General features: G+C 37.7%; 64 protein-coding genes (2 of these 64 running past the window's edge). 54 read left to right on the top strand and 10 right to left on the bottom strand.

Translation table 11 applies throughout. The features are described 5' to 3' along the window. The 6 genes from EPR_RS08270 to EPR_RS08245 form a co-directional block, all read left to right on the top strand. A protein-coding gene (locus EPR_RS08270; protein ID WP_200762752.1) for a cytochrome b crosses the window boundary here: on the top strand, positions 1–21 show its 3' end. 1,236 nt of this gene lie to the left of the window's left edge; 21 of the gene's 1,257 nt are visible here — the last part of the coding sequence; the start codon falls outside the window, past its left edge; it ends in the stop codon at positions 19–21. Further along, positions 18–944: a c-type cytochrome gene (locus EPR_RS08265; RefSeq protein ID WP_200762751.1), complete on the top strand. Its 927-nt coding sequence runs from the start codon at positions 18–20 to the stop codon at positions 942–944. Before EPR_RS08270 ends, EPR_RS08265 begins: the two co-directional genes overlap by 4 nt. A gap of 164 nt (positions 945–1,108) precedes the next feature. Continuing rightward, positions 1,109–2,074, top strand: a complete 966-nt coding sequence (gene moaA, locus EPR_RS08260; protein WP_200762750.1) for a GTP 3',8-cyclase MoaA — start codon at positions 1,109–1,111, stop codon at positions 2,072–2,074. 99 nt (positions 2,075–2,173) lie between these two features. Next, complete coding sequence (locus EPR_RS08255; RefSeq protein WP_200762749.1) at positions 2,174–2,932, top strand: 7-carboxy-7-deazaguanine synthase QueE; 759 nt, start codon at positions 2,174–2,176, stop codon at positions 2,930–2,932. Positions 2,933–2,935: 3 nt separating this feature from the next. Continuing rightward, on the top strand, positions 2,936–3,517 hold the full coding sequence (locus EPR_RS08250) for a 6-pyruvoyl trahydropterin synthase family protein (protein WP_200762748.1): 582 nt from the start codon (positions 2,936–2,938) through the stop codon (positions 3,515–3,517). Between the two features lie 11 nt (positions 3,518–3,528). Further along, positions 3,529–4,032 carry a c-type cytochrome gene (locus tag EPR_RS08245; RefSeq protein ID WP_234697125.1) on the top strand — a complete coding sequence of 168 codons (504 nt, stop codon included), beginning with the start codon at positions 3,529–3,531 and terminating at the stop codon, positions 4,030–4,032. Between the two features lie 94 nt (positions 4,033–4,126). On the opposite strand, the gene EPR_RS08240 is transcribed toward EPR_RS08245, so the two are convergent. Continuing rightward, positions 4,127–5,344 (bottom strand): molybdopterin molybdotransferase MoeA, encoded by a 1,218-nt coding sequence (locus EPR_RS08240; RefSeq protein WP_200762747.1) that lies wholly within the window; start codon positions 5,342–5,344, stop codon positions 4,127–4,129. A 92-nt stretch (positions 5,345–5,436) separates the two neighbouring features. On the opposite strand from EPR_RS08240, the gene EPR_RS08235 reads away from it, so the two are divergent. From EPR_RS08235 to mnmL, 26 genes are all read left to right on the top strand, one after another. Beyond that, positions 5,437–5,838, top strand: coding sequence for a hypothetical protein (locus EPR_RS08235; RefSeq protein ID WP_200762746.1), 402 nt, complete (start codon positions 5,437–5,439; stop codon positions 5,836–5,838). Positions 5,839–5,847: 9 nt separating this feature from the next. Continuing rightward, positions 5,848–6,513 (top strand): 16S rRNA (uracil(1498)-N(3))-methyltransferase, encoded by a 666-nt coding sequence (locus EPR_RS08230; protein ID WP_200762745.1) that lies wholly within the window; start codon positions 5,848–5,850, stop codon positions 6,511–6,513. Between the two features lie 83 nt (positions 6,514–6,596). Further along, positions 6,597–7,979 carry a type IV pilus biogenesis protein PilM gene (locus tag EPR_RS08225; RefSeq protein WP_200762744.1) on the top strand — a complete coding sequence of 461 codons (1,383 nt, stop codon included), beginning with the start codon at positions 6,597–6,599 and terminating at the stop codon, positions 7,977–7,979. Then, entirely contained in the window at positions 7,976–8,461 is a 486-nt protein-coding gene (locus EPR_RS08220; RefSeq protein WP_200762743.1) for a hypothetical protein, read from the top strand. The genes EPR_RS08225 and EPR_RS08220 overlap by 4 nt, the downstream gene beginning before the upstream one ends. Next, positions 8,462–8,944, top strand: a complete 483-nt coding sequence (locus tag EPR_RS08215; RefSeq protein WP_200762742.1) for a hypothetical protein — start codon at positions 8,462–8,464, stop codon at positions 8,942–8,944. Beyond that, the gene (locus EPR_RS08210) at positions 8,923–10,476 is read left to right on the top strand and encodes a secretin and TonB N-terminal domain-containing protein (protein WP_200762741.1); all 1,554 of its coding nucleotides are present in this window, start codon (positions 8,923–8,925) and stop codon (positions 10,474–10,476) included. The genes EPR_RS08215 and EPR_RS08210 overlap by 22 nt, the downstream gene beginning before the upstream one ends. After that, a complete protein-coding gene (locus EPR_RS08205; protein ID WP_200762740.1) occupies positions 10,469–11,518 on the top strand; it encodes a tetratricopeptide repeat protein in 1,050 nt (349 codons plus the stop codon). Before EPR_RS08210 ends, EPR_RS08205 begins: the two co-directional genes overlap by 8 nt. Further along, positions 11,505–12,071 carry a prepilin-type N-terminal cleavage/methylation domain-containing protein gene (locus EPR_RS08200; RefSeq protein WP_200762739.1) on the top strand — a complete coding sequence of 189 codons (567 nt, stop codon included), beginning with the start codon at positions 11,505–11,507 and terminating at the stop codon, positions 12,069–12,071. The genes EPR_RS08205 and EPR_RS08200 overlap by 14 nt, the downstream gene beginning before the upstream one ends. A gap of 57 nt (positions 12,072–12,128) precedes the next feature. After that, positions 12,129–13,793: a GspE/PulE family protein gene (locus tag EPR_RS08195; RefSeq protein WP_200762738.1), complete on the top strand. Its 1,665-nt coding sequence runs from the start codon at positions 12,129–12,131 to the stop codon at positions 13,791–13,793. After that, complete coding sequence (locus tag EPR_RS08190) at positions 13,793–15,013, top strand: type II secretion system F family protein (protein WP_200762737.1); 1,221 nt, start codon at positions 13,793–13,795, stop codon at positions 15,011–15,013. The genes EPR_RS08195 and EPR_RS08190 overlap by 1 nt, the downstream gene beginning before the upstream one ends. A 109-nt stretch (positions 15,014–15,122) precedes the next feature. Beyond that, positions 15,123–15,323 (top strand): 50S ribosomal protein L31, encoded by a 201-nt coding sequence (gene rpmE, locus EPR_RS08185; RefSeq protein ID WP_200762736.1) that lies wholly within the window; start codon positions 15,123–15,125, stop codon positions 15,321–15,323. A 1-nt stretch (position 15,324) separates the two neighbouring features. Next, a complete protein-coding gene (gene rsmI, locus EPR_RS08180; RefSeq protein ID WP_200762735.1) occupies positions 15,325–16,146 on the top strand; it encodes a 16S rRNA (cytidine(1402)-2'-O)-methyltransferase in 822 nt (273 codons plus the stop codon). A 62-nt stretch (positions 16,147–16,208) separates the two neighbouring features. Next, a complete protein-coding gene (locus EPR_RS08175) occupies positions 16,209–17,645 on the top strand; it encodes a type II secretion system protein (RefSeq protein WP_200762734.1) in 1,437 nt (478 codons plus the stop codon). 29 nt (positions 17,646–17,674) lie between these two features. Then, complete coding sequence (gene rlmB / locus EPR_RS08170) at positions 17,675–18,358, top strand: 23S rRNA (guanosine(2251)-2'-O)-methyltransferase RlmB (RefSeq protein WP_200762733.1); 684 nt, start codon at positions 17,675–17,677, stop codon at positions 18,356–18,358. Further along, the gene (locus EPR_RS08165) at positions 18,351–19,232 is read left to right on the top strand and encodes a hypothetical protein (protein ID WP_200762732.1); all 882 of its coding nucleotides are present in this window, start codon (positions 18,351–18,353) and stop codon (positions 19,230–19,232) included. Before rlmB ends, EPR_RS08165 begins: the two co-directional genes overlap by 8 nt. Then, on the top strand, positions 19,226–20,038 hold the full coding sequence (locus EPR_RS08160; RefSeq protein ID WP_200762731.1) for a hypothetical protein: 813 nt from the start codon (positions 19,226–19,228) through the stop codon (positions 20,036–20,038). Before EPR_RS08165 ends, EPR_RS08160 begins: the two co-directional genes overlap by 7 nt. 17 nt (positions 20,039–20,055) lie before the next feature. Next, positions 20,056–21,267, top strand: a complete 1,212-nt coding sequence (locus tag EPR_RS08155) for an LL-diaminopimelate aminotransferase (protein WP_200762730.1) — start codon at positions 20,056–20,058, stop codon at positions 21,265–21,267. Positions 21,268–21,279: 12 nt separating this feature from the next. Then, positions 21,280–22,548, top strand: coding sequence for a homoserine dehydrogenase (locus EPR_RS08150; protein ID WP_200762729.1), 1,269 nt, complete (start codon positions 21,280–21,282; stop codon positions 22,546–22,548). Next, positions 22,545–23,312: an SDR family NAD(P)-dependent oxidoreductase gene (locus tag EPR_RS08145; RefSeq protein WP_200764215.1), complete on the top strand. Its 768-nt coding sequence runs from the start codon at positions 22,545–22,547 to the stop codon at positions 23,310–23,312. Before EPR_RS08150 ends, EPR_RS08145 begins: the two co-directional genes overlap by 4 nt. Continuing rightward, positions 23,309–25,372, top strand: coding sequence for a molybdopterin oxidoreductase family protein (locus tag EPR_RS08140; RefSeq protein ID WP_200762728.1), 2,064 nt, complete (start codon positions 23,309–23,311; stop codon positions 25,370–25,372). The genes EPR_RS08145 and EPR_RS08140 overlap by 4 nt, the downstream gene beginning before the upstream one ends. Beyond that, positions 25,365–25,694, top strand: coding sequence for a YraN family protein (locus EPR_RS08135; RefSeq protein ID WP_200762727.1), 330 nt, complete (start codon positions 25,365–25,367; stop codon positions 25,692–25,694). Before EPR_RS08140 ends, EPR_RS08135 begins: the two co-directional genes overlap by 8 nt. Before the next feature lie 95 nt (positions 25,695–25,789). Beyond that, a complete protein-coding gene (trxA, locus tag EPR_RS08130) occupies positions 25,790–26,110 on the top strand; it encodes a thioredoxin (RefSeq protein ID WP_200762726.1) in 321 nt (106 codons plus the stop codon). A gap of 218 nt (positions 26,111–26,328) precedes the next feature. Then, positions 26,329–27,267, top strand: a complete 939-nt coding sequence (gene trxB / locus EPR_RS08125) for a thioredoxin-disulfide reductase (protein WP_200762725.1) — start codon at positions 26,329–26,331, stop codon at positions 27,265–27,267. A gap of 8 nt (positions 27,268–27,275) precedes the next feature. Then, on the top strand, positions 27,276–28,040 hold the full coding sequence (gene dapB / locus EPR_RS08120) for a 4-hydroxy-tetrahydrodipicolinate reductase (RefSeq protein ID WP_200762724.1): 765 nt from the start codon (positions 27,276–27,278) through the stop codon (positions 28,038–28,040). Between the two features lie 46 nt (positions 28,041–28,086). Beyond that, positions 28,087–29,448, top strand: coding sequence for an amidophosphoribosyltransferase (gene purF, locus EPR_RS08115; RefSeq protein ID WP_200762723.1), 1,362 nt, complete (start codon positions 28,087–28,089; stop codon positions 29,446–29,448). Between the two features lie 77 nt (positions 29,449–29,525). Then, positions 29,526–30,479 carry a tRNA modification radical SAM protein MnmL/YtqA gene (mnmL, locus tag EPR_RS08110; protein ID WP_200762722.1) on the top strand — a complete coding sequence of 318 codons (954 nt, stop codon included), beginning with the start codon at positions 29,526–29,528 and terminating at the stop codon, positions 30,477–30,479. A 77-nt stretch (positions 30,480–30,556) separates the two neighbouring features. Here the strand turns inward: mnmL and hisIE are convergent, their stop codons facing one another. From hisIE to EPR_RS08095, 3 genes are all read right to left on the bottom strand, one after another. Next, positions 30,557–31,237 (bottom strand): bifunctional phosphoribosyl-AMP cyclohydrolase/phosphoribosyl-ATP diphosphatase HisIE, encoded by a 681-nt coding sequence (hisIE, locus tag EPR_RS08105; RefSeq protein ID WP_200762721.1) that lies wholly within the window; start codon positions 31,235–31,237, stop codon positions 30,557–30,559. A gap of 46 nt (positions 31,238–31,283) precedes the next feature. Next, positions 31,284–32,345, bottom strand: a complete 1,062-nt coding sequence (locus EPR_RS08100; protein WP_200762720.1) for a prohibitin family protein — start codon at positions 32,343–32,345, stop codon at positions 31,284–31,286. A 124-nt stretch (positions 32,346–32,469) separates the two neighbouring features. Then, on the bottom strand, positions 32,470–33,384 hold the full coding sequence (locus EPR_RS08095) for a branched-chain amino acid transaminase (RefSeq protein ID WP_200762719.1): 915 nt from the start codon (positions 33,382–33,384) through the stop codon (positions 32,470–32,472). Positions 33,385–33,500: 116 nt separating this feature from the next. Between EPR_RS08095 and EPR_RS08090 the strand changes: the two genes are divergently transcribed. The 6 genes from EPR_RS08090 (at position 33,501) to EPR_RS08065 (ending at position 38,452) form a co-directional block, all read left to right on the top strand. Continuing rightward, positions 33,501–34,916, top strand: coding sequence for an aldehyde dehydrogenase family protein (locus EPR_RS08090; RefSeq protein ID WP_200762718.1), 1,416 nt, complete (start codon positions 33,501–33,503; stop codon positions 34,914–34,916). Between the two features lie 10 nt (positions 34,917–34,926). After that, the gene (locus EPR_RS08085; RefSeq protein ID WP_200762717.1) at positions 34,927–35,388 is read left to right on the top strand and encodes a 2-thiouracil desulfurase family protein; all 462 of its coding nucleotides are present in this window, start codon (positions 34,927–34,929) and stop codon (positions 35,386–35,388) included. A gap of 45 nt (positions 35,389–35,433) precedes the next feature. Next, on the top strand, positions 35,434–35,910 hold the full coding sequence (gene bcp / locus EPR_RS08080) for a thioredoxin-dependent thiol peroxidase (RefSeq protein WP_200762716.1): 477 nt from the start codon (positions 35,434–35,436) through the stop codon (positions 35,908–35,910). Positions 35,911–36,046: 136 nt separating this feature from the next. Beyond that, positions 36,047–36,844, top strand: coding sequence for a 30S ribosomal protein S2 (gene rpsB, locus EPR_RS08075; RefSeq protein ID WP_200762715.1), 798 nt, complete (start codon positions 36,047–36,049; stop codon positions 36,842–36,844). Continuing rightward, complete coding sequence (gene tsf / locus EPR_RS08070; protein ID WP_234697124.1) at positions 36,844–37,764, top strand: translation elongation factor Ts; 921 nt, start codon at positions 36,844–36,846, stop codon at positions 37,762–37,764. Before rpsB ends, tsf begins: the two co-directional genes overlap by 1 nt. Position 37,765: 1 nt before the next feature. Continuing rightward, positions 37,766–38,452 carry an ABC transporter ATP-binding protein gene (locus EPR_RS08065; protein ID WP_200762714.1) on the top strand — a complete coding sequence of 229 codons (687 nt, stop codon included), beginning with the start codon at positions 37,766–37,768 and terminating at the stop codon, positions 38,450–38,452. Between the two features lie 3 nt (positions 38,453–38,455). Here EPR_RS08065 and EPR_RS08060 read toward each other — a convergent pair whose 3' ends face one another. Then, the gene (locus EPR_RS08060; RefSeq protein WP_200762713.1) at positions 38,456–38,992 is read right to left on the bottom strand and encodes a phospholipase D-like domain-containing protein; all 537 of its coding nucleotides are present in this window, start codon (positions 38,990–38,992) and stop codon (positions 38,456–38,458) included. Positions 38,993–39,119: 127 nt separating this feature from the next. Here EPR_RS08060 and EPR_RS08055 point away from each other — a divergent pair, with 127 nt between their 5' ends. The 5 genes from EPR_RS08055 to rsfS all read left to right on the top strand — a co-directional run bounded on the left by EPR_RS08055 (position 39,120) and on the right by rsfS (position 42,931). Beyond that, positions 39,120–39,992, top strand: coding sequence for a response regulator transcription factor (locus tag EPR_RS08055; protein WP_200762712.1), 873 nt, complete (start codon positions 39,120–39,122; stop codon positions 39,990–39,992). Next, positions 39,989–40,603, top strand: coding sequence for a guanylate kinase (gmk, locus tag EPR_RS08050; protein WP_200762711.1), 615 nt, complete (start codon positions 39,989–39,991; stop codon positions 40,601–40,603). The genes EPR_RS08055 and gmk overlap by 4 nt, the downstream gene beginning before the upstream one ends. A 66-nt stretch (positions 40,604–40,669) precedes the next feature. After that, on the top strand, positions 40,670–40,906 hold the full coding sequence (locus EPR_RS08045; RefSeq protein ID WP_200762710.1) for a Sec-independent protein translocase subunit TatA/TatB: 237 nt from the start codon (positions 40,670–40,672) through the stop codon (positions 40,904–40,906). Between the two features lie 99 nt (positions 40,907–41,005). After that, entirely contained in the window at positions 41,006–42,595 is a 1,590-nt protein-coding gene (gene argS, locus EPR_RS08040) for an arginine--tRNA ligase (protein ID WP_200762709.1), read from the top strand. Further along, positions 42,596–42,931 (top strand): ribosome silencing factor, encoded by a 336-nt coding sequence (rsfS, locus tag EPR_RS08035; RefSeq protein WP_200762708.1) that lies wholly within the window; start codon positions 42,596–42,598, stop codon positions 42,929–42,931. It begins immediately after the preceding gene. A gap of 7 nt (positions 42,932–42,938) precedes the next feature. Here rsfS and nadD read toward each other — a convergent pair whose 3' ends face one another. Beyond that, the gene (gene nadD, locus EPR_RS08030) at positions 42,939–43,505 is read right to left on the bottom strand and encodes a nicotinate (nicotinamide) nucleotide adenylyltransferase (protein ID WP_200762707.1); all 567 of its coding nucleotides are present in this window, start codon (positions 43,503–43,505) and stop codon (positions 42,939–42,941) included. A 116-nt stretch (positions 43,506–43,621) separates the two neighbouring features. Between nadD and gap the strand changes: the two genes are divergently transcribed. From gap to EPR_RS08000, 6 genes are all read left to right on the top strand, one after another. Then, entirely contained in the window at positions 43,622–44,623 is a 1,002-nt protein-coding gene (gene gap, locus EPR_RS08025) for a type I glyceraldehyde-3-phosphate dehydrogenase (RefSeq protein WP_200762706.1), read from the top strand. A gap of 66 nt (positions 44,624–44,689) precedes the next feature. Continuing rightward, positions 44,690–45,895 carry a phosphoglycerate kinase gene (locus EPR_RS08020; protein WP_200762705.1) on the top strand — a complete coding sequence of 402 codons (1,206 nt, stop codon included), beginning with the start codon at positions 44,690–44,692 and terminating at the stop codon, positions 45,893–45,895. Next, positions 45,892–46,602 carry a triose-phosphate isomerase gene (locus EPR_RS08015; RefSeq protein ID WP_200762704.1) on the top strand — a complete coding sequence of 237 codons (711 nt, stop codon included), beginning with the start codon at positions 45,892–45,894 and terminating at the stop codon, positions 46,600–46,602. The genes EPR_RS08020 and EPR_RS08015 overlap by 4 nt, the downstream gene beginning before the upstream one ends. 27 nt (positions 46,603–46,629) lie before the next feature. Continuing rightward, positions 46,630–47,451 (top strand): enoyl-ACP reductase FabI, encoded by an 822-nt coding sequence (fabI, locus tag EPR_RS08010; RefSeq protein ID WP_200762703.1) that lies wholly within the window; start codon positions 46,630–46,632, stop codon positions 47,449–47,451. Positions 47,452–47,601: 150 nt separating this feature from the next. Then, the gene (locus tag EPR_RS08005) at positions 47,602–48,864 is read left to right on the top strand and encodes a hypothetical protein (protein WP_200762702.1); all 1,263 of its coding nucleotides are present in this window, start codon (positions 47,602–47,604) and stop codon (positions 48,862–48,864) included. A 186-nt stretch (positions 48,865–49,050) separates the two neighbouring features. Further along, positions 49,051–49,605 (top strand): DUF3157 family protein, encoded by a 555-nt coding sequence (locus EPR_RS08000; protein ID WP_200762701.1) that lies wholly within the window; start codon positions 49,051–49,053, stop codon positions 49,603–49,605. 12 nt (positions 49,606–49,617) lie between these two features. On the opposite strand, the gene EPR_RS07995 is transcribed toward EPR_RS08000, so the two are convergent. Together EPR_RS07995 and nusA are read right to left on the bottom strand one after the other, a co-directional pair. Further along, the gene (locus tag EPR_RS07995; RefSeq protein ID WP_200762700.1) at positions 49,618–50,577 is read right to left on the bottom strand and encodes an ABC transporter permease; all 960 of its coding nucleotides are present in this window, start codon (positions 50,575–50,577) and stop codon (positions 49,618–49,620) included. A gap of 61 nt (positions 50,578–50,638) precedes the next feature. Continuing rightward, a complete protein-coding gene (gene nusA / locus EPR_RS07990) occupies positions 50,639–51,754 on the bottom strand; it encodes a transcription termination factor NusA (protein ID WP_200762699.1) in 1,116 nt (371 codons plus the stop codon). A gap of 220 nt (positions 51,755–51,974) precedes the next feature. Here nusA and EPR_RS07985 point away from each other — a divergent pair, with 220 nt between their 5' ends. Genes EPR_RS07985 through EPR_RS07965 form a run of 5 tightly spaced genes read left to right on the top strand, consistent with a single transcriptional unit; the run spans position 51,975 to position 55,922 of the window. Then, a complete protein-coding gene (locus EPR_RS07985) occupies positions 51,975–52,220 on the top strand; it encodes an HP0268 family nuclease (RefSeq protein ID WP_200762698.1) in 246 nt (81 codons plus the stop codon). A gap of 22 nt (positions 52,221–52,242) precedes the next feature. Next, positions 52,243–53,544, top strand: a complete 1,302-nt coding sequence (gene miaB / locus EPR_RS07980; RefSeq protein ID WP_200762697.1) for a tRNA (N6-isopentenyl adenosine(37)-C2)-methylthiotransferase MiaB — start codon at positions 52,243–52,245, stop codon at positions 53,542–53,544. Continuing rightward, positions 53,537–54,157, top strand: a complete 621-nt coding sequence (locus EPR_RS07975; protein ID WP_200762696.1) for a lysophospholipid acyltransferase family protein — start codon at positions 53,537–53,539, stop codon at positions 54,155–54,157. Before miaB ends, EPR_RS07975 begins: the two co-directional genes overlap by 8 nt. Positions 54,158–54,194: 37 nt before the next feature. Further along, positions 54,195–55,403 (top strand): hypothetical protein, encoded by a 1,209-nt coding sequence (locus EPR_RS07970; RefSeq protein WP_200762695.1) that lies wholly within the window; start codon positions 54,195–54,197, stop codon positions 55,401–55,403. 3 nt (positions 55,404–55,406) lie between these two features. Then, entirely contained in the window at positions 55,407–55,922 is a 516-nt protein-coding gene (locus EPR_RS07965; protein ID WP_200762694.1) for a hypothetical protein, read from the top strand. On the opposite strand, the gene tilS is transcribed toward EPR_RS07965, so the two are convergent. Together tilS and rimO are read right to left on the bottom strand one after the other, a co-directional pair. Continuing rightward, positions 55,891–56,883: a tRNA lysidine(34) synthetase TilS gene (gene tilS, locus EPR_RS07960; protein WP_200762693.1), complete on the bottom strand. Its 993-nt coding sequence runs from the start codon at positions 56,881–56,883 to the stop codon at positions 55,891–55,893. The genes EPR_RS07965 and tilS overlap by 32 nt on opposite strands. Next, on the bottom strand, positions 56,870–57,671 hold the 3' portion of the coding sequence (rimO, locus tag EPR_RS07955; protein WP_200762692.1) for a 30S ribosomal protein S12 methylthiotransferase RimO. Its footprint extends 515 nt past the window's final position; only the last 802 of its 1,317 coding nucleotides appear in the window; its start codon lies off the right edge, out of view; its stop codon occupies positions 56,870–56,872. Before rimO ends, tilS begins: the two co-directional genes overlap by 14 nt.

The raw sequence follows: 57,671 nt of genomic DNA, 5'->3' as shown, positions 1-57,671 counted from the left end.
AGAGCAGGAGGTGCTGCATGAGAGAATTGAAAATATTGGCAGTTGTAATATTTTTCACTTTGCTTACATATTGGGGAGTTGAACCGTTTGCACATTCTCAAATGCATGCTCATGTAGAGCCGGTCGACTATACATATAGCGATCTTTCCGGTCTTCCTAAAAAAGGAGATGCCAAAAAAGGTGCTGAGACAATTCAGATGGCAGGTTGTACAGGCTGCCACTCTATAGAGTCGCAAGGTATGCCGGCTCCTATGGATGCTGTCAGTGCAAGTGGAAGTTACGGTGTAAATCCGCCTGATTTAAGCAGTGCAGGTGCACTTTATGATGAGAAGTTTTTGGCGAACCTGATAAAAAATCCTGCACACGCATTGAAGGTAGATCACAAATTCAATGAGTCAAAGCCTTTCCCGATGCCGGCATTCTACGGTGCAGGCGGAGATCTTGATCAGGAAGTTGCAGATATAGTTGCTTATTTGAAGTCTATCGCACCAAAAGAGATGGAACCAAAAGCCGTATTTGAAGATGCATGCGGAAGATGCCACAATATGAAATATGATAACTGGACAGTACTTGGTGAGAAGCCTAAGTTTGATGATGCTGTTCAGGAAGCGGAATTCAATGTAAAACTTGCACAATATGAAGCAAATCTTAAAAAATATCTGGGAACTACGCCTCCTGATCTTTCTATGATGATCAGAAGTAAAGGTGAAGAGTATCTGATGAATTTCATAGGTGATCCTCAACTGCTTCTTCACGGAACAGCAATGCCAAGAGTCGGTCTTACAAAAGAGAAGGCTGAAGAGGTTGTAACATATATGGAAAAAGTGGGTGATAGGAAAAAAGATGAAAGAAATTTCCTTGGACCTTTGATTCTTCTATATTTCATACTATTCTCTGTAGTTGCATATCTGTGGAAAAAGCAGATCTGGAGAGAAGTACATTAATAAAATTCAAGAGGCTTTTATGCCTCTTGAAATCTAACTTTTCTTAAAAAAAATTTCTTCTGCTTCTTTTATGATACTATTCATTTTTAGATAGTATAATTTAACCTTCTGTTCATGGTTTGATATCACTATTACCGTAGATTAATAAAATATTTGGAGATATTATGCTTATAGACGGCTATGGAAGAAAAATTGACTACTTAAGGGTTTCCGTAACCGAAAGATGTAATTTCAGATGCCAGTATTGCATGCCTGAAAAGCCTTTTTCTTGGGTTCCCAGAGAAAACCTTTTATCTTTTGAAGATCTTTTCAAATTTATAAAAGTTGCTATTGATGAAGGTATAAAAAAGATACGAATTACCGGAGGAGAGCCGACTTTACGGCATGACCTGGACAAATTTATAAAAATGATTTATGACTATAAAAGTGATATAGATTTAGCACTTACCACAAATGGATATCTGCTGGCGGAGAGTGCGCAAAAGCTGGCAGATGCAGGACTGAAAAGAATCAACATATCACTGGATAGCTTAAAGCCGGAAGTTGCGGAAAAGATAGCCCAAAAAGATGTTTTGTCAAATGTTTTAGAAGGAATAGAAAATTCACTGAAAGCCGGTTTGAAAGTAAAAATAAATATGGTTCCTCTCAAAGGCATTAATGACAATGAAATAGTTGATATTCTTGATTTTTGTAAAGAGAGAGGAATACAGGTAAGATTTATTGAATATATGGAAAACAGTTATGCAAGCAACGATATCAAAGGATTGAACGGTAAAGAGATACTCGAAAAAATAAAAGAGAAATATGTTATAAAGAAAATCGGAAGAGAGGGTAGCAGCCCGGCTTTTCATTATAAACTTGAAGATGGATATATATTTGGACTTATTGATCCGCATAAACACGATTTTTGTGAAAACTGTAACCGAATAAGATTAACTGCTGAAGGATACCTGATCCCTTGTCTCTATTTTGATGAAGCTATGAGTATAAAAGAGGCTATAGAAGCAGGAGATATACAAAAAGCAACACAAATTATGAAAGAGGTTATAAGAAACAAGCCTGAAAAAAACAGATGGAGTGAAGAAGAGGCACAGACTTCAAACAGGGCTTTTTATGAAACAGGTGGCTGATTTGAGTTTAAAATAGGGCGGTACTATTTTACAGATTTGGTTTTAATATATATCTAAACTTCCTTTGGCTGCAAACTACATACTCTCAAAAGGAAACAGATGGTCTATTTGGTGGAACATTTTTATAGTATTCAGGGTGAGGGCAAATTTGTAGGCACTCCTTCTGTTTTTTTCAGATTTGGAGGATGTAACCTTAAATGCCCATCCTTTGGAGAATACTTTGTAAAGGGAAAAATAGTTTACGGATGCGATACGGTAAGGGCAGTGAGTCGTGAGCTTTATCAAAAAGAGTGGAAAGAGATAAAAAATGCCGGCATATTGATTGATATTTTAAATGAATATCTAGAAAACATAGATTTCAAACCCCATGTTGTTTTAACAGGGGGCGAGCCGATGATATATGCTGCTGAGAAATCTTTTTACGAATTTGTTGAATATCTTATAAATGAGGGGTTTATTGTAACTGTTGAGACAAACTCCACAATAAAAATAGATTTTCAAAAATTTCCCGCATATAGAGATGTTATTTTTGCATTAGCAGTAAAACTTAGTAACTGCGGTGAGCCGTATGAAAGAAGAGTAAACAAAGAAGCTATAAAATCTTATATAGAAAATACAGGCTTTAGTTTCTTTAAATTTACACTTGATAGAGGTATAATAGAACATAGAGCTTTAGAAGAGATAGTGGATATTATAGAAGATTATCCTGAGGTTGAGGTTTTTTGTATGCCTTTGGGTGATAAAATCGATATTTTAAAAAAACATGACAAAGCTGTTGCTGAGTTTTGTCTGATTTACGGATTTATATATAGTGACAGGCTTCATGTAAGGCTTTGGAACAGAGAGAAAAAAAGGTAGCTGATGGTTATCAGAAAATTGTTTAAGTTTGAAAATGCACATATTGTCAGGAACTGTAGCTCAAGAAGATGTAGTAGAAGTATTCACGGTCACTCATATAGAGTTGAAATTTTTTTTGAGTCCGATTTTCTTGATAGAGGGCAGATGGTATATGATTTTGGATTGACAAAACTCTATATAAAAGATGTTATCGACTCTTTTGACCATGCTATAACGCTTTGGAGTCAGGATGACCCGGAGTATTTGAAAGATATGAAAAAGTGGAGTGAAAGATGGGTTGAACTTCCCGTTAGTCCTTCTGCAGAGCAGTACAGCAGAGTAATATTTCTGATGGTGGACAAAGTGTTAAAGAACACCGTTATGAAAAACAGGGAAAAAAATGTTACATTAAAAAGTGTGATTGTTCATGAAACTGATACAGGATATGCACACTGTTCTTTAGAGGATGTACACAATAAAAATATGGGGGAGATAAGACTAGAAGAGATAATATTTTCAAATGCGGTCAAAAATGAGTGGAATGATCCTTTAATGTGGGAAAAACTTATACGGGGAGAAAAACTGGAAAATCCCGAATTCGTATAAAAGGAGATATCGTGAGAAAGATTCTGTTTATTTTGACGGCTGCAGCTATGCTGTTGATTTCGGGTTGTGGAGAGAAAAAAGAGGAGAAAACAAAAGAAGCGGATAGAGTCGAAACAAAATCTGTTCAGACACTCAAACCGGAAACTGTAAAATCTGAAACTGCTGAAAATGAGCCTGTGGCAGAGGAGACAGAAAAAAAGGTAGAAGTCAATGCACAAACAGAACAGGTCTTAGAAAAAATAGAAGAGAAAGCTAAGGAGACCGAAAGTGCAATAGACGGTGCAAAGCTGTTTGTAAAATGTGCGGGATGTCACGGAGTTCACGGTGAGAAAAAAGCTTTGGGGAAATCTCAGGTTATAAAAGGGTGGCCGAAAGACAAAACAGTCGAGGCTTTGAAAGGTTATAAAAAAGGTACATACGGCGGTTCAATGAAAAGTTTGATGAAAGGGCAGGTCGTTATGCTGAGTGATGAAGAGATAGAGGCATTGGCTGACTATATATCGAAATTGAAATAGTCGTATAAAAAGTGCGAAAAACCTACGGTGTCTGTTGGGTTTGAACGCACTTTTTCATACTCATGCGGAAAAAAAGACAATATAAATTATCTGCTCACTTTGTATAGATATCTTTAAAATTTTTACTTAAAAATTCAAAATTTACCGGTATAAACTTCACGTTGTTTCCCGTTTCCAAAAATTCCGTGTTTCTATCCAGGATAATAAACCCGTTTGAATTGGATAGAGGACTTACCATTCCCGGCCCTCTTTTTTTGGATGGTGTAAATTGCCGGCCATCATAAAAACCTGGTATGACTACTTCTCTGCCGGGTCTGTTTTTTAAATCTTCCGATATTTTGCATTCAATATAGTTTTGATATATATCTTCTCTTCCTGATAGTATATTTATAATAAATTTTCCGAATATCTCAAAATTTAGCGCTGCAGCCAGAGGGTTGCCCGGCAGATTTAGAATAATCGTATTATTGATCTTTCCAAGAGTAGTAGGTTTACCCGGTTTGATTTCTACTTTATCGAAAAAGAGTTCCATTCCGATCTCTTTAAATGCATCTTTTGTAAAGTCCGCTTCTCCTACGCTTACGCCGCCGGATGTGATAATCATGTCAGCATCGAGCATATTTTTTATAAAATTTTTGATTGACTCTATATCGTCCTGGGCTGCACCGGCGAAATATACATCACAGCCGAGTTCATAAGACCTGGTAAGCATGGTAGGAGTGTTTGAGTTATATATCTGATGGGACAAAATTTTCTCATAATGCATTTTAAGCTCTTTACCTGTTGCGAAGACTGCAACAGTAGGTCGTCTGTAAACTTTTACATATGAGACGCCCTGGCTGGAGAGAACTGATATCTTGTAAGGAGTTATTTTTTCACCTTTTCTCAGTATTGTTTCCCCTGCTGCGACATCTTCACCTTTTGGTCTTATATTGGCATTCTCTTTTATGTTTTCTGGAAGCTTGACACTCTCTCCTAAATCCAACGTATCTTCGATAGGAACGACTGCTTCACATCCATCAGGTATTCTGGCACCGGTCATGATTTTTACAGCGATGCCTTTTTCGACTCTCAAATTACTCTCTTCTCCAGCCAGGATTCTTCCTATAACTTTTACCTCTTTTGCGCTATCGCTTATCTTTACGGCAAATCCGTCCATGGCGGAGTTGTCAAATCTGGGCAGATCAAATTGTGCTTCAATATCCTCAGCACCGATTCTGCCCACACTTTCTTCTATAGGAAGAATCTGTGTTCCCTTTTTTTTGCATATTTTTTCGATGATTTCCAAAGCTTCGTATATCGTAACTGCCACAATTTCTCCTTCTATTTTAAAAACTGCCCTTTGTATAAAGAGGCTTTTGATATAATCTTCTTTCAATAATCAGATTGCGAAAAGGGGAAAAATTGGTTGAAACCGCTATATCTATACATATAACAGTACTTGCTGCCCTGATACTTTTTCAGGTCTCTTTCTTTTTTGTCAGAAATATCTCAAATTTTATCACATTTTCGAGAAAATTCAGGCTTCTGCTTCTGATTCAAAACGTAATTTTGGGGATGACCGCTTTTACAGGTCTCGTTGTTATGGCAGTAAACCAGTTTGAAAATATAGGTTTTAAAGAGATATTGATGATACTTCTGTTGCTTGTTATAGTTTTTTTTCAGATAAAAATGTACAAAAAAATTAGGACTATTACATCAAAGGATCATGAACAGCAAAAAAGATTTAAAAGTTATGCAGGCAAAGTCTATATTGCAGAGATAATTGCCATAATCGTGGTTACGATACTATCTTTTTTATTTTAAGGATAAAAATTGGTCTTTATTTACCATGAAGAGGCAGGAAATAAAGAGCTGAAAATAGAGGGTGATACATATAGATACCTTTTCAGGGCACGAAGGCACAAAGTTGATGATGTGATCTGTTTTAGAAACCTTGAAAATTCACTTCTTTATCACTATAAAGTGATTCAAATCGGGAAAAAAAACGCTTTTTTAGAACTAGAGACATATGAGAATAAACCTGTAGAGCCGAAAAGATATTTTCATCTGGGATGGTGTGTTGTAGATCCCAAAATAGTAGAAAAAACACTTCCTATGTTAAATGAAATAGGTGTTTCAAAAATAAGTTTTATCTATTGTAACAGAAGTCAGAAAAACTTCAAAATCAACAAAGAGAGACTAAAAAAAATACTAATATCTTCATGTCAGCAGTGTGGAAGAAGCTCTTTAATGGAGATAGAAACGATTGAAAGCCTTAAAAAATTCAGCGAAACTTATCCTGAGTTCATTCTTATAAATTTTTCAAAGAAGACTCTTTATACAGATAAAATTCCTTTAACGGCGGTAATAGGCTGTGAAGGAGGATTTACCGATGATGAGCTTGCATTGGCAGGCGAAAGGATAGCTGGATTTGATACAGAAATGGTTTTGAAGAGTGAAACCGCTGCGGTTGTTATAAGTTCGAAAATGGTTATATAGCAGAACTTATCGATTAAAATAGTGTTAATCTTATTTAAGTAGAATAGATAAAACCGATATTGCATTTTATTATCAGGCTGTTCATGAAAAAACATCTGCTTAGAATAGAAAAGAGTTTTGTCGATATCGTCGAAGTTCATACAAAAAAAGATGTTATAGAATTAAAAAATGATTCATATTTTGAGAATTTCGATGAATTTGCAAAATATATAAAAAACAAAAAACCGCTTTATATCACTTTTTTGCCTGAAGAGGTGTATATTAAAGAGATAGAAATAAACAAATATGTGAAAAAAGCGAGTGCAATAGAGACGCTTATAGCGTATCAGCTTAAAAAAGAGTTTCAGCGAGAGTTTATATTCACCTATACACTTCTAACGGAAATTCCTGCAGAAGAGAAAAAAAAATATAGAGTTTTTGCTCTATTGAAAGATGAGGTCGAAGATTGTATTTCGAGAGTGGAACATAAAGAAAATATTGAGATTGTTACCACTGACTACCACTCTTTGAGTGCGATTGGATCCCATATATTCGGTGAAAAACCTGCAGTTGCCGTTTTTGTGCAAAATGGGCAGATAATATATACAGCTTTTAAAAACGGAACGATTCTTTTTACACGTTCAAGCAATATATTTGCTGAGAACAGTGCTCAAAAAAAAGATGCAGTTGCAAACGATATTGCAAGAACTCTTTTTTTTATTTTTCAGCAGCATAGAGATATCGATTTTGACAATTTACTTTATATCGGTGAGTTTTGCGATGATGAATATGTAGCCGAGTCCATTTTCGAACAGACCGGCAAACGTTTAAGTGTTCCTGTTTCATCTCTTCTTTGTAAAAGGTCGAAAGATCCCGAGTTTCAAAAACACCTCCTCTCTTTAGGGATACTTTTCATAGATAAAAAAAACAGTTTCGAGTCTGAAAAAGTAAAAGCTACAAAACAGTTTAAAAAAGTTTATAATCTTGCTGCGATACTTCTGTTTTTACCGATACTCTATTTTGGATTTTCTTCTATTTTCTCCTATATGGAACTGACGGAGAAACAAGATATTTTGAAACAGAAAGTAGAGAGATTGAGACATCTTGAAAAATCGATAGATATTTTGCCCCAGTATAAACTCGATTATCTGAAAAACTATTTTAGACTCGAAAACATTGTTTTAAGGAGTCAAACGGTAAATACTCTTTACAGTATGAAAAGTTTTTTCGATATTGTAAAACCTAAGAAAATAGATTTAAAAAACAGTCTCGATAAAACTTTGATAACGGTAACTTTTTCCAAGGATTTTTCTTCTTTGAGCGCTCTTGTAAATACAAAAAATCTTTTTGAAAAAGCTGCTCGGGATATGAAAGAGAAAAAGGATATAAAACTCGTTTTAAACAGCCGAATCGATTATAAAAGCCTTCGTTTTTTCGCAAATTTGACCCTTGTATTACAATACGACACTAAAAAGAGGGCAAAATGACGACTAAACTTTTTACTCTTTTACTATTGGCCTCTCTTGGATCTTTGACATATCTTGCGGATGTTTTTTTTAAGGAAAAGGTTTTAAAGTTTGAACGTACTATAAGAGAGTACGATATGCTTATACGAAAAACGGAAAGAATTAAAAAAATAGATAAGGATATCAAAGAGTCTTTTGACTTTGAAAACATTGTTGACTCTAAAAACAGAGCTACAAGAAATGTGATATCTGTTTTTGATAGATATAAAAGAGACTACGCTCTTTCGGTTACTTCTTTAACTCCTAAAAATGACAGTGTTAGGGCAAAGACGGTTATGCAAAGAGACTCTTTAGAGTATTACGACGTAAAAAAATGTATCGACTGGCTTAGTTTGAATAAAGAAGGCTCTGTTTTCTTTTTCACAGAAGAGTTTCATTTTGACAGGCCGCGTATGAGTATCGGTGTGAAAAAAGAGCTTATTGCACCATATGTGGAGAGATAGATGAGAGTATATATAAAATCGGTACATTTTATAATGCTTTTATCCCCGCTGCTTGTCTGGGGGTTTATATATTTTTATCAGGAACTTTTTATCACTTCATTAAATGAGAGTTTTTTTGTAATAAAAAAAGAGAAAAGTATTAGGATCAGTAAAAAAATTGCCAGAAGTTATCAGGAGATAGAGACACTGGTGAAAAGAAACAGTGCTCTTTTAGAGAGTGTAAAGGGGCTGGAGCAAAAAAAGAGATATTTGATAGAAATTTTAAAAGAAAACAGAAAATCCGTTAAAAAAACGCCGATAATACGTCAGGGCGAATGGAAGGTAACTTTTATAATAAGCGGAGAGAAAAAAAGAGCTATTATAAACGGAAAAGTTGTTAGTGAGGGTGATAATATAAATGGGGCCAGAGTTCTAAAGATAGAGAAAAACAGAGTATTGATAAAAACATATGAAGGTGTAAAATGGCTGAGATTATTCGATTGATTTTCATGGGTGCAATTTTGATATTTTTTGCAGGGTGCAGTGTAAAAAAAGATGTTCAAGTCTTAAAAAACGAGAAACCGGAGTTTAAAGCTTATGAGAAAACAGCAAAACTTCCGCCGGTGCCTCCTGTTGTAATGCCGGAAATTTATAAAAAACCTTCCCCTTTTGACAACAGATATTTTACTTTTTCATCTTCCGATGCATCTTTATCGAAAGTTTTATATGCTATTGCTGGCAGTGCTGATCTCAATCTGGTGATAGATAAAGATGTGCCGGCATCGCAGAAGATTACGCTCAATCTTGAAAATGCTCCTCTGAAAAATGCACTCGATACGGTTATGGAAATCACTGGTTGCTATTATGAGATAAACGGAAATATTCTTCATATAAAAAGAACAATGACAAAAGTATTCAAAGTTCCGTATATTCATACAAACTCATCATATACCTCAAATCTTGGAGGAGATGTTTTGGGAGCCGCCAGTAGCTCAGGTTCAACTTCGGGGACAGGTACATCTACGTCGACAGCAGGTGTTATTGGTACATCTGGAAGTGTTACTACCGGTGGAGGTTCACGAAGACTTAGCGGAGATTTTTCATTGAAATATGAAAACCCTGCGGAAGCCAATGACTTTTATATGCAGCTTGAGATGAATATTAAAGAACTTCTCTCAAAAAACGGCACCTATACGCTCAACAGTTTTACCGGTACACTGATAGTCAGTGATACAAAAGAGAATATAAAAAGAGTCGAATCACTGATAGAGTCGATACTTCATCAGTCAAACAAGGGAGTTTTGATAGAAGCAAAAATATTTGAAGTAAGCCTAAACAAAGATCATCAGTTGGGAATTGACTGGGATTATATATTTAACAACTTTGCAAAAAGCGGAACTTTGAGGGTAACTCAGACTTTAGGTCTTACCGGTGCGGTCTCAGGCGCTTTGGAATTCAGCGGCAAAAATCTGAACCTACTTGTACAGGCTCTTCAGAGTTCCGGAACGGTTGAGACTCTTTCAAATCCGAGGATCAGGGTCTTAAGCGGACAGAGTGCGCTGATTTTGACAGGAGGGATAATACCTTTCTGGGAGAAAAAGATAGACTATACTACTGTAACCAGCGGAACGGCTACAACCCTCATCCCACAGGTAACATATAGCAGAAGAGACGTCTTGGAGGGAATTTCGATGGGAGTGACTCCTATTGTGAGAGACGACGGGACAATTTTGCTCAATATTGTGCCGGTTTCGACAACAATAGAAGATATTGTCACATATGAAGACGGAGGACAGGTAGTCGCAAGCGCTCCCAAGCTCAATATCAAAGAAGCGGGAACCGTCATAAAGGCAAAAGACGGGGATATGATAGTTATCGGCGGACTAATTAATGACCTGAAAGTAAAAAAGAAAGATTCTGTTCCTGTTCTTTCAGATTTTCCTCTTGTAGGAGCGCTTTTCAAAAGAGATACTGATACAAGACAGAAAAAGGAATTGGTAATACTGCTGAAATTGAAAGTAACGGGAAATGAGTAGAATTGTATGCTTTTTAATGTTTTCGGCTTTGGTTTTATGTGCTGCTGAAGTTGACAGGAAAAGTGAAAAGAGAGGACCTTTTTCAAATAGCGGCTATTTTTATACTATTCAGATTTTTTCAGCCAAAGGGCCTGAGAGTACCAAGCGTTTTGTTTCTAAATTGCCTGCGGGTATGAAAGAAAATGTTATGGTTTTCCAATCGGGAAAATATTATGCAGTAAGATATGGATATGAACATAATCTTACCAGACTCAAAAAAATTCTCTACAAGATAAAAGAGAGGGGATATAAAGACTCATTTCTGGTTAAGATGAAAAAAAGTAGATTGAAAGAGATGATAAAGTTTTTTGAAAAAGGTTCCGTGGTTGAGAAAAAAAAGATTGTAAAAACTCGCATAACTAAAAATATACAAAAAAATTTTAACAAACCAAAAAATCGAAAAAAAACTATTTTTTTTCTAAACAGAGCTCACGACTTTTATAGAAAGGGTGCTTTTGGCAAAAGCCTGGAGTTTTATCTCAAAGCTTATAACAGCGGAGCAAAAGAGGAAAAGACATTGGCAAATATTGCATTTTTATGCGGTAAGACGTCAAACGACAAACTTTTTGAAAAATTGCTGTTTAATAGTAAAGACAAAGAACGTCTGTTATATGCATACGGAGCGGGTGCAATAGAGTCAGGGTTTTTAGAAAACGCAAAGAAAATATTGATAAAATATAGGCATACCACCTATTCCGGATTTTGCGACCTGTTGCTGGGTCTAATCAGTGAGAAAGAAAAGGATTTACCAAAAGCGCTTTATTTTTATAAAGCGGCATATAAAAAAGATATTTCAAATCCTTTTTTTATATATTCATATGCAAGAGCACTTGATATGGCTGGAGATTTGGAAAAAGCTCTTAAAATATATAAAAAATGTCTATCTTCGGCCGATAATAGAGTTGTTGAATATGCACAATTACGTATACAGCAGATATATCTGTATAAAATGAACCGAAACCGATTAAATTCTAATACAAGGAGTAACGATGCGAAACGGTAGAGGCGGATTTACATTGGTAGAACTTGCGATAGTTCTTATTATCATAGGGATAATAATGGGAGCCGTTTTAAAAGGCCAGGATCTTATAAGAGGCGCTCAGGGGAAAAAACTGACTTCTCTTGTTAAATCGTGGGAGGTGGCTTCATTTGGGTATTATGATATTTATGGCAACTACCCTAATGAGCTTGATGATATATTGCAGAGTGAGTTGAAAAATAAACCTGATAGTAGTATCAATCTGGGAGGATCCACATTTTATGTAAAAATAGGCTCTGATGCTTCTAATACTCTCGGAAATGTAATAGTACTTTGTGTAACCAACGACTGTACAGGTACATTTACTTCTGATCAACTCTTTTTTGCAAAAAGTGTTGACAACTCTTTAGATGGCAAAGCTAATGGGACTACAGGTGATGTTCTCGGTGCAACGGGTATTACGCTTGGTAACGGAGACATTGCCACAACTACAAATGACGCCGTTACAGACGTAACCGGAGAGGGTACAGATCTAAATACAAGTATAACCGCACTTGTATACTACTACAGCTACTGATAGACCAGAGGCGGCTCTGGCCGTCTTTGTGAACCTTCAAAGTATAAAAGGCTTTTGATGTCTCAGCAAAAACCGATAGGCAAACTCTTAAAAGAGCTTGGTTTTATTACTGAAGAGCAGATTGAAGTTGCTCTTGAAGTACAAAAGGTACACAGGAAATTTATAGGTGAGATATTGCAGGATCTCGATTTTATCACTTCAGATGAAATCGCAAGAGCCGTTGCCCTACAAAGCCGTCTTGAATATATAGACCTTGATATGGTTGTTCCCAAAATGGAAGTTTTAAAGCTAGTGCCGAAGGATTTTGCAATATCTACACCTCTGCTACCTATCGATTTGAAAGATGACAATACAATTGTTGTCGCCGTAGAAAATCCTAATGATCTGAATGTATATGACTATATAAACAGAATTACCCGTAAAAAAGTAAAGTTTGTGATAAGCGATAAAAATAAAATAGCTAAATATGCCCAACTTTACTATTATCAGCTTGAGCATCCAATAGAAAAATATATTGAAGATATGATAAAAACAGCCACTGAAGGTAAAGAGATAGACATTGTAAAATTTATCGATCTTATTTTGCATAACGCCGTTAAGGACAGAGCTACTGATATTCATATCACTCCGGAGCCGTATACTACACACATTTTTTATAGAATCGACGGAGTTTTAAAACACTGTTTTGCTGTTCCGCAGCGGCTTCACAGTAGTATGGTTTCGCGTATAAAGATTGTTTCCTCACTTAATATCGCTGAACAGAGGCTTCCTCAAGATGGTGGATTTTCATTCAGTTTTCTTGAGACGGACTATGATGTGAGGGTTTCTACTCTTCCTACAAACCACGGGGAAAATATAGTTTTGAGACTTCTTACCAAAAACAGTTCGCTTTTCAATCTTCAAAATCTTGGGTTTGAAAACGAATATGTGAAAAAGATAGAGTACTATTTCAAAAAACCGTACGGTATAGTTCTTGTAGTGGGGCCAACCGGAAGCGGAAAGACGACAACTTTGTATTCGGCTCTGAGGAAAATAGATTCTCTTGAAAAGAATGTTTTGACAGTTGAAGACCCTATTGAATACCGTTTTACTTTTATCAAACAGTCACAGGTAAACGAAAAAGCAGGATATACATTTGCAAAAGCAATAAAAACATTTATGAGACAAGACCCTGATGTTATGTTGGTAGGTGAGATAAGGGACGAAGAGACTGCCGAACTTGCAGTCAGAGCATCTATAACCGGACACCTTGTTCTTTCGACTCTACATACAAATGATGCACCCAGCACTGTTTCAAGACTTGAAGACTTAGGACTCAAATCATATATGATAGCAGAGGGTCTTTTGGCAATAATTGCCCAAAGACTAGTTAGAAAGCTTTGTGAAAATTGCAAAGAGAAAAAAGTTTATACTAAAGATGAGCTGAAAAAGTTTGGATTTACCGACAGGCTTCTTGAAAAAATCGAATCCGAAGAGATTGTAATATATGAAAAAAGAGGATGTGAACATTGTAGACATACCGGGTATATCGGCAGACTAGCTATTGCGGAGCTTATGGAGATTTCCAAAGAGATTAAAGAGCTCATAGTTGAAGGAAAAAGCACCATCGATATAGAAAAAAAGGCGATAGAAGAGGGCATGAGGAGTTTGAGAGAGGATGCGCTCTTGAAAGTCTTAAGAGGCGAAACCTCTTTGGAAGAGGTAGACAGGGTGGTTGGCTGATGATATATCTTATCAGCAAGATAGACAGTCTCGGTAAGAAAAGTGTTGTTTTTGAGGCAGCAGAAAATATCGAAAAAGCTATAAGAAAAATCGAACGCGAAGGTGCGGTAGCTGTTGATATCAAAGAGCTTCCATCTTTTCTTTCTCCGATAGAGTATTTTTTAAACAAAAAAAGAGTCAAGACCGAAGAGATAATAGAAATTCTTGAAAATCTGCATCTTGTTATAAAATCGGGCATGCCAATACAGGACGGTCTTAAAGATATGGCGAAAGAGGCCGAAAACCCAGATCTTAAAGAGATTTTGCAAGAGATTTCCTATTCAGTTGAAGAGGGAAAATCACTCTCTCATGCATTGGAAAAATATGAGAAATATTTTTCGCATATTATAATAAGTCTGGTACGTATAGGGGAACAGACCGGAGAACTGGAAGATACACTGAAAAAGGGCGCCGAATTTTTAAAAAGAATAGATACTCTCAAAAAAAAGGCAAAGCAGGCTATGATTTACCCTTCTTTTGCACTGACTGCCATAACTGCAGCGCTTCTTGTCTGGCTGATGTATGTTTTGCCCAAAATTATAACTGTTTTTGAAGAGATGAAGATAGAGCTTCCGCCTATTACTAAGGCTATTATGTGGGTTTCGGATTTTCTTAACAACAATTTTCTATATATAGCGTTTGCAGTTTTGGTAACAGTTCTGATAGTCAAATCAGCTATAAAAAAATTTCCGAAGATTAGAAGAGCCTTTGATGCCGCACTGCTTAAAATTCCTGTTATATCACAGTTTATCAGGTATTTTAATATAGCTTTTTTTTCCGAATATATAAGACTTGCCATCATTTCCGGTCTTCCCATATTTGATGCACTTCAGTCGATGCAAAAAAATATAAAAAATTCGATTTTCAAAGAGAAGATAGAAGAGGCTATAGAAAAGATAAAGAGTGGGCAGAGTATTTCAAATGCATTCAGCCAAACCGATATATATCCGCCTTTTACCGTAAGGATGATAGCGGTAGGTGAAGAGACGGGCGCACTTGATGAGCAGCTGAAGTATATATCGGGTTATTATTATGCCAAAGTAGACTATATGGCGGAAAATGTCTCCAAATTTATTGAACCTGTGGTTATAATTTTCGTAGGTGCTTTTATGGCGATTATTATGCTTGGACTCATGGGACCGGTATATGATCTGATTTCTCAAGTCGGGCAGCAAGGTTGAAAAGAAAACACTTTTTTGATATAATTACACTTCCCCTCCCCCTATGTAGCAGCAGGCTCTATTTTTAGGGTCTGCTGTGAAAATCACAAATTTTTATAAGGAATAGATAATGAAAAAAGGCATACATCCTGAATATATGGAATGTTCTGTTACTTGTGCATGCGGCAACCATTTTGTAGTTTTGTCAAACAAAAGCGAACTCAAAATCGACATCTGTGACAAATGCCATCCGTTTTTTACAGGTTCCGAAAAGATTGTAGATACTGCCGGACGTGTCGAGAAATTTAAACGTAAATACAATATGAAATAAATTGCTCACTCTGGTTCCTACTCCTATAGGCAATATCGAAGATATCTCTGCAAGGGCTCTAAAAGCCCTTGAAAAAGCCGATATATTTCTCTGTGAAGATACAAGAGTTACAAAAAAACTGCTTGGACTGGTAAAACAGAAGTACAATATTGCTCCTGCGCCGGCTAGATTTATATCTTTGCACTCTCATAATGAAAAAAAATTTCTTCAAAAAATTGATCCATCTTTTTTTGATAAAAATGTGGTTTATGTGAGTGATGCAGGTATGCCCGGTATAAGCGATCCTGGTGCGATACTTGTGGACTATTGTATTAAAAACGGTATCGAATATGATGTGTTGCCGGGTCCTTCGGCTTTTGTTACCGCATATGCTGCGAGCGGTTTCAACTCTTCCAGGTTTCTTTTTTTCGGTTTTTTGCCCCATAAAGGACATGATAGAAAGAGAGCTTTTGAAAATGTAATGAATTCCGGATTTGACACCATAATTTACGAATCTCCGCACAGACTTCTTAAACTATTTGAAGAGATAGTCGCATATGATTGTGACAGAGAAGTATTTGCGGTAAAAGAGCTTACAAAAAAATTTCAAAAATATTACAGAGGCAAAGTTGTCCAAATTTTTGAAAAACTGAAAAACGAGAATATAAAAGGTGAGTGGGTCGTTATAATAAAAGCTTCCGAAAAAAAGGAGACGGCTCTAGATATAAACGATATTCTTTCACTGGATATTCCTAAAAAGCAGGCTGCAAAACTTCTTTCAAAAATTACGGGTAAAAGTATAAAAGAGTGCTATAACCATCTTCTAAGAAACGAAACTTCATAACCTTATATTAAAAAATATTGTAATATTATAATTCATACTCCAATTTAGCAGTAGGAAAATTTATGAACAGACGAGCTTTTACCCTTGTAGAACTCTCTATGGTGCTGATTATTATCGGTCTTCTTTTGGGTATCGGTATGACGGCATACAAACTTATGATACAAAACAGTAAAATAAGACAGAACAAAGAGATAGTAAAGAGTGCCGAAGAGGCTATAAAAGGGTATGCTACAAGGCACGGATATTTGCCGGATTCTGCAGAGTTTTCAACTACTGTTCCAAAATTTGAAGATACATACGGAAATCCTCTTTTTTATATATACGATTCTTCTCTTGCAGGAAGCGGAGGCTTTTGCGGCACAAACTCAAACCGTTTGGGACTTAAAATCTGTAAAGATTCAGCATGCAATACATTCGACTATGTGAAAAATGTAGCTTTTATAGTTCTGAGTGCGGGAGAGAACCAAAACAATCAAACATCAGGAAACCTTGCTGTAACAGTTGATACAAACATATCGATATACGACTATGGAGTTGACAATATAGACAACTATTCCGGTGATATAAACAGACCTGAGGCATATGATGATATAGCAGAATGGGTAACGATAGCAGAGCTTCAGTCACTTGAAGGATGCAAACCGCTGGAGGTAAGTACATCGTCGGTTCTTCCTCAGGGTGAAGAGGACAGTCCCTACTACTATCAACTATCAGTAACAGGCGGAAAAGCTCCTTATAGCTGGAGCGGAAGCGCAGAGTGTGGTCTTAATATCAACAGTGACGGTACAATCAGCGGAACGATAAACTGCTACACTGCTACAAATACGGGCGAACTTGACGTTTGTGACCAAAATCTAACTGTTACGGCTACAGTTACGGATGCTGCGGGAGATACGAAAAACTACAGCGGAAATATAAAGGTTTTGCCAAAACCGCTGAACATAACGACCCTTTTCCTTCCTTTTGGACAGGAGGGGCAGACATATCCCACAACAACGATATTCTCAGAAGGAGGAGTAACTCCCTTTAGCTGGAGTATAAGCGGCCTTCCGGCAAATCTGTCAGCAACAGACAATGTGATATCTGGCGACCTTGCCCAGGGTACTGCCGGAACTCATCAGATAACTGTTTCGGTAACTGATAACTGTTCGAACAGTTATACAAAAAGTCTGACTCTGACGGTAAATCCTGAAGTAAATACAACCTCGGGCGGAAGCGGTACATCATGTAGTGCCTATACCGTCATCTTGACAAATAGCGGAACGAAAAGTTTTACATATAACGGAACATGCTATAGGTTGGATGACGGTGTAAGTAACTATACATATACTACTTCGGGCTCTTCTACAGATACAATTCTCATAATGGATTATGATGGAAGAAGATGGGGATGTGCAACAGGAAACACATATCTGAGCGGTGATCTTTTGACACTTGACAGCAATGCCGACTGCACTGTAGATATAGTATGTGATACCGGATCATGCAGTTCTAATTAACTTTAAGCCATTTTCGGATAAGATTCATTATGATAGTATACGGAAAACAGATAATCGCATATATTCTAGAAAAACATCGACATCTTTTAAAAAAAGTATATCTGGCAAAAGATATAGACCCAAAAATCTTTTCAAAGATAAAAAAGAGCGGAGCTCCTGTAATAAAAGTTGATCCAAAAAAAGCTCAGGCTTTGGCAAAAGGCGGCAATCATCAGGGGTTTCTTGCCGAGATAGAAGATTTTGAATTTAAAGATATAGCTACCGTAAAAACAGGAGATTTCGTTGCGGTTCTTTATTCGATAACAGATGTTGGGAATATAGGCTCTATAGTTAGAACAGCCTACGCTTTGGGTGTTGACGGAGTAGTTATAAGCGGAATAAAAAATGTAAATATGGAAGGTGTTATAAGGGCGAGCAGCGCAGCGGCTCTGGATATGGATATAGCTCTTTGTCCGAACATATATGATCTTTTGAACGAATTGAAACAGAGCGGCTTTTGTGTTTACAGTGCCTCTATGGAAGGAGAAGATGTTAGAAAAGTTACTTTTGCACCCAAAAAAGTATTGATTTTGGGCAGTGAAGGAGAAGGCCTTCCGGCAAGGGTTTGCAAAAGAAGTGACAGGCTTTTGTCCATAAAGATGAAAAGAGAATTTGATTCGTTAAATGTCAGTGCTGCTGCCGCAATATTGATAGACAGGATGCGTGATGAGTAACGACCTTGAGAAGCTGAAAAAAATCGGTATAGAAGAGATACACAAAAGAACATATATAGCCCACAGACATATTGAGTCTCTTCTTGAAGGTGATTTTTCCAAATTTGACAAAGTTCAGGCTTTGGGATTTGTCAAAATAATCGAAAGAGAGTTCGATGTAGACCTGAATGAGCTTAGAAATGATATAAAGAGCCGATTTTCAGAGGGAGCCGATGAGGTAAAGAGCAGGAAGGTTTTGGAAAAAAAAGAGAAACTCTCTGCAAATAAAAAACCTACATTTCCTTTTATAGCGGCAGTATTGATTGTGCTTTTGGCAGCTTCGGTTTTTCTTTTCTACCAAAACGATGTTTCAGATAGTGTAGAGAGCAAAAAGACAGAAGAAGAGATATTGCTTCAAAAGTCTGAGGAAATATCAGATAAGAAAGAGTTTAGTGAAAAATCTCTGCAGGAGATGATATCTCAGGAGAAAAAAGAGATAGAAAAAAATACCGAAAAATTATCTTCAAAAGATAATTTTGAAAAGAATGATACACTACTACCTGCGGCTGAGTCTGAAAAGATTTTGAAAAAAGAAACAGCAGAAGAAAAAAAGAGAAGATTTTATGCAATTGAACCGAAACAGAAGGTTTGGGTGGGTATAATTTATCTCGATAATTTTAAGAAAAAGCAGTTAACAACCAAAGAGCCGGTAGAACTTAACGCCTCAAGAGACCAGCTTATTGTAACCGGACACGGAATGATAAGGGTTTTGGGTGACTCGAATATAACAGATATTAAGTCAAAAGATAAAAAATATTTTCTTATACAAAAAGGTATCTTAAAAGAGATAGACAAAGAAGAATTTAAAAGTTTTAACAGAGGTAGAAATTGGTAAGATACATTTTTCTTTTTCTGATCATAATCTCTGCAGGCTTTGGAGATATTTTAGAGGAAAAAATCAAAAGCCTAGTTGATAAAAAAAGTTATATTCAGCATCAGAAACTGATAGAGAAGATTTTTGAAAACAGAAACGAATTTTATTTGGACGAAAGCCATGTGGATATTGTAAAAGTTGTTCAAAGACTCAAAGAAAACGGTCTGCTCAAGCTTTTTTTCAATGAACCGAGAAAATTGATCGTTACGTTCAGAACAAACGGATATCCACTGTTTTTTATAAAACTAGTGAGTGATAAACTAAGAGAGCTCGGATATTACTATTTTTTAACTTATGAAGCCAGAAACGAAGATGACGGTTTTTACTGGAGTATTTCACTAACAGCGGAATATGCTATCGATCCAGTCATTTTAAGCAATGCTTTGAAAAAAGAGGGTTGCTTGATACTTGATATAAGAAGAGAAGATGAAGAAAGATGGGTGTATACCGTTGATATAAACGGAGCGTATCTTGATGTGCTGGAACTTGAACCAAATGTGAAAACGAAACTGAAAAAACCTGTTTCCGACTATTGGCTGGCTCTTCCAAAGGGGCGTAAAATTTCCATTGCAAGTATGCCCGGAAACAGTTGGTATCCAAGAGTGGCCATATACGATAAAAGACTTCATCTTCTCAAAGTTTATAAAAAAGATGAAAAGACAAGTTGGATTGTTCTGAGGCTTCCGGAAAATGCCTATTATATAAAAATTTCCGATATTTATACACTTGGCAATATAAAAAACGGATTGAAAGTTGTTTTGGAATAAGGGATTAAAGGATAATTATGTTTGACGAGATAAGATTCAGCAAAATAGAAAGATTGCCAAAATATGTATTTGCTGCGGTAAATGAACTTAAAATGGCTGCAAGAAGAGCCGGAGAAGATATTATAGATTTTAGTATGGGAAATCCGGATGGACCTGCACCGCAGCATATTATCGAAAAACTTATAGAATCTGCGCAAAAACCAAAAAATCACGGTTATAGTGCAAGCAAGGGTATATACAAACTAAGACTCGCTATCTGTAACTGGTATGAAAGAAGATACGGCGTAGCACTTGATCCGGAAACCGAAGCGGTAGCAACTATGGGCAGTAAAGAGGGTTATGTGCATCTTGTGCAGGCTGTAACAAATCCGGGGGATGTTGCAATAGTGCCTGATCCTACCTATCCCATACACTCCTATGCTTTTGTTTTGGCCGGCGGGAATGTTCAGAAAATGGAGCTTGTATATAACGAATTTTATGAAGTGGATGAAGATAAGTTTTTTGAAAATCTTGAAAAGGCGCTTCTAGACTCTTTTCCGAAACCTAAATTTCTTGTGGTAAACTTTCCTCACAATCCCTCAACTGCAACAGTAACTAAAAGTTTTTACGAGAGGCTGGTTGGAATTGCAAAAAAAGAGAGATTTTATATCCTTAGCGATATAGCCTATGCTGATCTGACATATGACGGATACAGAACTCCTTCCATATTTGAGGCTGATGGTGCCAAGGATGTAGCCGTAGAGAGTTTTACTCTCAGTAAAAGCTACAATATGGCCGGATGGAGAGTGGGATTTGTCGTGGGGAACAGAAAACTTGTGGGCGCTTTGCAAAAGATAAAGAGCTGGATAGACTACGGAATGTTCACTCCTATTCAGGTAGCTGCAACTGTTGCTCTCAACGGACCACAGGATTGTGTTGAAGAGATAAGAAAAAAGTATGAAAAAAGAAGGGATGTGCTGATTGAAAGTTTCTCAAAAGCGGGATGGGATATAGCAAAGCCCAAGTCGACTATGTTTGTTTGGGCAAGAATTCCAAAAGAGTTTGAAGAGATGGGGAGTCTGGAGTTTAGCAAAAAGCTTCTCACAGAAGCAAAAGTTGCCGTTAGTCCAGGTATAGGTTTTGGAGAGTACGGCGAAAATCATGTAAGAATTGCTCTTATAGAAAATGAAAAAAGAATCAGACAAGCTGCAAGAAATATAAAAAAATTTTTGAAAGACTATTCCAACTGACAGGGAAAAAGGATGATAAGAGTAGGAATTATCGGTGTAGGAACTGTAGGTGAAAGTGTTGTAAAAATATTGAATAAAAACAGAGATATCATTAGTGCCCGAGCCGGCAAAGAGATAGTTGTGGCAAAAGGGGCGGTCAGAAATCTGGGCAGGAAACGGGGTGTTGATATTCCTCTTACAGACGACCCATATGAGATAATAGAAGACGATTCTATCGATATAATTGTAGAACTTATGGGAGGAGTGGACGAAGCATACAAAGTTGTAAAAAAAGCTCTCGAGAATAAAAAAGCCGTTGTAACTGCAAACAAAGCCCTTCTTGCATATCACAGGTACGAGCTTCAGGAGATTGCAGGAGGAATACCTTTTGAATTTGAAGCGAGCGTTGCGGGAGGAATTCCCATCATCAAGGCTCTTAGAGAAGGCCTGAGTGCAAACCATATAGAAGCTATAAAAGGTATTATGAACGGTACCTGCAATTTTATTCTGACAAAAATGGACAAAGAGGGTGCAGACTTTGGCCCAACGCTCAAAGAGGCTCAGGAACTGGGCTATGCAGAAGCTGATCCCACTTTCGACATAGAGGGTTACGATGCTGCTCATAAGCTTTTGATTTTAGCAAGCATAGCTTACGGAATAGATGCGAAACCGGAAGATATTTTGATAGAAGGCATAACGAAAATATCTTCACTCGATTTTGAGTTTGCGCGGGAGTTCGGATACGCAATCAAACTTTTGGCAATTGCAAAAAAGAATGGCAACGAAGTGGAGCTTAGAGTCCATCCTGTTCTTGTTCCGAAAGAGGAGATGATAGCAAAAGTAGACGGTGTAATGAACGGTATCAGCGTAATAGGAGATTTTGTCGGCGAAACTATGTATTACGGTCCCGGTGCAGGTGGAGATGCAACTGCGAGTGCTGTCATATCAAATATCATAGATATTGCTAGGGGCGGCAAATGTTCTCCTATGCTTGGATTTAAAAGGCCGCTTGAGACAGGAATGACTCTTGCCGCATCCGAAAATATAAGTTCAAAATATTATCTGAGAATTTCTGTTCTCGACAGGCCGGGAGTCCTTGCTGATATTGCCCAGATACTTGGCGAAAACAGCATATCTGTCGAATCAATGCTCCAAAAACCGCAATCTAAAACAACGGCAAATCTCCTGCTTTCCACACATGTATGCCTTGAAAAAGAGATACAAAAAGCTCTTGAAAGAATCAGAGCCAAAGATTATGTCAAAGCCGAACCGGTGATGATACGAGTTGAGGAGCGACAATAAAAATCCTTGTTACCGGTGCCAGCAGCGGTATAGGCAGGGAGCTATCAAAAAGATATGCAAAAAGGGGAGATTCTCTTTTTCTGATTTCAAGAAGAGAAAATCTTTTAAAAAGTCTGAAAAACGAGCTGGAGGAAAAAGGAGCGGAGGTCTTTATATATCCTTGCGACCTGAGCGATTACAAAAAACTGGAAGTTGTGAAAAAGGATATATTGGAAAAATCCGGCGGGATAGATATGATCATAGCAAATGCTGGTATATCGGCAGGACATAACTGTGAATATGCTAAATATGAGGATATTGAATATATGATGAGAGTCAATTTTTTATCAATTCCTTTTCTTTTGGAGCCTTTCTTGGAAGATATGAAGTCAAAAAGAGCCGGGAAAATTGTTTTTATATCTTCTCTTGCCTCTTTGGTGACTATGCCCACTTCAACAGCCTACAGTACATCAAAAAGAGCCCTTAACTCCTATGCCGAAGGGATTAGAAACCATCTGTACAGATATAACATAAAAGTTATAAATATTCTTCCAGGATTCATCGATACTCCTATGACTCGAAAAAACAGTTTCAAAATGCCTTTTTTTATGGACCTTCAATCAGGGGTTGAAAAAATAGTCTATGCGATAGAAAAAGAGAAAAAAGAGTACGCTTTTCCCTTAATGTTTTACTTGGCGATAAAACTTCTCTCTTTCATGCCGCCATCTTTAAGAGATAAGATTATAAGATATGTCAACAATAAAAAAGTCGGAGGAGAGGGGTGAGAAAAGTCAGTGTCTGTACCTATTGCGGTGTGGGGTGCGATGTTGCAGCCGATATAAAAAACGGCAAAATTGAAAAGATGTATGCTCTTCCCGAAGGAGTGGTAAGCCGTGGGAAGCTGTGCGTAAAAGGCAAATACGGTTGGGAGTATCTTTACAGTCCCGATAAGATAAAAAATGCCCGAATAAAAAAAGAGTTCCTCAAAAGGGAATATGAAAAGCTGAAAGCAAATTTTGGCGATATTATTGAAAATCTAAAAGAGTTTGATGCTGAATTTTATGAAATTCCATACACTCTGGCATACGATATTGCAGCTTTCAAGCTCAAAGAGATTACGCAAAAATACGGAGCCGATTCCTTTGCCGCAATCGGCGGTGCCAGAACAAACTGCGAAAGCAGCTATCTTTTTCAGAAATTTACAAGAGAGGTTATTGGTTCACCGCATGTGGACAACTGTGCAAGAGTATGCCATTCACCGAGTCTCAAAGGCCTTAAAGAAACAATAGGCGAAGGTGCTGCGACAAATCCTTTTGATGATATCTATGAAACAGAATTTATGCTTGTCATCGGCTCAAATACCACCGAAGCTCATCCGATAGTTGCAAACAGAATTTTGGAGGCGATAAAAAACAATGGCGCAGGTCTCGGGGTTATAGATGTAAGGGAGATTGCACTGTCAAAATTTGCAAACTACCATCTCTCAATTCCCTATGAAACCAACCTGATGATTTTCAATATGCTGGCATTTGTGATATTGAGTGAAAATCTTGAGAATCGCGATTTTATAAATAAAAGAACAAAAGGATTTGAAGAGTATAGAAAAAATATACTTGAAGATGAGTTTGCAAATCCGGAAATCCTCTCAAAAATACGGGGATATGAGGATCTTCCCGAAAAAATAAGAGCAGTCGCGCGACTTCTTGCTACGAAAAAAAGTCTTATCATATGGGGACTTGGCGTATCGGAGCATATAGACGGAAGCTATGCGGTCATGGCTTTGGCAAACCTTGCCATGTTGACCGGAAACATAGGTAAAAAAGGAGCCGGTCTTATGCCTCTGCGCGGACAGAACAATGTGCAGGGAACATGTGATATGGGGTGTCTGCCCTATTTTCTGCCCGACTATAAAACACCGAAAAAAATCGGTCTGATGACTCCCGATCTGATTGATGCCATGAATGAGAATAAAATAAAGGCACTTTTCAATATGGGTGAGGATATAGCGCATATTCATCCGAATCAGAATAAAATCCACAAAGCGCTGAAAAATCTTGAATTTCTTATGGTAAACGAAATATTTCCTACCCAGATTATAAAATTTGCAGATATTGTTTTTGGTGTGAAAAGTTCATATGAAAAAACCGGAATATATGTTAATGCGGAAAGAAGGATGCACCTTTCCAAGCCTCTTGTTGAAACAGACCTTCCTGATGACTGGGAAGTTATAAGCGAGATAGCAAAAAGGCTGGGAGTCGACTTTGGTTTCAAAGAGACAGAAGATGTGTGGAATGAGGTAAGAGTTGTGGCAAATGAGAGATTTGGCGGTGCAGAATATGAAAAGTTTGAGAAGAATCTCTTAAGAGGTCTGCAGTGGCCTGTTAAAGAAGAGGATACATCTATACTTCACATTGAGAAGTTCAGAACGGATGACGGATTTGGCTATTTCAGATACAACCCCTATAAATTAAGGGGGCATTTAAAAGATATGATAAAAAACAGAGATCATCATTTCTATCTTACTACAGGCAGGATAATCGCACAGTATAATAATGCTGCTCAGACAAATGCGTGTAAGTCTCTGTCAAAAAGGCATAAAGAAGATATACTTCTGGCCAGTGAAAAAGACAAGGTCTATTTTAAAGGAAAAGAGAGAGTTGTTCTAATTTCCAAATATGGCCGAAGCCGCCCTCTTAGAGTGAAATTTTCTAAAACAGTAAAAAGAGGGACTCTCTATACCTCTTTCCATCATGCAAAAAGCCATATCAACTATCTTTTCGGAGATGAGGCGGATGAGCTGGTGAAAACTGCCAGATTCAAATCCGTAAAGGTTAGAGTTGAGTAGAGTAAAAGGAAATTTTGCGGAAACAAGGGTATGTGAATATCTGATTTCAGAAGGATTCGTAATTGTCGAGAGGAACTTTTATTCCAGATTTGGCGAGATAGATATAATTGCATCAAGAAACGGAATCCTTCATTTTATTGAGGTCAAAAGTGGAAAAAATTTTGATCCTGTTTATGCTGTTACTCCATCTAAACTTTCAAAAATAATCAAAACTGTCGACTATTTTTTCCTTAAAACCGGAATTGATACGGATTACCAGATAGATGCAGTTATTGTTAAAAGCGGCGAACTTGTTCATCTGGAAAACATTACAGCAGATTAGCCAATAAGTCATTTTAAAGATAAAATAAGTATAATATTTGTCTGTTTGCACAAATTTATGTAAACATTTTCATAATATTTTATAAAGGAGAAAAAATGGGTAAATATTTAGAATTAAATGCTTCAAATTTTGATAGCACTATTAAAGATGGTGTTGTTTTGGTAGATTTTTGGGCTCCCTGGTGCGGGCCGTGTAGGATGATTGCCCCAGTTATTGACGAACTGGCCGAAGAGTATGAAGGAAAAGCAAAAATCTGCAAAGTAAATACAGACGAAGAGCAGGATATTGCTATCAGATACGGAATCAGATCCATTCCTACAATCCTCTTTTTCAAAGACGGTGAACTTGTGGATCAGATGGTTGGTGCCGCTTCAAAACAGGCTTTCAAAGAAAAACTCGACTCTCTTCTTGGCTAAATTGTGCGGGCTTTTGCCCGCATTAGAGTATATTAGACTTTTGATTGAAAAAATTACTCTTATTTCCCTTCTACAGCCTTTTGCCTCTTAACCTATCAATCTTTTCTAAAAATTTATCCCTTTTAAAGAGAGTTTTTAATAATATTGAACAACTAAAGTTATAGCCGGTCAATATTAAAAGAGTGGACTTATTTATTTTAAACTGACAAGGAGCAGCTATGCTGGATTTGGCAATTATCGGTGGTGGTCCTGCGGGACTGACAGCGGGGCTTTATGCCACAAGAGGCGGGCTAGGTAATGTGATTATGTTTGAAAAAGGAATGCCAGGAGGGCAGATAACACAGAGCAGCGAAATAGAGAACTATCCCGGTGTCTGCGAAGTTGTCACTGGAATGGAACTTATGGAGTGCTGGCCTAAGCAGTGTATGAAATTTGGTCTCAAACATGAGATGGAAGAGGTTGTAAAAGTATCTCATAACGAAGACAAAACTTTCAAAATTGAGCTTCTCAGTGGCAAGACATATGATGCCAAAAGCGTAGTTGTCTGTACGGGAAGTACGCCAAAAAGAGCCGGTTTTGAAGGAGAAGACGAATTTTTTGGACGAGGTGTCAGTACATGTGCCACATGTGACGGATTTTTTTATAAAAATAAAGAAGTTGCGGTTATAGGCGGAGGTGACACTGCTCTTGAAGAGGCTTTGTATCTTGCAAATATCTGTTCAAAAGTTTATCTTATACATAGACGTGACAGATTTAGAGCTGCGCCATCAACAGTAGAACGAGCCCAAAATAATGAAAAAATAGAGTTTATACTTAATGCAAAAGTACAGAAAGTATACGGCGACAATATGGGTGTACAGGGGCTTGTCGTAGAACAAAGTGATAAAACTATAGATTTGAAAGTGCCGGGGGTCTTTGTTTTTGTAGGAAATGTTGTAAATAATCAGGTTTTGAAACAGGATGATGGAAAATTTCTGTGTGAAGTAAACGAATATGGTGAAATTATTGTAGACCTGAAGATGAGAACTTCCGTTCCCGGCCTTTTTGCAGCAGGCGATGTGAGGATTGATGCCGCAAAACAGGTTGTATGTGCTGCCGGTGACGGAGCAACTGCTGCAATAAGTGCAATAAATTATATAGAAAATATAGAACATTAGGAGAGATAATGATCAATGTCGGAGTTTACGGCGGAAGTGGAAGAGTCGGAAAACTGATTATAGAAAATCTGAAAAATGATGATTATGCAAAAGTCAGCTCTGTTCATGTGATAGATGAGATTGATTTTGAAGTTCCGGGTGCACTGATAACCAACAGTATTGAGACTCTGCTGCAAAACAGTGATGTTGTCATTGACTTTACACTGCCTGAGGGTACCGAAGCTCTGCTTGAGAGTGTACTCAAAAATCCGAAACCTCTCGTAATAGGCACAACGGGATTGAGTGAGCATCAGATGAATCTTATAAGCGAAGTTTCAAAAAAGATGCCGGTTTTGTATGCTACTAATATGTCGGTGGGAATTGCTCTGCTTAAAAAGCTTGTGGAGATTACATCCAAAACTCTATCTGATTTCGATATCGAAATAGTTGAAATGCACCACAGGCATAAAAAGGATGCTCCGAGCGGAACGGCTCTGACACTTGCCGAATATGCGGCAAGAGGCAGAGGTCTTGATCTAGATAAAGTAAGAGTAAGCGGAAGAAACGGCAATATCGGCGAAAGGTCCAAAGATGAGATCGGTGTTTTCGCCCTGAGAGGCGGCGATATAGTAGGTCGCCATACAGTAGGGTTTTATAACGTGGGAGAGTATATAGAACTAAATCATACTGCTACAAGCAGGGACACATTTGCAAAAGGTGCGATTAAAGCAGCCAAATGGCTTGTAAATCAAGAGAGCGGTTTGTATAGTATAAACGATTGCCTTGGAATATAATAATTTTAAATGACTATGACAGTGAAATATGAAAAAGGATTGAAAATTGTTTTCTTTAAATGAAAAGTGTGCAGTGGTAGGTGTGTATGATGTGCCGGAAGCGGCAAAATATGCCTATTTTTCACTTTTTAGTATGCAACATAGGGGACAGGAAGCTGCCGGTATATGCAGCAGTGACGGCGAGAGACTTCATCTAGTAAAAAATAGAGGACTAGTAACACAGGTTTTTGACAAAGCAAAACTAAAAAAACTTACAGGAGATGCTGCGGTAGGACATACAAGATACTCTACCGCAGGTGATGATTCTATTTTGGATGCCCAGCCTATATTTGCAAGATATGACCTTGGGCAGATTGCAGTTGTTCATAACGGCAACCTTACAAATTCCAAAGAGGTAAGACGTGAGCTCATAAGAGAGGGTGCAATTTTTCAGACGTTTATGGATACGGAAAATCTTATCCATCTTATCGCTAAAAGTCAGAAAGAACATCTGTACGACAGGATAATCGATGCTGTAAAAAGGATAGAAGGTGCATACTCTTTGCTATTTTTGAGCCGTAAAAAGATGTTTGCCATACGAGATCCACACGGTTTCAGACCGCTCAGTATCGCAAAACTCGGCGACGGATATGTGGTTGCCAGCGAGACATGCGCATTTGATCTTATCGGTGCTACATATTTAAGAGATATTAAACCGGGTGAAATGGTGGTTTTTGAAAAAGGGAAAGAACCAAGAAGCATACAGGTATTCGAGCCGACTCCGCATAAATGTATTTTTGAATTTATCTATTTTGCAAGGCCGGATAGTTATATATTCGGAAAAAGCGTATACAAGCTTAGAAAAAACATGGGTAGAGAGCTTGCAAGGGAATTTCCGGTAGATGCCGATATGGTAGTGCCGGTTCCGGACAGCGGTGTTGCGGCTGCTTTGGGCTATGCCGAAGAGAGTGGTATACCTTTTGAACTTGGTATTATAAGAAACCACTATGTGGGAAGAACTTTTATCGAGCCTACTCAGGAGATAAGAGATCTGAAAGTTAAAATGAAACTAAACCCCATATCGGAACTGATAAAAGGAAAAAGACTTATAGTCATTGATGACAGTATAGTAAGAGGAACGACAAGTAAAAAAATTGTACAGATTCTTAAAGATGCGGGAGCCAAAGAGGTGCATATGAGGATAAGTTCTCCTCCTACAACCGGTCCATGCTATTACGGAGTTGATACTCCGGAAGAGAAGGAGCTTATAAGTGCGAGGATGAGCACTCCGGAGATAAAAGAGTATATTGGTGCCGACTCTTTGGCCTATCTCTCTATCGAAGGTCTCATAAGAAGTGTGGGTAACGATCAGAGTTACTGTAAAGCGTGTTTTGACGGGAACTATATAGTCCCAAACAAAAACGGATAGAAAGCGGTAAAAAAGTGACAAGTTTATTGAAATCTATGATCCCGGCTGATACTTTGAAGCGGGTGAAGAGTAAAAAAGTGAAAAAAATACTGACATTCGGAAGATATTACAAAAAAACTCTACGAAAGAGTGTTTATAAAGTTCCTATAAGTATACCCGGCTTTACATGTCCGAATATAGACGGTACAGTTGCAAAAGGCGGATGCACCTTCTGCCTTAATGAATCATTCAGTCCAAATCTGAACAAAACAGCGACAAAAAAGTTTTTTTTAAATCCTGCGGTCAAAACCAATCCCCTTCTTGAGAGACAGATTAAAGAGCTAGAATTTCAATACTATGCAACCAAAAAGAGACTTGAAAAAAAAGGCGCCGAAAAATTTCTGGTATATTTTCAGTCTTTTACAAATACGTATGCACCGATAGATACACTAAGAGCTCTATATGAAAAGGCTCTTACTTTCGATGATGTTATAGGCCTGAGTATCGGAACCAGAAGTGATTCTATAACCGAAGAGATACTGGACTATCTGCAGGAGCTTGCAAAGACAAAAGAGATATGGGTAGAATACGGCATTCAGTCTGTGTATGACGAAACACTTGAGAAAATTAACAGAGGTCATGACAGCAAAAATGTTGAAGAGTGGATAAAAAAGACAAAAAAAAGAGGTCTAAAGGTATGCGGGCATGTGATATTCGGTCTTCCGGATGAGACGCAGGATATGATGCTAAGAACCGTTGAAAAGTCTATAGAATGGGGAATAGATTCGATAAAAATACACCCTCTTTATGTTGTAAAAAATACAGCTCTTGCTGTAGACTTTACAAAAGGCAGATTCAAGCCTATAAGCGAAGAACTTTATATAGATACTTTGACAAAAGTATTGAAAATGATTCCAAAAGATATGATAGTCCAGAGAGTGACAGCCGGAATAGACGACGATACTTTGCTTACTCCTCTGTGGTGCAGGGATAAAAACAGACAGATGAGAGATATCAGAAAAGCGCTTCTGAAAGAGGGAATTCTCTACTAGTGGAGGGTTATATCAACACCTTGGTTTTCATTTTGATTTATAATGAGCGCAACTATTGATTCACTGTTTGTAGCTTTTTATCTGTTTTTTCTGCTCTTCTTCTCTTCGATTCCGCTTTGGCCAAATCTTCTTTTTATCTCTTCTCTTACAAGTTCGGGATGGATATCTCTGTATGCGAGAGCTACAAGAGAGTGATACAGAAGGTCTGCTGCCTCATAAACAATCTCTTTTTTACTATTGTCTTTTACCGCAAAACAGAACTCTCCCGCTTCTTCTATGACTTTTTTCAAAATTGTGTTTTCACCTTTGGCAAAAAGTCTGGCTGTCCATGAGCTCTCAATGTCGGCCTCTTTTCTTTCCATTATTGTGTGATACAAGGCATCAACAGGTGAGTATATCTCTTCTGTAGGTTTCAGAGGCTCTGAAGAGATTATATTTTTGGATATATCTTTAAAAAAGCAGCTCTGTCTTCCTGTGTGGCATGCGGGCCCTGTCTGTTTGACCTTAAGCAAAACGGTATCACTGTCGCAGTCAAGTTTTATCTCCTCTATTTTTTGGGTATGTCCGCTTGTTTCACCCTTTTTCCAAAGTTTGCGACGGCTTCTGGAGTAGTAGTGGGCATAGCCGCTCTTTATACTTTTTTCAAGAGCCTCTTTATTCATATATGCCAGCATCAGCACTTCGTTTGTGTCAATGTCCTGAACGATTGCCGGTATGAGAGGATTTTTTTCCCAGTCGATAGATTCTATAAAGTCCATCTTTAATCCTGTTCAAAGATACTATCTGTTAAGAAACAGTGGAGCATCATCTGCTTTGAGCAGATGTTGCTTTCTGTTTCTCTTTTGTGTCTATCCAGATATTAGGAACGGCGCCGCCAGGTGTAAGGAATATTTTTGCATCTTTGTTCTCTTTGAGCGCTTCGTTGAATTTGCCTTGAACCTCAATCTGCTTGAGTTTCAGCAGGTTCGCTGTTACGCTTTGACCTATTTCTCTGTTCGCCTGTGCTTTTGCTTTCGCCTCTATCATTATTCTATCTGCCTCGCCCTGCGCCTTTATCTTTTTGGCCTCAGCCTCACCTCGTGCAAGAGCCGCTCTTTTTTCAGCCTCTTGTCTTGCACGTTCAACTTCGTATTTTACTCTTTCTGCTTCCTGTTTTGCTATCTGAACCCTTTCTATCTGCTCTTTTATTTTTTGCGGCAGGATTATCTCTCTTAGCTGAACCGATAGAAGTTCGACCGGTGTATTTGGTAGCTTTTCTATTCTTTCTCTCACTTTTGTTTCTATAAGTCTTGCTATCTCGTTTCTTTTGATAGGAAGCTCTTCAGCTTTGAACATACCTACTACGTTTCTGACTACGTCTCTTACAACGGGGTTGATTATCTTATCTTCCCAGCTGAGTCCCCAGGTCGCTATTGTCTGAGGAGCACCCTGCGGTTTTAGTCTATACTGAACTGTAAGGTCGATGGAGACCGGAAGACCTCTGGCATCAAGAACTGATATAGCTGGATTTACTTTTATTCCCTCACCTATATCTCTAAAGCCCTCTCTTGCGGCAGAACTCTTGTAATTGATAATTCTAACTTTGGTATCTACTTTTATAACTTTCTGGATTCCCGGTATAAAAAAGTGTATTCCGGGTTCAAGCGGCATAGGGTCATATTTACCGGCTGTAACTTTTATTCCCACTTCGCCTGAGTTAACTATCACGTACGGTTTTGCTATTATGATGAGTATTATTATTGTAGCGGCGATATAGATAAGGGTAGCCTTTTTCCCGAAATCCTTGAGAAACTGCGGCGGTCCCCCTTCATTTCCTTTATTTTCATCCATCTTTTTTTTAAAATAGTCATTCAAATCAGCAGGCATTAAAATTTCCTTTTTCTCTGGTTTTCTTTAAAATCTGCCTATTTTTCATAGGCTGACCATATTTTACATTTATTAATTTAAATCTGCTTGTTTTAAATTATATAAATTATTTTTTAAAAAGGTTCTATATATATGTTAGAAAATGTTCATATTCCGGGTTTCTTCCATACACTACATCAAAATATGCGCTCTGGAGCTCTTTTGTTATCTCTCCTCTTTTTCCATTTCCTATGACTCTGCCATCCACTTCATTTATTGGCGTAACTTCTGCGGCGGTCCCTGTGAAAAACGCTTCATCTGCTATATATACTTCATCTCTCGTTACTCTTCTTCTCTCTATAGGTATGCCTTTGTCACGTGCGAGTCTGAGTACCGTTTCTTGTGTAATTGATTCAAGTGAGTTGTCATTTGGAGGTGAAATCAAAACTCCGTCTCTTATTATAAAGAAGCATTCTCCGCTGCCTTCTGCAATAAAACCCTCTTCATCAAGGAGAAGTGCCTCTTCATATCCGGCTTCCAGAGCTTCAAACTTTGCCATTTGAGAGTTAAGATAGTTGGCTACAGCTTTTGCTTTCCCCATTGTCGATTTTACCGAGTTCCTTGCAAAAGAGCTTATCTTTACTCTGATACCGTTTTCTAATCCCTCATCACCCAGGTAGCTTCCCCATTCCCAGGCGGCGATGGAAACGTTAACAGGAGCATTTACATGATAAAGACCCATAACACCGTAGCCTAAGAATATAAGCGGTCTTATGTATACGTTTGATTTGAAATCGTTTTTTTTCAAAAGTTCAATCTGTGCATTTTCCAATTCTTCGAGAGTATACGGAGACTTTATCATAGTTATTTTTGCAGAATTCAAAAGTCTTTTAGTATGATCTCTGAGTCTGAATATTGCCAGACCTTTTTCGGTTTTGTATGCTCTGGTTCCTTCAAAAACACCGTTTCCGTAATGTAGCGTATGGCTTAAAATGTGGATTTTGGCATCATCCCAGTTGACAAAATCCCCGTCCATCCAGATATATTTGGCTTTTTCCATTATATTCGGCTCCGAAAATAAAATTTTGCCAAGTCTATCAAAATATAGTTTAAACAAGAATATAATAGAATAAAGGGTTAAAAGAGAAGAAAATGTCTTAAAAACAGGAGTTTTAAATGGAAGCGAAACTGCTTATAGGAAGCAAAGAGATAGAAAAAAAAGAGATGATAAAAAGAGTAAGTCCATTTAGCGGTGAAGTTGTATCGCTCTATCCCAAATGTAGTGCAGAAGATGCCAAAGAAGCCCTTATCTGTGCAAAAAGAGCGTTTGAAAGAACAAAAAAATCAAATATTTCTCAAAGAGTAGCCTGGCTAAGAGACGTTGCAAAAAGACTCAGAGAAAAAAAAGAGGAGTTTGCAAAAACGATAACGGATGAAATAGCAAAACCGATACAGTTTTCTCGTGTAGAGGTGGACAGATGTGCCGAAACGATTGAACTTGCCGCAGATGCAGTTTTGCATATGAAAGGTGAGACGATAAATACCGATGCTACTTTAAGTGGAAAGAAAACCCTCTCTTTTTACAAAAGAGTTCCGGCGGGAGTTGTCGCTGCCATTACTCCGTTTAATTTTCCTTTGAATCTGGTCGCACATAAAATTGCCCCGGCTCTGGGAGCAGGATGCAGTGTTGTGCTCAAACCTACACCCGAAGCGCCTCTCACTGCATATAAATTTGCAAAACTGTTTATTGAGAGCGAATTTGCGATCGAAGATGCATTAAGCGTCGTTTACGGCGATGCAGAAGTGGGAAGTGCTCTTGTAACAAGTGATATTCCCAGAGTCGTCAGTTTTACAGGAAGTGTTCAGGTGGGCGAAATAATAACGAAAAGTGCCGGGATAAAAAAGATAGGCCTGGAGCTTGGCGGAAACGCAGCCACCTTTATAGAAAAAAGCGCAGATATTGAATATGCCGCAAAAAGATGCGCATTCGGAGCTTTTGTCAACTCAGGGCAGGTTTGCATATCTTTGCAAAGAATATATGTTGATGAAGCTGTATATGAGGAGTTTGCTGCTCTTATGGCAAAAGAGACAGGCAAGTTGAAAGTAGGCTCCCCTTATGAAGAAGATACATTTATGGGACCGCTTATCAACGAAGAGGCTGCCAAAAGAGCTTTGAACTGGGTCGAGAGTGCGAAACAGGAAGGGGCAAAAGTAGTTGCGGGAGGAAAATCGGAAGGAAAACTTTTTTATCCTACCGTAATGGCTGATGTTACCGAAGAGATGAAAATAGTCTGCGAAGAGGTTTTTGCTCCCATAGTAAGCCTTGTCAAGGTGAAAAATTATGATGATGCAATCAAAAGGATCAACAACTCGCCTTATGGCCTGCAGTTTTCAATATTTACAAATAATTTGAAGCTTGTACAAAGATTCATAGAGGATGCGGAGGCAGGAGGTGTCGTTGTAAACGATATTCCGACTTTAAGATTCGATATCCAGCCTTACGGTGGTGTGAAACTTAGCGGTATAGGTAGAGAGGGGCCGGAATTTGCACTCGAAGAGTATACGGAAATAAAGTCGGTTGTTATTGTGTAAAAGCAAGAAAGTGAGAAAGCCAAAAGATACTGGCTCCAACACAAAAGTAGCCGTAAGTGCATGTCTGTTGGGGGAAAATTGCAGATATGACGGAGGAAACAGAAGAGACGAGGAGTTGATAAAAGAGATCAAAGAGTATGATGTAGTCTCTTTTTGCCCAGAAGATAATATATTGGGAACTCCCAGAGAAACGATAGATCTGATAAAAAAAGATGGAAGCATTCGAGCCATTGGAAACGAGAGTCGCAAAGACTATACCGAAAAGATTGCAAATGAGGCGCAAAGATTTGCGAAAAGATATCCTGATATAGAGAAATTTTTTCTAAAATCAAAATCGCCGAGCTGTGCTTTGTGCAGTGCCAGAGTATATGACGAAAACTGCAACCTTTTAAAGAGTGATGAAACAGGGATTTTTGCAAAAAAACTTAAAGAGTTTTATAAAAATGCCGAGTTTGTAGAGAGGAACCCTTGAAAGTGATCGATGTTGTTCCAACACTAACACTAAAAAGGAGAATAGATGTTGAAAATTGCAGATTTGGCGCCGGATTTTTGTTTGCCGAATCAAGATGATGTTGAGATATGTCTTCATGATTTGAAAGGAAAATGGGTTGTTCTATATTTTTATCCCAAGGATAACACGCCCGGATGTACTACCGAAGCATGTGATTTTACCGAGCGGATGCCGGAGTTTGAAGAACAAGACGCGGTTATTTTGGGTGTAAGCCCGGATACGACGCAAAAACACAGAAATTTTATAGAGAAAAAAGGGCTCAAAATAACGCTACTTAGCGATACCGAAAAAGAAGTCCTCAAAAAGTATGGAGCGTGGGGGCTTAAAAAGATGTATGGCAAAGAGTTCGAAGGGGTCATAAGATCGACTTTTCTTATTGATCCTGAAGGTAAGATAGCCTATATATGGCCGAAAGTGAAGGTAAAGGGGCATGCGGAGGAGGTAAAAGAGAAATTAAAAGAGCTGAGAAAGGGTAAGCTTTAAGAAAGCTAAAATTAAGGGAAATTTTAGTAAAATTGCCAGTTCAAAAGCCAAAACACACACACCAATCCTTGAGAGGTTGCGCGAGAGCGTTGATGGGTGTGGAGGCAAAAACCTAAACAACAGACAAGGAGAACCAATGGTTACAATGAAAGACCTGCTCGAATGCGGGGTGCACTTCGGACATCAGACAAGAAGATGGAATCCAAAGATGAAAAAATATATCTTTGGAGTAAGAAAGAATATCCATATTATCGACCTTCAAAAGACTCTGAGATATTTCAGATATACATATAACATAGCAAGAGATGCGGCAAAAGAAGGAAAAACAATACTTTTTGTGGGAACAAAGAAACAGGCGAGAAACGCTATACAGGAGTATGCGCAAAAAGCCGGAATGCCATACGTCAATTCAAGATGGCTTGGTGGAACTCTTACGAACTTTCCTACGATTAAAAAATCAATAAGAAAACTTGAAGTTATAGAAGAGATGGAAAAGAGCGGTCAGATGGAGCTTCTTACAAAAAAAGAAGCTTTGATGCTCAAAAGAAGAAAAGAGAAACTTGAAAACTTTCTGGGCGGAATCAGAGATATGAAAACGTTGCCGGATATGCTTTTTGTTATTGATGCGGTAAGAGAGCATATTGCGGTAAAAGAGGCGAATAAGCTTGGAATTCCGGTAATTGCCCCTCTTGATACAAACTGCGATCCTGATGTTATAGACTATCCTATTCCGGGAAATGATGATGCTATCAGATCTATACAGCTTTTCTGCAAAGAGATGGCAGAGGCTATCATCGAAGGAAAAGAGCTTAGAGCACAGGAAGAGGCGGAAGAGCAGGAAGAGGCTGCAGTTGAAGAGGTAACAGAAGAAGAGATAGCCGAAACTGTAGAAGAGGCAAAAGAAGAAGCAGCTAAAGAGGAGGAGACAGAATAATGAATATCAGTGCAGCTATGGTAAAAGATTTGAGACTGAAAACCGGTGCCGGAATGATGGATTGTAAAAAAGCCCTCATTGAAGCTGAAGGAGACCTTGATAAAGCGGTAGATATTCTAAGAAAAAAGGGTATCGCCAAAGCTGCAAAGAAAGCGGATAGAGTAGCAAGCGAAGGAGCTATAACCATCGAAATAAGCGATGACTACAAATGTGCTACGATAAGCGAAATAAACTCTGAAACAGATTTTGTAGCTCAAAACGATAACTTTCAGGCTCTTGTAAAAAAAGCGACTAAGCATATCCATGTAACGGCGCCTGATACTGTAGAGGATCTTTTAGAAACCGAAATTGACGGTATAAAATTTGAAGAGTTTATGAAAGCGCAGATTGCAAAAATCGGAGAAAACATTATTGTAAGAAGATTTGACAGAATCTGCGTAGAAGGTAACGGTGTTGTAAACGGATATCTTCACATGGGAGGAAAAATAGGCGTTATTGTTGCAGCTGTTTGCGACAAACCCGAAGTATGTGATTCTATAAAAGATATTTTGAAAGATATAGCTATGCATATAGCAGCTATGAATCCAAAATATCTTGATGAGAGCTCAATTCCCGAGAGTGTTATTGAAAAAGAGAAAGAGATAGCGGTAGCTCAGCTTGAGAAAGAGGGCAAACCTGCAAATATCATCGAAAAAATTCTTCCGGGAAAAATCAAAAAATTTGTAGAAGAAAATACACTTCTTGGACAGAAATTTGTCAAAGATGACAAAAAAACTGTCAGACAAGTTCTTGAAGAAGCTGCTAAAAAAGCCGGAGGGACAGCTAAGATTGTAGAGTTTGTAAGATATGAACTTGGCGAAGGGATCGAGAAAAAAGGATGCTCTTTCGCTGAAGAGGTAGCTCAGCAGCTCGGCGAATAAAATGACAAAAAAAACAGAAGAGAGAGAAGAGATCTCTTCTCTTCTTTTGAATGCTTCAAATATCTCCCACTCATTTGACTATCCCCTGTTCGATAATGTAACACTGCAGTTGAAGAGTTGCGAAAGTGTTGCTGTTATAGGTGTAAGCGGCAGTGGAAAATCGACTCTTTTGCATATCCTTTCTACACTTTTAAAACCTCAAAAGGGTGAAGTAACTCTTTTTGGAAAAAAAATCTATAATTCTCATAAAAAAGATATTATGGAAATCAGAAGAGAAAAGATAGGCATCATTTTTCAATCTCATTATCTTTTCAAAGGTTTTAGTGCTTTTGAGAATATAAAAGTGGCTTCTTTGCTTGCAAAAAAAGAGATAGATGAAGAGATTATCGACTCTTTCGGAATAAAAAAAGTTATACATAAAAAAGTTACCGAATTAAGCGGCGGTGAGCAGCAAAGAGTCTCCATAGCGAGGGTACTGACAAAAAAACCAAAAATTATTTTTGCGGATGAACCTACCGGAAATCTGGATAAAAAGACCGCAGGCGAAGTTATGCAAAGGGTCTTCGGATATCTAAAAAAGTCAGGCGGTGCCCTTTTTCTTGTTACTCATGATTTAGATCTCGCAAAAAAGTGCGATCGTGTTTACAAACTGGAAAACAGGAAACTTGTAAAGATTCAGGATTTTTGACAATTAGTATCTTTCCGCTTCCCTGATCATCTGTTCATAATAATTCCCAGCTTTTTTTGCCATATGGTAACTGTCTATAATATACAGCAATTCATAATTTTTTCCAAATCCGGAATTGGACCAGTTCGCAGAACCGAAAATAAGCCGTCTATTATCGATGATGGCAAGTTTCATATGCATTTTTCCGAAATATTTTCTATTTTTGAATCTCTTTCCGTTTATAAGATAGATATCAATATTTGAATATTTCGCCAGATATCTGAGCTGACTTCTTTTATAGTTTATGTTTGATTTTTTATCAAATATTATTCTAACCTTGACCCCTCTTTTTGCCGCATTTTTAAGTCTTTTAGCTATCTTTTTATGTGTAAAACTGTATATGGCCACGTCGATTTTTGATTTTGCTTTGTCAATGGAATCAAGAAGAGCAGATAGTGCCTCTTTTGACTCTTTAGGCATCACATAAAGCGTACCTTCCTGGGCATTTAGAGTCAGAGTCATCATAATAAGAAACAAAATATTTGCTATTTTTATATTCATTTAACATCCTTTTTGTGCTGTAACAACAGTTTTGCCATATTTGCGTAAAAGGTTTTAAAATGTTATTAAAGCAAAAAGATAATAAAATAAAAATTGACGTTTTATTTTGAAAATAGCGGGGCAGCAGATGAAGCTTTTATTAATTAACAAAAATCCGGTAGTATCAAGAATGTTGCACATGAGTGCTCCAAAAGCAGGTTTTGAGGTTGAGGAGTGCGATAATATATATGAACTTCCAAAAGGGAGTTACGATGTTCTTTTTCTCGATGATGAGATGTATGATGAAAATTTTCTCGAAGAGATAAAAAAAAATATTGAGTATAAACAGATAGGTCTTATAACGTCTGTAAAAGATGAGCATATAGAAGGCTTTGACTTTACTCTGCCCAAACCTTTTTTACCTACCGATCTTATCGAACTTCTAAGAGGCATCAGGTCAAAAATAGAATATATTCTAAAAAAAGAGTCCGAAGCTGCCGAGGCGGCTATGGTTGCGGAAACTGAAACAGAGCAGGAAACGGAAGAGAGTTATGAAACGGTAAAACCCAAATTTATACAAGAGATTCAAAAAGAGATTGCTGCACAAGAAGAAAACAAGGAGAGTAGTGAGGAAGAGATAATAGAGATAGAAGAACGTATAGAGGAAGAGCCTTTTGTGACCGAAGAAGAAGTCAAAGAAAGCGGTGTTCTGGATAGAAGCGAGCTTGAAAAGGTGCAGGAGCTTCTTGAAGAGGAGAAGGAGTATTCTGATAAACCTCAAGAAGAAGAGATTGAAGAGATTTTAGGCGCAGAAGAAGAGAAGATCGAAGAGATTACAGAAAGCATCGAACCTGTCGTTGAAAAAGCAGCAGAAGAAAAAGAATCTGCTCCGCTTTCGCGTGAAGAGAAGATAAAAGCCTTGACAGAAGCACTGGATCTATATACTATAAGAGACCTTTTGGACGGAATGGAGATAACAATCAAAATAAATTTCAGTAAAAAGAAGAAGAAAAAAAGATGAGCGGAGCTTTTCTGGTGATTTCAGGTCCGAGCGGATCGGGTAAAAGTTCTTTGATTAAAGAGATGATAAAAAGAGTCGACAATATATATTTCAGTATATCTACAACTACCAGACCCAAAAGAGAGGGAGAAAAAGAAGGGGTCGATTACTATTTCGTTTCCAAAGAGGAGTTTGAAAAAGATATAAAAGAGGGGATGTTTCTGGAGTACGCCAACGTTCATGGCAACTATTACGGAACATCAATGAGGCAGATAAACAATGCTTTAAAAGAAGGAAAGCTGGTAGTTTTTGATATAGATGTTCAGGGTCATAGAAGTATCAGAGAAAAAATGGGAGATATAACGACCTCAGTATTTGTTACTACTCCTACTCTTCAGGAACTGAAAACAAGACTTCAGAACAGAGGGACAGACAGTGCTGAAGTGATAGAAAAAAGAATTTCAAATGCTCTTGAAGAGATAAAAGAGGCTATATATTTTGATTTTATTCTTATTAATGATAAATTTGAATCGGCTCTTAATAGACTCTGCAGCGTTGCAGAAGCTGCGAAACTCAAAAGGTCTAAAAAAGAGATAAAAAAGTTTGTAGAAAATTGGAGCCGCGCACAATAATAAGCAATTTAACAGGTTTGCTTAGTATAATTAACATTTAAACTTAAGACAACTAAAGGAGACCTGATGGGTATGCCAAGTATGCCGGAATTATTGATAATATTGGCTATTGTCGTACTTCTTTTTGGTGCGAAAAAGATTCCCGAACTTGCCAAAGGGCTAGGGAGCGGTATCAAAAACTTTAAAAAAGCCATGAAAGAAGACGAGGAAGAAGTTGCTAAAGCAGAACCCAAAAAGGAGATAGAGGGAAAAGAGGAAGCAGCTTCAAATACTTCAAAAACTACAGAATCAAAAGAGGCTTGATAAAAGGTTGAAGCGGTTAAAAGAGGAAAAGATATGTACACCCTCTTGACCTCTTTACCTTTTGACTTTCGAATCTTCAATCAATAAAAAGGAACGTGCTTGAAAAAAAGAGTACAGTCTATCTTGGAAAAGTATATTAAAAAAAGTGTGGTTCTTGAAAAACCGAAAGATAAATCTTTCGGACATTTTGCCACGCCTATTGCGTTTTCGCTTGCTAAAGAGTATCGAAAGTCGCCGATGGTTATAGCGGATGAGTTGGCAAAAATGTTTTCGCAGGAAGACTCCGTATTTGAATCGGTAGAAGCTATAAAGGGGTATGTAAACTTCAGACTCAGCGAAGATTTTCTGGATAGCTATGCCTCATGGGCGCTTAAAAACGAAGATGAGTTTGCCAGTGATGAAAAAAGCGAGTCAATTTTGCTTGAATTTGTCAGTGCAAACCCAACCGGACCTCTTCATATAGGACATGCAAGAGGAGCCGTAATCGGCGATGCACTCAGCAGAATAGGAAAAAGACTCGGATACAAAATTACAAAAGAGTACTATATTAACGATGCGGGAAACCAGATCTACCTGCTTGGACTTTCGATCTATCTTTCAGGAAGAGAAAATATCCTCAAAGACAAGGTGGAGTGGCCTAAAGAGTATTACAAAGGTGAATATATACTTGATCTTGCAAAAAAGGCGTATGAAGTTTTCGGTGAAGCCGTTTTTGTAGATGAGGTGCATATACCTAAGCTCTCTGAATGGGCAAAAGACGAGATGATGGAGCTTATAAAAAGCGATCTTGAAGAGATAGGAATCGAATTTGACTCATTTGTAAGTGAAAAAGAGCTTTATCAGAAGTGGCCAAAGGTTTTGGAAAAACTTGAAGAGAATGGCGCTATATATGAAAAAGATGGAAAAATTTGGATCAAGTCGACAGAATACGGGGATGAGAAAGACAGAGTCGTTGTAAGAGAAGACGGAAGACCTACATATCTGGCCGGAGATATCATTTACCATGATTACAAATTTCAAAGAGGGTTTGACAGATATATAAATATCTGGGGAGCAGACCATCACGGATATATTGCAAGAGTTAAAGCTGCAATAAAATTTTTGGGATATGATGAAAACAGACTGGAAGTTATTTTGGCTCAGATGGTTTCTCTTCTTAAAGGCGGCGAGCCTTACAAGATGAGTAAAAGAGCCGGAAATTTCATTTTGATGAGCGATGTTGTCAAAGAAGTGGGTGCTGATGCTTTGAGATTTATATTTTTGACCAAAAAAGCGGATACGCATCTGGAATTTGATGTTGATATGTTAAAAAGAGAAGACTCCTCAAATCCCGTTTATTATATAAACTATGCTCATGCCAGGATAAATTCCCTTTTTGAAAAAGCTGGCAAAACTCTTGATGATGTGATAGGAGTGAAGCTCGAAAAACTGAATGATGATGCCAAGGATTTGATGTTTGCATCTCTTCTTCTGCCTGAAGTTATAGAAGACGCATTCGAAAAAAGAGAACTCCAAAGAGTTACTGATTATTTAAAAAATTTGGCGGCTATGTTTCATAGATTTTACAATGCAAACAAAGTAATAGGGACAGATTACGAAGAGAGATACCTTAAGCTTTTCGCAATAACGGCTCTATCTATCAGAACCGGCCTTGGTCTGCTGGGTATCGAAGCTAAAAAGAGGATGTAGATGCAAGAAAGAATTGAAAGAATAAAAAAGTTTCTCGAAGAGAAAAAGGCGGAAGATGTTCAGATATTTGACCTAAAAGACAAAGGATATTTTGTTGATACGGTTATAATAGCCACATCTCTTGGTGACAAACATACAGCAGCTTTACTGGATTATCTGAAAGAAAAACTAAAACCTCTGGGTGAAGAGTTTCTTAAAATTGATGAAAGCGACGAATGGATCGTTATAGATCTCGGTGACATACTTATACATATAATGACCGAAGCTTACAGAAAAAAATATAATATAGAAGAGTTTTTGGAAGCTATCAAAGAGGGCAGGGAGATAAAAGAGTAGATGTTTGTCATTGGTCATTGGAGTGCCGATGGCCGGAAGCTTTTTTATAAAACCGAATTATCTCGCCAGCAACTATTTTAGGCAAATATCTTCTTATAGGTTTTTTTCTAAGCTGTGTTGAACTGACAGGAACATTGACTTTTATCTTTTTATATTTGGCCGGAATTTTTTCTTGGCCTCTTGTTGCTATGACAAATTCCGCAATCTTGTTCAAATGCCTGTATTTGTACCACTTTTTAAGATCTTTGAGATTGTCTGCTCCTATTATGATATATATCTTTTCTATATTTTTGTATTTTTTCTTCAGATATTGGGTCGTCTCTATAGTATAGGTAGGTCTTTGATTTTCTATCTCATAAAGCGATATATCTACGTTTTTAAATGGCATGAAAGCTTTTTTCAGCCATCTTACACGAAGAGCGGGAGGGGCGAAAAATCTTTTTTTAAAAGGATTCAGATAGGTGGGTACTATTATTATTTTGTCGATATCCAGCTCATGAAGTGCTTTTTTGACAACCTCTATATGACCGGTGTGAACCGGATCAAAACTTCCTCCGAAAATTGCTATTTTCAACTTTTACGGCCTTTTTGGGATTGATATTTGTGCCTTTAAAGGGTAAGGCGGGTTTTTAATTTTTATAATACCTCTTTTTGGATAAAATTAGCCAAAATTTATGCAAAAGGTGTATTATGGCGGTAAAAGTAGCAGTCAACGGATTTGGAAGAATAGGAAGAAGCGTTGCAAGAATTATTGCCAAAAGAGATGATATAGAACTAGTTGCTATTAACGACCTGGCTTCTATGGAGATGATAGAATATCTTCTGAAATATGACAGCGTGCACGGTATTTTTGACGAAGATGTAGAAATTCTTGATGAGAGTTTTTTAAAAATCGGGAATTCGAAAGTAAAAGTGTTTTCTGACAGAGACCCTGAGAATCTAAGATTTGCAGATTACGGTGCTGAAATAGTTCTGGAATGTACAGGAGTTTTTTTAACTAGAGAGCAGGCCAGGGCGCATATAGACAACGGTGCGAAAAAAGTTATCTTTTCTGCACCTGCTAAAGATGATACCCCTACATATGTTATTGGGGTAAATGAGCATAACTACAATGGCGAAAAGATAATATCAAACGCAAGTTGTACAACAAACTGCCTTGGCCCGGTTGCGAAAGTTTTAGATGATGCATTCGGTATAGAAAAAGGCCTGATGACTACAATTCACAGCTATACGAATGATCAGAATATTCTTGATGTAAAACATAGAAAAGATAAAAGAAGGGCACGCGCCGCAGCTGTCAACATGATACCTACTACAACAGGTGCCGCAAAAGCTATCGGACTTGTTTTGCCGCAGCTTCAGGGCAAGATGCACGGACAAAGTGTCAGGGTTCCGACTCCCAACGTCTCTATGGTGGATCTGAATGTAATAGTTAAAAAAGATACTTCCAAAGAAGAGATAAACGAACTTTTTGTGCAAAAATCGCAAAATGAACTGAAAAACATTCTTGCAGTCGATAATGACTACAGAGTTTCCCAGGATTTTCAGGGAGACCCCCACAGCTCTATCGTTGCCCTCGATCTTACGCAGGTGATCTGCGGCAATATGGTTAAAGTTATGGCTTGGTATGATAATGAGTGGGGATACTCCAACAGACTTGTCGATATGGCGGTCTATATAAGCGAAAAATAGAAAAGTTCAGTTCAAAAATCATCAATCACCGGTTGCGAATTACGAATTACGAAATAAGGAGTTTGGGTGCATATAAAATCGATAAAAGAGCTCGATATCGCAAATAAAAGCGTATTTATAAGATGTGATTTTAATGTTCCGATGGATGAATTCGGAAATATAACGGATGACAGAAGAATTCGTTCGGCGCTGCAGACTATCAGATACTGTCTGGACCATGACTGCAAAATTGTACTTGCAAGTCATCTTGGACGACCGAAAGGTTTTGAAGAAAAGTACTCTTTGAAACCGGTTGCCAGAAGGCTTCACTCTTTATTGAAACTTGATATTATTATGGCAAAGGATGTAATCGGCGAAGATGCCAAGACAAAAGCCAAAAATCTTAAGAACGGTGAAATATTGCTTTTGGAAAATCTAAGGTTTGAAAAAGGCGAAACAAAAAACGATCCCGAATTTGCAAAAGAGCTTGCAAAGTTTGGTGAAATATATATAAATGATGCTTTTGGCGTAAGTCACAGAGCCCATGCTTCCGTTGAAGCCGTTACACATTTTTATGACGAAGAGCACAAAGGAGCAGGATTTTTGCTTTTAAAAGAGATTAAATTTTTTCATCATCTGTTAAAAAGACCTACGCGACCATTTGTTGCGGTTATAGGCGGGAGCAAGGTTTCAGGAAAACTTCAGGCCTTGATAAATCTTTTGCCAAAAGTTGATAAAATGCTTATTGGCGGAGGAATGGCTTTTACATTTCTAAAAGCTATGGGAGAAGAGGTTGGAAACTCTTTGGTGGAAGACGATTTGATAGATGAAGCCGCAAAGATTATGGAAGAGGCCAAGAGACTAGGGGTAAAGCTGTATCTGCCTGTTGACCTGGTAGTTGCCCAGACATTCAGTGAAGACTCTCCCATAAAATATGTCACATACAAGGAGATACCCAGAGGCTGGATGGGACTTGATATCGGTCCTGCGACTGTAAGGCTTTTCAGAGAAGCTCTCAATGATGCACAGACAATTCTTTGGAACGGACCGATGGGCGTATATGAGATGGACAAATTTGCCAGAGGAAGTTTTCAGATATCCCATTTTATAGCACAGTCGTATGCCGTCAAGGTAGTAGGGGGCGGTGATACCGCAGATTTGGTACAAAGAGCCGGAGATGATGAAGAGATGACTTTTATCTCAACCGGAGGAGGTGCAAGTTTAGAGCTGATTGAAGGCAAAACACTTCCTGGTATCGCAGCTCTTATGGTAGAGAACGGAGAAGAAGAGTGATAATAGCGGCCAACTTTAAGACAAACCATACCAGAAAATCAACAGCAAAGTATCTGGAAAAACTTGTTTCATATGTAAAAGAAAATTCCGTATCCGAGGATATTTATATATTTCCTCCATTTACCGCATTTGACGATTTTGAGCTTTGCGAAAACATAACTTTGGGCGCTCAAAATGCATACCCTGCCGAGAAGGGCTCATTTACTGGCGAAATAGGACTTGAACAACTTGAAGAGTTTGATATAAAAACTGTTTTGATAGGACATAGTGAAAGAAGGCATATACTCGGAGAAAACCAGGGTTTTATAGCCGAGAAATTTAACTTTTTCAAAGATAGAGGGTTTAAGATAGTCTACTGCGTTGGAGAGCCGCTTGAGATCAGACGCGAAGGCGAAGATGCGCTTCAAGAGTATATCAAGCTCCAGTTTTCCGGTATAGATACGAAATATGAAAAACTCATAGTTGCATATGAGCCGGTATGGGCCATAGGTACCGGCCTGAGTGCCGAGCCTGTTCAGATAGAAGAGACGATAAGTTTCATCTCCAATCTTACAAAAGCACCTATACTCTATGGAGGTAGTGTCAAGCCTTCCAATATTAAAGAGATAGTTTCTATCGCAGGATGCGGCGGAGCTTTGATTGGCACAGCAAGTTGGGATGTTGACAGTTTTATCGAGATGATAACGATTGTTGAACAGTGCCAATAAATTTTTTACTTTGCACAAGGAGCAAAAATGTTGATGAAAGGAAAGAGAGGTTTAATAGTAGGGGTAGCCAACAATAAATCTATCGCTTACGGTATAGCAAAAGCGTGCCACGAGCAGGGAGCAGAGCTTTGTTTTACATATATGAACGATTCTTTAAAAAAGAGAGTGGTACCTATAGCTGAAGAGTTGGGTAGCGATAAAGTGTATCAACTGGACGTAAGTAAACCAGAGGAACTGGAAGCTTTAAAAAAGGCTATCGAAAAAGATTTCGGAAAAATAGACTTTTTTGTACATTCCGTAGCTTTCGCACCGAAAAGCGCACTTGACGGAAGGTTTATAAACACTACTAAAGATGCTTTCAATATAGCTATGGATATCTCCGTATTTAGTTTGATAGAACTTACCAAAACTTTATTGCCGGTTATGAATGAAGGAGGTTCAATACTCACTCTCTCTTATCTCGGAGCGGAAAAATATATTCCTCACTATAACGTTATGGGCGTCGCAAAAGCTGCTTTGGAAGCAAGCGTTAGATACCTTGCAGCCGACCTGGGACCGCAAAACATCAGAGTAAACGCCATCAGCGCAGGTCCTATAAAGACATTGGCGGCTAGTGGTATAGGAGACTTCAGACTTCTGCTGAAATGGAATGAGATAAACTCTCCCTTAAGAAGAAATATTACAATTGATGAAGTGGGTCAAAGCGGTATGTATCTGCTTAGTGATCTTGCCAGTGGAGTGACCGGAGAAGTTCATCATGTGGATGGTGGATATCACATAATGGGTCTGGCTGAGATTGAAGAGAAAGATGGGAAAACATCGTTACTCTGGGACATGCACAAAAAGTAACATAGCAGAGCGGAAAACATACCAAAAAGTATATAATTTAAGGAAAGTTTAATAAATCTCACATATTTGTAACAAAACTTTAAGAAAAGTGTGTTATAATTCTGTCCGTGGGAGTTAATTTTCAAATTTTAATTAGCAAAGGAGTAAGGAATGAAGTATGCAAAACTGAGTCTTGCAGCATTGTTAGCGCTTGGTGTTTCTGCGTTCGCTGATGTAAATAATATAAAAGTAAGCGGTGATGCGAAACTATTTTATGCAACACAGGATGGAGACAATAATCAAATTGGTATAAGACCGGCAACGGGTGATCTTTTTAGTAAAAACAATAGTGCGGGACAGGCAGCTCTCGATTTGGCGGTAGAAGCTGATTTGGCAGATAGCGCTAAGGGTAAAGTAGCGATTACTGCATTGAATACACTTGGATTGGAAAACAATCTTGTAAGCAATGTATGGGAAGGCGGATTAGGCAATCAATGGTGGGTTAGTGAAGCTTGGCTTGCGAAAAGTATTGCGAACACTACTATAAAAGTAGGTAGACAGGCTATCGACACCCCTCTTGCATTTAGTGAAACTTGGTCTATAGCTCAAAACACTTTTGATGCGGCGGTTGTTTTAAACAGCGATGTTCCAAATACCACTTTGGTAGCTGCATGGATAGGTAGAGGAAATAATGCCAGTGGTGTTTTAGGTAGAACTGGTGCTGGTACTTATACTAACATAGTTAGAAATGCTGCAAATGGAGCTGATCCATTTGTTACTTTTGGAACTAATGGAGCATATGCAGTAGGTGCTATAAACAACTCTATAGAAAATGTTACACTTCAGGCATGGTATTATGACGTTCAGCAAATTGCAAGAGCATACTGGCTTGAAGCGGATGTAAAAAATGCTGTGCCTAATTTTATATTTGGTGCGCAATATGCAAATTTAAATCCTGATAACGAAATTACACCTGATGAGAGTTCTGCATGGGCGTTGAAAGTTGGATATGACTTTAAAGATGCTGTTCCTGGACTCAAAGCTTGCGTTTCTTACTCTTCAACCGATGATGATGGTGTTGTGAATATCGCAAATACAGCTGGAACACAGTCAAAACTGTATACTGAAGCATGGTGGAACTACGGATATGTTAGTGCGCCTGCTACAGATGCATACAACATAACTGTTAAATATGATATGAAAGATGTTGCTGAGTTCGGTGCTTACTATACATCCACTGATCAAGATAAAGCTAAAAATGTTACTATGCCGTATGATATGACTGAATTTACTTTGACTGCGACTAAATCATATGGAAGTCTTAATACAACTCTAGCATACATATATACAGATGCTGATAATCAAAATGTTGATGCAAACGGAAATGCAGACAGCTACAATACTGTTCAAGTATATCTTACTTACAACTTCTAATAAAACTTTAGAAGCAATTACTGCCCGGACTTTTGTCCGGGCTTTTTTTATGCACTTTTTTAACCCCTTTTTATGCAAAACCCCTATAAAATTGACTATTGGCAAAAGAGTAGAATCTACAGATACCGTCAACAGACGATTTATTGCTATCTATCACTAAACGATTCAAAAATTCAAGGAGTCAAAATGCTGAAAAAACTTTCTTTTATCATGGCAGCTTTTATGTTTGCTTATGCGGCTGAGTACATAACTCTCGAAAATGGAAAAACTGTTCTTCTAAAAGATGACGGTACCTGGGAAGAGGTGACCGTTATTAAAAAGGGCAATAAAACCATAGCTCTCAAAAAAGACGGCACATGGGAAGAGGTTGCGGCAAAAGATATCGAAACGGCAAATACTTTGACAAACAAAACGAGTGAAAAATACAAAGACAGCAGATTTGCCAAAGCTCTTTTGGGAGAGTGGGAGTCAGATGACGGCTCTGTAAAATATATCTTTGATAAAGATAAAGCTATTTTCAAAAGAGATAAAGAGACAGTTGAAGGGAAGTGGTCGGTAGAGTATCTTGATGAAAAGAGCGGTAAAGTTATAGTAAATATTGGTGAAGGAGCTAGGCTGGGTTTTATCTCTTTTGGTGGTATATCGAGAAATCTTAGATTTTCACCGGATATGAATACTCTTTATGATGAGAGTGAAAAGATGGAAAAGATGGTTGATGTGAAGCTTCACAGAGTCAGATAAAAATAAATACTATTATTCTCTTTTGAAATAGGGATTCAATTTTAAGAGTATAAGATCGGCAAGTATATTTCCAAGCAGCGTTAGAAATGCGGTTATAATAAGTATACCCATTATTACCGGATAATCGCGGCTTAAAGCGGACTGGTAAAAAAGAAGACCCATACCGTTTATCGAAAATATGGATTCTAATATTACGCTTCCTCCTATCAGTCCGGGTAAGGAGAGCCCCAGTATTGTAATGAGAGGTGGTGAAAGGTTCGGTAGAATAAACTTTTTTACTATCGTCTTCTCATCGGCACCTCTCGCCTTTGCAAAGTATATATAGTCACTCTTTATTATATCTGTTGTAAGGGATCTTACATACATGGCCATAGAGCCAAAGCTTACAAAAACGATGACAAATATAGGTAAAACTAGATGCCAGGCAATATCTAAATAATACGCGATCCCGGTTTTTAGCTCAAGAGAGTGAAGCCCGCCGATAGGGAAAAGATTCAGTTCTACCGCAAATATTATGATAAGCAGAAGGGCTAGATAAAAAGAAGGCATGGAAAAACTCAACAGTGAAAGTTGTTTAATGACTTTATCGAGTTTTCCGTTTTGTCTAAGAGCCGATTTTACACCAAGGTAAAGAGAGAGAGTAAAAACGATAGCCATACTTACAATATTTATACCCAGTGTTACGGGAAGCCTAGCAAGAATCTCAGAAGTTACATTTTTCCCGCTAGCAAAAGATACACCGAAATCGAAATGGATCATAGCCCATATCCAAGATAGATACTGTTCCCAAAGAGGCTTGTCGAGGCCATATATGGATTTTAGATGCTCAAGGGACTCTTTTGTGATATTTGGGTTTAGTTCTCCGGCACTGAAGAAACTGTTTGGGGCTGCGTGTATGGCAAGAAAAGAGATGAGAGATATGATAAACAGCATAAGTGTTATATAGACCAGTTTCTTCAATATAATTTTCATTAATCTGTCCCGTTAGTCGTTATTTTTTAAAAACCTGCGAACACTTTTTTATTTGCCTCTTTTATTCTTTAAAAAGATCCTCGAGAGTAATTTTCGGTTTACCTTCCTCTTTTGGTGTCTCTTCGGCTGTTTGGATACCGCCCTCTTTTTCGATGAGTTCAATCTCATATCCCGTAAGCATGGACGCAAGACGGATATTGATACCGCTTTTTCCTATAGCTTTAGATTTTTGGTCGCTAGGAAGAGTCACTATCGCTTTGTCACCCTCAATTTTAACACTGGTTATAATTGCAGGACTGAGGCTTCTGGCAACAAATATTTCTGGGATGCTTGAGTATTCGATACAGTCTATACTTTCACCGTTTAGTTCTTTGCTGACCGCATTTATTCTTACGCCCCTGACTCCGACGCAGGCACCTACGGGATCGATTTTCGGACTGATGGAACTTACCGCCACTTTCGCTCTTTCACCCGGTATTCTTGCCACTTTTTCTATAGTTACAAGACCGTCTTTGATCTCAGGTACTTCGAGTTTCAAAAGCTCTTCCAGGAATTTGGGAGTAGTTCTGGAGAGCTCCAGGTAGATGCCGTGAACTTTGTCTATGACAACTTTTTTCAAAATAGCCTTTACTACATCTCCGGGTTTGAAATACTCGCCTTTTATGCGGTATCTCATGGGCAGTATTGCTCTGACTTCATCGATTTCAACATATGTATTTTGATTTGAGTCTATTCTAGTAACCGTTCCGCTAATAATTTTTCCCACTTTATTCTGGTATTTTTTAAAAAGTTCCTGTTCGATGAGTCTTTGGATATGGTATTCGATCTCTTTTTGCAGTGTTACGGCGGCTGTTCGTCCCAGACTTTCAAAATCGACGGGATATCTAAGCTCGTCGCCCGGTTCTACATCTTTATTGATCTCTTTAGCATCACTAAGTGTTATATATCTGTCCGGCTCTTCTTTTGCTCTTTCGTCATCATCTTCTACAACTAGTATTTTTTGAAACACATCGGCTTTTTTGCTCTGTTTGTCTATTTCTACTTCAAATTCCAGATTTTCGCCCAATACTCTTTTTGCAGTTCTTGCTATGGCATTTTTTATAGCTTCTGTTACATCTTCAACTTTTAAACCTTTTTCATGTGCAATAGAGTCTATAATATCTACTATCTTTTCCACTTCTTTCCTTTTGTTGTTTGTAATATTTTATTGGATTATATTTGACCTTGCAGATTCTTTGGAGGTAGTTATAATTATACTTGATTTTGGCTTTTATTAAGTTTAATTTTAACTTTAGTATAAAATCAATAAAAGGTGACTTTTTTGATATAATATCATAATTACTTTAAGGGGCGTTTGAAACCCGAAAGAGTAGAAAAAAACATGAAAAAGGCTATAAATGGAATTGAAACTGGCAAGAAATGAACTTAAGTCAAAACCAAAATCTATAAAACTGGAAAAGATCGAAGAGGAGCTTGAAAAAGAGGGACAAAAAATCTTCTATTTTGATAGAGAAAATGCTCATAAAGATCTCGTAGAACTTGTTGAATATTTTGAAAACAAAGGGTACAGTGTGTATCTAAGAGAGGTAAAATACGGTCTTGATGAAAACGAATATCTTTATGAAGTGCATATTCTAAAATAAAAAATATAAAAGAGGTAGTAATTTGGGCAAAAAGTTATATATTGAGACTCTCGGCTGTGCGATGAATGTAAGAGATAGCGAACATATCATTGCAGAACTTAAAACAAAAGAGAGCTACGATCTAACAGAAGATATCAATGAAGCCGATCTCATTCTTATAAATACCTGTAGTGTTAGGGAAAAACCGGTACACAAGCTTTTTTCAGAAATTGGACATTTTAATAAAATCAAAAAAAAAGATGCAAAAATAGGAGTATGCGGCTGTACGGCCAGTCATCTCGGAGAAGAGATAATAAAAAGGGCTCCTTATGTTAGTTTTGTTTTGGGAGCCAGAAACGTATCCAAAATAACAGAGGTACTCCATAAAGAAAAAGCGGTGGAGATAGATATAGATTATGATGAGAGTACCTACGCTTTCAGTGATTTCAGAAGTTCTCCGTATAAAGCATATATAAATATTTCGATAGGGTGTGATAAACAGTGTACATTCTGCATAGTTCCAAGTACCAGGGGAGAAGAGATATCTATCCCCTCCGAGCTTATTATAAATGAAGCCAGAAGAGCGGCTCAGAGTGGAGCCAAAGAGATATTTCTACTCGGGCAGAATGTGAACAATTACGGCAGAAGATTTAGTTCCGGCGATGAAAAGATAAACTTCACAGAACTTTTAAGACGTGTAAGCCAAATAGAAGGAATAGAGAGGATTCGTTTTACATCTCCGCATCCTCTGCATATGGATGATGAGTTTTTGGAAGAGTTTGCCTCAAATCCGAAGATATGTAAATCTATGCATATGCCTTTGCAAAGCGGTTCAACTGAGATACTCAGGCGCATGAAAAGAGGATACACAAAAGAGTGGTTTTTGAACAGAGCTTTCAAGCTTAGAGAAATGGTGCCTGATGTCCATATCTCCACAGATATAATAGTCGGATTTCCAGGAGAGAATGATAAGGATTTCGAAGATACACTAGATGTTGTAAAAAAGGTGAAGTTTGAGCAGATTTTCAGCTTCAAATACTCGCCAAGACCTTTAACGCCCGCAAAAGATTATGAAGATCAGGTGCCGCAGGAAATTGCAAGTGAAAGACTGTCCCTGCTGCAGGAGATGCATAAAGAGATGCTTGATGATATAGCAAAGAAACAAAAAGGCAAAGTGTTCAATGTATATTTTGAGGAACTAAAACCGGGCGGATATGTGGCCGGAAGGAGTGACAACAATTTTATCATCAAGGTAAAAGGTTCCGAGGAACTTTTGGGCGAGTTTAGAGATGTAAAGATAACAAAACCCGGTAGGCTCTCTTTAGAGGGAGAGGTTATTGCATAAAGATTTAAAAAGAAGATTTCTTTCAAAAATCTTTCCATCACTCGGTTATCTTATAATAAAAGGGATTTATCTAACATGTAAAAAAGAGTATGTTATCAAGGGTGATATGCCAAATGAGCCTTTCATAGCGGCTTTATGGCATGGTGAGCTTCTTATGCAGCCTTATCTATACAAAAAAGTCAGGAAAAAGCCTAAAATCGCATGTATGATAAGTGAACATTTTGACGGAGAGATAATAGCGGGCATTATAAGATACTTTGGGTTCGAGTCTATCAGAGGTTCTAGTACCAGGGGCTCTGTAAAAGTTCTCCTAAAAGCAATAAAAAAGATGCGAGAGGGTTATGACATAGCCATAACGCCTGATGGTCCGAAAGGGCCTAGACACTCTGTAGCCGATGGCATTATTGCTATATCCAAAAAAGCAGATGCTTATATAGTGCCCTTCAGATACAAAGCCTCCTCTTACTGGCAGTTGAAAAGCTGGGACAGGTTTATTATTCCGAAACCTTTTTCAAAACTGACCTTCATGGCCTCGGAGCCTTTCAAAGTGACCGATATGGAGAGTAAAGAAGCAAAAGAGTATATAAAAAAAAGACTTTCAGAGCCTTTTTGAGTTAAAATTGATAAAATAAAAATAAAAAGGTCTTTATGTGCTAAGCGGACGGGATAAAATTCTCTCTTTTTATCAAAGCGGTAATACTATTTTTTCTATTTTTACCGAAATAAAAAACGGTCTGATTCTAAATGAACAAAGACGAAAATTTTCCGTAAATCTGCTTGGTGAAAAATCTGATGAGTTTAAAAAATACATAAAAAGTTTTGGTCAAAATGTTACAATTGTTTCACTTTTAAATGAGTCTTCCCAATCGATAGAGTGTATAAAAAAGACAAAGGAGATAGGCAGGGATTTTATAAAAAGCAAAACGGCAGAGGATGGTTGGTTTGTTAAGACCCAAAAAGTATCAGTAGAAGAGTTCAAAAAAAAATTTAATGAAATAGACTATCTTTTTTCACCATTTTTTATACTATATTACTTTTACAAACAAAATGAAATATCCAACAGGTTGTGGCTGCTTTTGCAGGATGAGTTTATTACGGCAGTAGTATTTAAAGAAAACAGGCCGATTTTCGGTATTCATGAGAAACTGAAAAAGAACTTTTCCATCGAAGAGTTTATAAAAGATTTTCTGCATAACTTCTACAAAGAGGAGTGCTGCTATTTTATCGAAGAGATAGCCGTTTTTGATGCAACAGCTGGGAAATATGGCGATATTAAAAAAATAGAAGAGACCCTTTTACTTCCGTTAAAGTATGAAAAAACTGACATTTTAAAAGTTCTGCCCGCTCTTTTGCAAAAAGAGGAGTTTGAAAAGTTTAGCTTCACAAAACCTTCAAAAAAAGAGAAACTCTATATAAAAGTTTTTACTGCTGCGATTTTGGTTATTGCTCTTTTTTTGGGAGCAATTGATGTCTATATAAAATTTGAGGAAAACTCTCTTGCGAAGAGAGTATCGATAATGAAAACCGAAAAAGATAAAACGGTTTTGGAAGTTCATGAAACAGAGAAACTGTTAAAAGATTTAAATACTGTGAAAACTTCTATGCAAGATATTCTAAGTACAAATTCGCTTCTTAAAGAAAATATAAAAAACATTTTTGATCTTATCCCTGACTCTGTAGTATTAACCAGAGCAGAGTTTGGAAAAAATGATATTTTACTTGAGGGTGAATCACTTTCAAAAGAGGAGTTTGAACAGTTTATTCAAAAATCATTGAAGGGAGTCTATCCTGAGTTTACGACAAGATTAGAAAAAAGTGGAAAAATCTACAGATTTGTTTCTATCGGGAAAAGGCAGTAAAATATGATACAAAAATTCTACAGTACAAAAATCAAATGGCTTGGTCTGGGAATTTTATTTCTCGCTTTTTTGTATATACTGATTTCTTTCATAATAATCCCGGATATGAAGCAATACAGTGAAACTAAAACCAAAATCGAACTACTTAAAAGAGAGATAGATGATATTTTACAAAAGAAGACAGACCTTAGTAAAAGCATGGGCGACTTCGCCGGTTTTGAAAAGAATCTGATGTTGGCAAAAAATACGATATCAGAAAAAGATATTGAAAAAATTATAAAAAAATATGGAAAAAATATCGATATAAAACCGCAAAATAGTGTCAAAAAAGATAATCTTTACATAGTTTTATACAAAATATCTATGAATATCGAGACGCCGGTAAAGTTTTATGAACTCATAGAAGATATAAAAAACAGAAAACTTCCGTTGCAGATAGATTATCCCGTAAAATTTGAAAAGAAAGATGATGAAATAAGAGTGGAATTTATATTGAAAGTATACTCACTATCTGTTTAATATCTATTTTCTCTTTATAGATATATCCTCTGATGTTCGGAGGGATGCCCAGTTTTCTGCACTCTTCTTTGAACTCTTTGTCCATTTTTGTTTTTGCAAAAGGTGATACGTATATAAAATCTTCAGTTAAAGAGATGGCGAAACGTCCTGCAATTACGCACTCTCTTTGCTTCAAAACCTCTTTTTTCTGGGCATGGCTCATTACATATCCCATCTCTTTAAGTGCTTTGTCAATAAGCCGAATGGCTGTTGTATCATCTTTGGGATTTTTGAAAATATAGAGATTGTTTATTTTCAGGATCGCTTTTTCTTTCAAAAGAAGTTCTTTATCCACATGAAGGAACTCAAAGCTTCTTTTTATCCCTTTTTGAAACTCTTTGACAAGAGGGTCTGAGAATCTGTGTCTGAAATAGTTTCTTCTATATTCCAAAGAGAGGTTTGACTCGTCAATGAAATAATGGATTTTGTTTTCTTTCAGATAACAGAGCAGTTCATCTTTAGATGTATAAAGAAGGGGACGGACTACTGTATAGCTATCTCTTTTGCTCACAGTATCCAGTCCTACCATCTCTACAAGACCCGCTCCTCTTGAGAGCTGCATCAAAAACCACTCGAGTTGGTCATTTAGCTGATGGGCGGTAATAAGATTGTCGTATCCCTCTTTTTCGATAATCTCTTCAAAAAAAGTATATCTTATGTCTCTTGCTTTCTTTTCTATGGACGGCGGCGATAGGGGCGCGATTTTGAGAAAAATTTTTTTGCCATATTTTTCGGCAAGCGTTTTTGCATATTCCGCTTCTTTGTCAGATGCCGCTCTTAAGCGATAGTTTACGGTGGCTATATCAAACTCAACCTCCTCTTTCATAAGAAGAAAAAAGAGAGCAGTCGAATCTACTCCCCCTGAAAAGGCGAGCAGATTTTTTCTGTTTTTTAAAAAATTCAGAGCATCACTGTTTAACATCTATGATTTTTCCAAGCAGTTTATCCGCCGCAACCTCTGTTATTTCGGCAGTGTATATTTTTCCGGCTTCAAGACCTTCTATTTCGCTTTCATTTATCAGTATCTCTCCGTCAATATCTGGTGCCCATTCAAGCTTTCTTGCACCTATAAGCATTTCACTCTCTTCGCTTGGTCCTTCAACGATAACTTTTACTCTTTTCCCTACCTCTTTTTTCAGGCTTTCAAGAGTGGTTTTTGCCACAATATCTTCTATGATTTCAACTCTTTTTTCTATAGTTTCAGGCGGTATTTTTTCGCTCATTTCAAAAGATTGTGTTCCCTCTTCATCTGAGTAAGCAAATACGTTTACCCTGTCAAATCCGAACTCCTCCAGAAAAATACACAGCTCTTCGAAATCCTTCTCGCTCTCTGAGGGGTGTCCTACTATAACCCCTGTTCTTATAAAGGAGCCGGGCAGATCTTTCATAGCGTACAGTAGCTCTTTCGTTTTTTCGGCTCCGACTCCGCGCTTCATGATTTTAAGCATTTTTTCGCTTATATGCTGTATCGGCATCTCAAAATAGTTGTGAAAAATTTTTGAAGAAGATATTTTTTCTATCAGTTTTAAAGATGTTGTTGAGGGGTAAAGATAGAGTATCCTTGCGCTTTTGACACCTTCTATCTCTTCTATTTTGTCTATAAGAGTGATAAGGCCCTCTTTGATACCAAAATCTCTAAGATAGGAGCTGCTGTCCTGCGAAATGAAACTGAAATCATAAAAATCTTCGTTTGTCAGCCTTTCAACCTCT

Source organism: Nitrosophilus alvini (genome assembly GCF_015100395.1).
GTDB classification, from domain to species: Bacteria; Campylobacterota; Campylobacteria; order Campylobacterales; family Nitratiruptoraceae; genus Nitrosophilus; species Nitrosophilus alvini.
The sequence above is the reverse complement of the archived record's forward strand: the minus strand, read 5'-3'. Positions and strand labels throughout refer to the sequence as shown.

What these genes read in the sequence shown, in the direction of transcription:
- gap (WP_200762706.1), top strand. Translation starts at nt 43,622, where the DNA reads ATGGCGGTAAAAGTAGCAGTCAACGGATTTGGAAGAATAGGAAGAAGC.
- EPR_RS08190 (WP_200762737.1), top strand. Translation starts at nt 13,793, where the DNA reads ATGATATATCTTATCAGCAAGATAGACAGTCTCGGTAAGAAAAGTGTT.
- tsf (WP_234697124.1), top strand. Translation starts at nt 36,844, where the DNA reads ATGAATATCAGTGCAGCTATGGTAAAAGATTTGAGACTGAAAACCGGT.
- trxA (WP_200762726.1), top strand. Translation starts at nt 25,790, where the DNA reads ATGGGTAAATATTTAGAATTAAATGCTTCAAATTTTGATAGCACTATT.
- EPR_RS08210 (WP_200762741.1), top strand. Translation starts at nt 8,923, where the DNA reads ATGGCTGAGATTATTCGATTGATTTTCATGGGTGCAATTTTGATATTT.
- dapB (WP_200762724.1), top strand. Translation starts at nt 27,276, where the DNA reads ATGATCAATGTCGGAGTTTACGGCGGAAGTGGAAGAGTCGGAAAACTG.
- EPR_RS08100 (WP_200762720.1), bottom strand. Translation starts at nt 32,345, where the DNA reads ATGCCTGCTGATTTGAATGACTATTTTAAAAAAAAGATGGATGAAAAT.
- rpmE (WP_200762736.1), top strand. Translation starts at nt 15,123, where the DNA reads ATGAAAAAAGGCATACATCCTGAATATATGGAATGTTCTGTTACTTGT.
- EPR_RS08155 (WP_200762730.1), top strand. Translation starts at nt 20,056, where the DNA reads ATGTTTGACGAGATAAGATTCAGCAAAATAGAAAGATTGCCAAAATAT.
- hisIE (WP_200762721.1), bottom strand. Translation starts at nt 31,237, where the DNA reads ATGGACTTTATAGAATCTATCGACTGGGAAAAAAATCCTCTCATACCG.
- EPR_RS08150 (WP_200762729.1), top strand. Translation starts at nt 21,280, where the DNA reads ATGATAAGAGTAGGAATTATCGGTGTAGGAACTGTAGGTGAAAGTGTT.
- rpsB (WP_200762715.1), top strand. Translation starts at nt 36,047, where the DNA reads ATGGTTACAATGAAAGACCTGCTCGAATGCGGGGTGCACTTCGGACAT.
- gmk (WP_200762711.1), top strand. Translation starts at nt 39,989, where the DNA reads ATGAGCGGAGCTTTTCTGGTGATTTCAGGTCCGAGCGGATCGGGTAAA.
- fabI (WP_200762703.1), top strand. Translation starts at nt 46,630, where the DNA reads ATGTTGATGAAAGGAAAGAGAGGTTTAATAGTAGGGGTAGCCAACAAT.
- EPR_RS08250 (WP_200762748.1), top strand. Translation starts at nt 2,936, where the DNA reads ATGGTTATCAGAAAATTGTTTAAGTTTGAAAATGCACATATTGTCAGG.
- EPR_RS08215 (WP_200762742.1), top strand. Translation starts at nt 8,462, where the DNA reads ATGAGAGTATATATAAAATCGGTACATTTTATAATGCTTTTATCCCCG.
- EPR_RS08045 (WP_200762710.1), top strand. Translation starts at nt 40,670, where the DNA reads ATGGGTATGCCAAGTATGCCGGAATTATTGATAATATTGGCTATTGTC.
- tilS (WP_200762693.1), bottom strand. Translation starts at nt 56,883, where the DNA reads ATGTTAAACAGTGATGCTCTGAATTTTTTAAAAAACAGAAAAAATCTG.
- trxB (WP_200762725.1), top strand. Translation starts at nt 26,329, where the DNA reads ATGCTGGATTTGGCAATTATCGGTGGTGGTCCTGCGGGACTGACAGCG.
- EPR_RS08225 (WP_200762744.1), top strand. Translation starts at nt 6,597, where the DNA reads ATGAAAAAACATCTGCTTAGAATAGAAAAGAGTTTTGTCGATATCGTC.
- EPR_RS08095 (WP_200762719.1), bottom strand. Translation starts at nt 33,384, where the DNA reads ATGGAAAAAGCCAAATATATCTGGATGGACGGGGATTTTGTCAACTGG.
- EPR_RS08195 (WP_200762738.1), top strand. Translation starts at nt 12,129, where the DNA reads ATGTCTCAGCAAAAACCGATAGGCAAACTCTTAAAAGAGCTTGGTTTT.
- EPR_RS07965 (WP_200762694.1), top strand. Translation starts at nt 55,407, where the DNA reads ATGATACAAAAATTCTACAGTACAAAAATCAAATGGCTTGGTCTGGGA.
- EPR_RS08065 (WP_200762714.1), top strand. Translation starts at nt 37,766, where the DNA reads ATGACAAAAAAAACAGAAGAGAGAGAAGAGATCTCTTCTCTTCTTTTG.
- rlmB (WP_200762733.1), top strand. Translation starts at nt 17,675, where the DNA reads ATGATAGTATACGGAAAACAGATAATCGCATATATTCTAGAAAAACAT.
- EPR_RS08060 (WP_200762713.1), bottom strand. Translation starts at nt 38,992, where the DNA reads ATGAATATAAAAATAGCAAATATTTTGTTTCTTATTATGATGACTCTG.
- EPR_RS08200 (WP_200762739.1), top strand. Translation starts at nt 11,505, where the DNA reads ATGCGAAACGGTAGAGGCGGATTTACATTGGTAGAACTTGCGATAGTT.
- rsfS (WP_200762708.1), top strand. Translation starts at nt 42,596, where the DNA reads ATGCAAGAAAGAATTGAAAGAATAAAAAAGTTTCTCGAAGAGAAAAAG.
- EPR_RS08265 (WP_200762751.1), top strand. Translation starts at nt 18, where the DNA reads ATGAGAGAATTGAAAATATTGGCAGTTGTAATATTTTTCACTTTGCTT.
- EPR_RS08220 (WP_200762743.1), top strand. Translation starts at nt 7,976, where the DNA reads ATGACGACTAAACTTTTTACTCTTTTACTATTGGCCTCTCTTGGATCT.
- EPR_RS08055 (WP_200762712.1), top strand. Translation starts at nt 39,120, where the DNA reads ATGAAGCTTTTATTAATTAACAAAAATCCGGTAGTATCAAGAATGTTG.
- EPR_RS08005 (WP_200762702.1), top strand. Translation starts at nt 47,602, where the DNA reads ATGAAGTATGCAAAACTGAGTCTTGCAGCATTGTTAGCGCTTGGTGTT.
- EPR_RS08165 (WP_200762732.1), top strand. Translation starts at nt 18,351, where the DNA reads ATGAGTAACGACCTTGAGAAGCTGAAAAAAATCGGTATAGAAGAGATA.
- moaA (WP_200762750.1), top strand. Translation starts at nt 1,109, where the DNA reads ATGCTTATAGACGGCTATGGAAGAAAAATTGACTACTTAAGGGTTTCC.
- EPR_RS08255 (WP_200762749.1), top strand. Translation starts at nt 2,174, where the DNA reads ATGGTCTATTTGGTGGAACATTTTTATAGTATTCAGGGTGAGGGCAAA.
- EPR_RS08000 (WP_200762701.1), top strand. Translation starts at nt 49,051, where the DNA reads ATGCTGAAAAAACTTTCTTTTATCATGGCAGCTTTTATGTTTGCTTAT.
- bcp (WP_200762716.1), top strand. Translation starts at nt 35,434, where the DNA reads ATGTTGAAAATTGCAGATTTGGCGCCGGATTTTTGTTTGCCGAATCAA.
- EPR_RS08090 (WP_200762718.1), top strand. Translation starts at nt 33,501, where the DNA reads ATGGAAGCGAAACTGCTTATAGGAAGCAAAGAGATAGAAAAAAAAGAG.
- EPR_RS07985 (WP_200762698.1), top strand. Translation starts at nt 51,975, where the DNA reads ATGGAATTGAAACTGGCAAGAAATGAACTTAAGTCAAAACCAAAATCT.
- EPR_RS07995 (WP_200762700.1), bottom strand. Translation starts at nt 50,577, where the DNA reads ATGAAAATTATATTGAAGAAACTGGTCTATATAACACTTATGCTGTTT.
- EPR_RS08205 (WP_200762740.1), top strand. Translation starts at nt 10,469, where the DNA reads ATGAGTAGAATTGTATGCTTTTTAATGTTTTCGGCTTTGGTTTTATGT.
- EPR_RS08175 (WP_200762734.1), top strand. Translation starts at nt 16,209, where the DNA reads ATGAACAGACGAGCTTTTACCCTTGTAGAACTCTCTATGGTGCTGATT.